The sequence below is a fragment of the Streptomyces novaecaesareae genome, assembly GCF_000716875.1.
Lineage (GTDB): Bacteria > Actinomycetota > Actinomycetes > Streptomycetales > Streptomycetaceae > Kitasatospora > Kitasatospora novaecaesareae.
This window is the reverse complement of sequence record NZ_JNWQ01000042.1, coordinates 1-57206: the sequence shown is the minus strand read 5'-3', so window position 1 is coordinate 57206 and position 57206 is coordinate 1. Positions and strand designations below refer to the sequence as shown.

Annotated in this window: 38 protein-coding genes and 2 pseudogenes; 22 read left to right on the top strand and 18 right to left on the bottom strand. The window is 71.5% G+C overall.

Translation table 11 applies throughout. The features are described 5' to 3' along the window. Window positions 1-111 precede the first annotated feature (111 nt). Both OP86_RS18120 and OP86_RS18115 read right to left on the bottom strand, forming a co-directional pair. Window positions 112-939: a zf-HC2 domain-containing protein gene (locus tag OP86_RS18120; protein ID WP_030058176.1), complete on the bottom strand. Its 828-nt coding sequence runs from the start codon at window positions 937-939 to the stop codon at window positions 112-114. Window positions 940-965: 26 nt separating this feature from the next. Then, a complete protein-coding gene (locus OP86_RS18115) occupies window positions 966-1526 on the bottom strand; it encodes an RNA polymerase sigma factor (RefSeq protein WP_030058175.1) in 561 nt (186 codons plus the stop codon). 159 nt (window positions 1527-1685) lie between these two features. Between OP86_RS18115 and OP86_RS18110 the strand changes: the two genes are divergently transcribed. Then, window positions 1686-3287 (top strand): serine/threonine-protein kinase, encoded by a 1602-nt coding sequence (locus OP86_RS18110; protein ID WP_030259040.1) that lies wholly within the window; start codon window positions 1686-1688, stop codon window positions 3285-3287. Window positions 3288-3338: 51 nt separating this feature from the next. Further along, window positions 3339-4319, top strand: a complete 981-nt coding sequence (locus OP86_RS18105) for a DUF5996 family protein (protein ID WP_199815213.1) — start codon at window positions 3339-3341, stop codon at window positions 4317-4319. A gap of 18 nt (window positions 4320-4337) precedes the next feature. Here the strand turns inward: OP86_RS18105 and OP86_RS18100 are convergent, their stop codons facing one another. Together OP86_RS18100 and OP86_RS18095 are read right to left on the bottom strand one after the other, a co-directional pair. Then, window positions 4338-5180 carry a tetratricopeptide repeat protein gene (locus OP86_RS18100; protein ID WP_078589079.1) on the bottom strand — a complete coding sequence of 281 codons (843 nt, stop codon included), beginning with the start codon at window positions 5178-5180 and terminating at the stop codon, window positions 4338-4340. A 197-nt stretch (window positions 5181-5377) separates the two neighbouring features. After that, window positions 5378-6340 (bottom strand): oxygenase MpaB family protein, encoded by a 963-nt coding sequence (locus OP86_RS18095; RefSeq protein ID WP_051830215.1) that lies wholly within the window; start codon window positions 6338-6340, stop codon window positions 5378-5380. 98 nt (window positions 6341-6438) lie between these two features. Here OP86_RS18095 and OP86_RS33640 point away from each other — a divergent pair, with 98 nt between their 5' ends. Next, window positions 6439-7059 (top strand): hypothetical protein, encoded by a 621-nt coding sequence (locus tag OP86_RS33640; RefSeq protein WP_051830214.1) that lies wholly within the window; start codon window positions 6439-6441, stop codon window positions 7057-7059. Here the strand turns inward: OP86_RS33640 and OP86_RS18085 are convergent. Then, window positions 7056-9098 (bottom strand): sensor histidine kinase, encoded by a 2043-nt coding sequence (locus tag OP86_RS18085; protein ID WP_051830213.1) that lies wholly within the window; start codon window positions 9096-9098, stop codon window positions 7056-7058. The two genes, OP86_RS33640 and OP86_RS18085, sit on opposite strands and share 4 nt — an antisense overlap. Window positions 9099-9283: 185 nt before the next feature. Then, complete coding sequence (locus OP86_RS18080; protein WP_051830212.1) at window positions 9284-10963, bottom strand: PLP-dependent aminotransferase family protein; 1680 nt, start codon at window positions 10961-10963, stop codon at window positions 9284-9286. 160 nt (window positions 10964-11123) lie between these two features. Here OP86_RS18080 and OP86_RS18075 point away from each other — a divergent pair, with 160 nt between their 5' ends. The 6 genes from OP86_RS18075 (at window position 11124) to OP86_RS18050 (ending at window position 19667) form a co-directional block, all read left to right on the top strand. Then, on the top strand, window positions 11124-11612 hold the full coding sequence (locus tag OP86_RS18075; protein WP_106973445.1) for an Lrp/AsnC family transcriptional regulator: 489 nt from the start codon (window positions 11124-11126) through the stop codon (window positions 11610-11612). A gap of 562 nt (window positions 11613-12174) precedes the next feature. After that, on the top strand, window positions 12175-13437 hold the full coding sequence (locus OP86_RS18070) for a phenylacetate--CoA ligase family protein (protein ID WP_030259050.1): 1263 nt from the start codon (window positions 12175-12177) through the stop codon (window positions 13435-13437). Further along, window positions 13434-14765 carry an MFS transporter gene (locus OP86_RS18065; RefSeq protein WP_106973444.1) on the top strand — a complete coding sequence of 444 codons (1332 nt, stop codon included), beginning with the start codon at window positions 13434-13436 and terminating at the stop codon, window positions 14763-14765. Before OP86_RS18070 ends, OP86_RS18065 begins: the two co-directional genes overlap by 4 nt. Next, window positions 14762-15907 carry a GNAT family N-acetyltransferase gene (locus OP86_RS18060; protein WP_030058162.1) on the top strand — a complete coding sequence of 382 codons (1146 nt, stop codon included), beginning with the start codon at window positions 14762-14764 and terminating at the stop codon, window positions 15905-15907. Before OP86_RS18065 ends, OP86_RS18060 begins: the two co-directional genes overlap by 4 nt. A 41-nt stretch (window positions 15908-15948) precedes the next feature. Continuing rightward, window positions 15949-17115 carry a LuxE/PaaK family acyltransferase gene (locus OP86_RS18055; RefSeq protein WP_030058161.1) on the top strand — a complete coding sequence of 389 codons (1167 nt, stop codon included), beginning with the start codon at window positions 15949-15951 and terminating at the stop codon, window positions 17113-17115. Continuing rightward, entirely contained in the window at window positions 17112-19667 is a 2556-nt protein-coding gene (locus tag OP86_RS18050) for an acyl-CoA reductase (protein ID WP_234435024.1), read from the top strand. Before OP86_RS18055 ends, OP86_RS18050 begins: the two co-directional genes overlap by 4 nt. 104 nt (window positions 19668-19771) lie before the next feature. Here OP86_RS18050 and OP86_RS18045 read toward each other — a convergent pair whose 3' ends face one another. The 8 genes from OP86_RS18045 to OP86_RS18010 all read right to left on the bottom strand — a co-directional run bounded on the left by OP86_RS18045 (window position 19772) and on the right by OP86_RS18010 (window position 36630). Continuing rightward, window positions 19772-20998: a TIGR02679 family protein gene (locus tag OP86_RS18045; RefSeq protein WP_030058159.1), complete on the bottom strand. Its 1227-nt coding sequence runs from the start codon at window positions 20996-20998 to the stop codon at window positions 19772-19774. Then, window positions 20995-25080, bottom strand: a complete 4086-nt coding sequence (locus OP86_RS18040) for a TIGR02680 family protein (protein WP_033332313.1) — start codon at window positions 25078-25080, stop codon at window positions 20995-20997. The genes OP86_RS18045 and OP86_RS18040 overlap by 4 nt, the downstream gene beginning before the upstream one ends. 16 nt (window positions 25081-25096) lie before the next feature. Next, on the bottom strand, window positions 25097-26311 hold the full coding sequence (locus tag OP86_RS18035) for a TIGR02678 family protein (protein ID WP_030058156.1): 1215 nt from the start codon (window positions 26309-26311) through the stop codon (window positions 25097-25099). Next, entirely contained in the window at window positions 26308-27822 is a 1515-nt protein-coding gene (locus OP86_RS18030; protein ID WP_199815214.1) for a TIGR02677 family protein, read from the bottom strand. The genes OP86_RS18035 and OP86_RS18030 overlap by 4 nt, the downstream gene beginning before the upstream one ends. 93 nt (window positions 27823-27915) lie before the next feature. Further along, window positions 27916-30858, bottom strand: a complete 2943-nt coding sequence (locus OP86_RS18025; RefSeq protein ID WP_157849772.1) for a pPIWI_RE module domain-containing protein — start codon at window positions 30856-30858, stop codon at window positions 27916-27918. A 27-nt stretch (window positions 30859-30885) separates the two neighbouring features. Then, window positions 30886-34467 carry a pPIWI_RE_Z domain-containing protein gene (locus tag OP86_RS18020; RefSeq protein ID WP_030058152.1) on the bottom strand — a complete coding sequence of 1194 codons (3582 nt, stop codon included), beginning with the start codon at window positions 34465-34467 and terminating at the stop codon, window positions 30886-30888. Continuing rightward, complete coding sequence (locus OP86_RS18015; RefSeq protein ID WP_051830210.1) at window positions 34460-35617, bottom strand: pPIWI_RE_Y domain-containing protein; 1158 nt, start codon at window positions 35615-35617, stop codon at window positions 34460-34462. The genes OP86_RS18020 and OP86_RS18015 overlap by 8 nt, the downstream gene beginning before the upstream one ends. Then, the gene (locus tag OP86_RS18010; RefSeq protein ID WP_157849771.1) at window positions 35617-36630 is read right to left on the bottom strand and encodes a PD-(D/E)XK nuclease family protein; all 1014 of its coding nucleotides are present in this window, start codon (window positions 36628-36630) and stop codon (window positions 35617-35619) included. The genes OP86_RS18015 and OP86_RS18010 overlap by 1 nt, the downstream gene beginning before the upstream one ends. 805 nt (window positions 36631-37435) lie before the next feature. Between OP86_RS18010 and OP86_RS18005 the strand changes: the two genes are divergently transcribed. After that, window positions 37436-38929, top strand: coding sequence for a serine/threonine protein kinase (locus tag OP86_RS18005; protein ID WP_157849770.1), 1494 nt, complete (start codon window positions 37436-37438; stop codon window positions 38927-38929). 162 nt (window positions 38930-39091) lie between these two features. Further along, entirely contained in the window at window positions 39092-39457 is a 366-nt protein-coding gene (locus OP86_RS18000; RefSeq protein WP_030058147.1) for a hypothetical protein, read from the top strand. Between the two features lie 30 nt (window positions 39458-39487). Here the strand turns inward: OP86_RS18000 and OP86_RS17995 are convergent, their stop codons facing one another. After that, the gene (locus OP86_RS17995; RefSeq protein ID WP_030058146.1) at window positions 39488-40258 is read right to left on the bottom strand and encodes a hypothetical protein; all 771 of its coding nucleotides are present in this window, start codon (window positions 40256-40258) and stop codon (window positions 39488-39490) included. A gap of 344 nt (window positions 40259-40602) precedes the next feature. Here OP86_RS17995 and OP86_RS17990 point away from each other — a divergent pair, with 344 nt between their 5' ends. Both OP86_RS17990 and OP86_RS17985 read left to right on the top strand, forming a co-directional pair. Then, window positions 40603-41160, top strand: coding sequence for a nucleoside-triphosphatase (locus OP86_RS17990; protein ID WP_030259070.1), 558 nt, complete (start codon window positions 40603-40605; stop codon window positions 41158-41160). Between the two features lie 550 nt (window positions 41161-41710). After that, the gene (locus tag OP86_RS17985; protein WP_030058144.1) at window positions 41711-42445 is read left to right on the top strand and encodes a DUF899 domain-containing protein; all 735 of its coding nucleotides are present in this window, start codon (window positions 41711-41713) and stop codon (window positions 42443-42445) included. Between the two features lie 143 nt (window positions 42446-42588). Here the strand turns inward: OP86_RS17985 and OP86_RS35905 are convergent. After that, window positions 42589-42717 (bottom strand): annotated as a pseudogene (locus OP86_RS35905) (family 1 glycosylhydrolase); the annotation flags it as partial. 520 nt (window positions 42718-43237) lie between these two features. On the opposite strand from OP86_RS35905, the gene OP86_RS17975 reads away from it, so the two are divergent. After that, window positions 43238-44860, top strand: a complete 1623-nt coding sequence (locus tag OP86_RS17975) for a long-chain-fatty-acid--CoA ligase (protein ID WP_078589085.1) — start codon at window positions 43238-43240, stop codon at window positions 44858-44860. 412 nt (window positions 44861-45272) lie between these two features. Next, complete coding sequence (locus OP86_RS17970) at window positions 45273-47690, top strand: ATP-binding SpoIIE family protein phosphatase (RefSeq protein ID WP_051830208.1); 2418 nt, start codon at window positions 45273-45275, stop codon at window positions 47688-47690. 210 nt (window positions 47691-47900) lie between these two features. On the opposite strand, the pseudogene OP86_RS35900 reads toward OP86_RS17970, so the two are convergent. Both OP86_RS35900 and OP86_RS17965 read right to left on the bottom strand, forming a co-directional pair. Continuing rightward, window positions 47901-48059, bottom strand: a pseudogene (locus tag OP86_RS35900) (family 1 glycosylhydrolase); the annotation flags it as partial. 98 nt (window positions 48060-48157) lie between these two features. Then, window positions 48158-49126: a LysR family transcriptional regulator gene (locus OP86_RS17965; protein ID WP_030058140.1), complete on the bottom strand. Its 969-nt coding sequence runs from the start codon at window positions 49124-49126 to the stop codon at window positions 48158-48160. 98 nt (window positions 49127-49224) lie between these two features. On the opposite strand from OP86_RS17965, the gene OP86_RS17960 reads away from it, so the two are divergent. Genes OP86_RS17960 through OP86_RS17930 form a run of 7 tightly spaced genes read left to right on the top strand, consistent with a single transcriptional unit; the run spans window position 49225 to window position 57136 of the window. Further along, window positions 49225-50913: an ABC transporter substrate-binding protein gene (locus tag OP86_RS17960; protein WP_030058139.1), complete on the top strand. Its 1689-nt coding sequence runs from the start codon at window positions 49225-49227 to the stop codon at window positions 50911-50913. Next, the gene (locus OP86_RS17955; protein WP_030058138.1) at window positions 50910-51851 is read left to right on the top strand and encodes an ABC transporter permease; all 942 of its coding nucleotides are present in this window, start codon (window positions 50910-50912) and stop codon (window positions 51849-51851) included. The genes OP86_RS17960 and OP86_RS17955 overlap by 4 nt, the downstream gene beginning before the upstream one ends. Beyond that, window positions 51848-52840, top strand: a complete 993-nt coding sequence (locus OP86_RS17950; RefSeq protein WP_030058137.1) for an ABC transporter permease — start codon at window positions 51848-51850, stop codon at window positions 52838-52840. Before OP86_RS17955 ends, OP86_RS17950 begins: the two co-directional genes overlap by 4 nt. Before the next feature lie 5 nt (window positions 52841-52845). Then, the gene (locus OP86_RS17945) at window positions 52846-53652 is read left to right on the top strand and encodes an ABC transporter ATP-binding protein (protein ID WP_418952634.1); all 807 of its coding nucleotides are present in this window, start codon (window positions 52846-52848) and stop codon (window positions 53650-53652) included. Beyond that, complete coding sequence (locus OP86_RS17940) at window positions 53649-54665, top strand: ABC transporter ATP-binding protein (protein WP_033332309.1); 1017 nt, start codon at window positions 53649-53651, stop codon at window positions 54663-54665. Before OP86_RS17945 ends, OP86_RS17940 begins: the two co-directional genes overlap by 4 nt. Window positions 54666-54697: 32 nt before the next feature. Continuing rightward, window positions 54698-55942: an alpha/beta fold hydrolase gene (locus OP86_RS17935; protein ID WP_030259087.1), complete on the top strand. Its 1245-nt coding sequence runs from the start codon at window positions 54698-54700 to the stop codon at window positions 55940-55942. 21 nt (window positions 55943-55963) lie between these two features. Beyond that, on the top strand, window positions 55964-57136 hold the full coding sequence (locus OP86_RS17930; protein ID WP_030259090.1) for a M6 family metalloprotease domain-containing protein: 1173 nt from the start codon (window positions 55964-55966) through the stop codon (window positions 57134-57136). Window positions 57137-57206 lie beyond the last annotated feature (70 nt).

The window sequence follows — 57206 nt, the reverse complement described above, 5'->3', positions numbered from 1 at the left end:
TCGGATACCTCACCCCACTCGAAACCCGGGCCAGGCTGCAGCGCGACTTCACCCCCGCAGCGTAAGCAACAGCTGTCCAAGGTCAGGGGGGAACTTCAGTCGGGGGCGGTCTCACAGCGACGAGTAGGCGTTCCTGCGGACGATCACGGCGCCGGTGCCGAGTGCCAGGAGCAGCCCCCACAAGGGCAGTTGGTCCGACTGCAGGACGACGGGGAAGCGGCCGGTCGCCCACGCGGGTGCCGCGACGACGGCGGCCCAGGCGACCGCCAGCCCGACGGCGGCGCGGCGCACGCCGACCACGCTGCCCAGCGCCAGGGCGGTGGAGGTGAAGGCCAGGGAGGGCAGCAGCCACTGTGCGGCCGACATCGTCCCGGTCAGCCAGCCGCCCGCCAGCAGCCCCGGCAGGACCACCAGGAGTACCGCCGTGGTGCGCCTGAGGAGCAGGGACAGGCCGGCCCTGGCGGTCGAGGCCGTCAGTTCGTACGCCGGGTCCAGGCCGCGCGACCACGCCGCGGCGACACCGCACAGCGGCAGCACCGGCGCGACCAGCAACGCGGGAGAGGAACGGCCGAAGACCGTCGGGGACGCGACCGCGCCCAGCAGCAGCGCCAGCAGGGTGACGAGGCCGGTCATCGCCAGCCACGGGGCCATCACCGGTGTCAGCCAGGCCGACACCCACCTCGGGCGGAACCGGCGCACGGGCAGCCCGACGGCTGCGTCCAACTGCGGCTCCAGACCGGCCCGGACGGTGTCGACCAGCGCGGCGATGCCGGGCGCCCCGGTGGCCACGGAGGCCGCCAGGCGGCCGCGGCACGGCGCGCAGGTCTCCAGATGGGCCTCCAGCGCCCACACCGTGTCCGCGGCCATCGCCGTGTCACCGCGTGCGTAGTCGTCGATCAACCGCGTCGACGCGTGGTCGCCGACGCTGCGCTCCCTCATGCGCCCGCCTCGCTTCGCTCGCTCGCTCATGCCAGTGCCTCCCGCATCGCGATCCGGGCCCGGCGGGCGCGGGTCTTGACCGTGCCCTCGGGCAGTCTGAGCAGGACGGCGGCCTCCCGGACGGAGAGCCCGTCGAGCACCGTGGCCTGCAGTACCTCGCGGAGTTCCGGCGCCAGTCGCCGCAGCGCGTCGCCGACGTCGCCGCCGACGGTCCCGGCGAGCGCCTCCTCCTCCGCCGCGGGCACCACCGCCCGCTCGGCGGCGGCGACCGGCGGTTCGGCGTGGTGGGCCCGGCGCCGGAACGCGTCGACCAGGCGGCGCGCCGCGATCGTCCACAGCCATCCGACGGCCGTCCCGCCGACCGCGCTCCCGGCGAACGCGCCGGCCGCACGCCACACCGCCAGGTAGGTCTCCTGCATGACCTCGGCGACGATCTGCTCGTCCGCGCAGCGGCGGCGCAGCCGCACCGCCAGCCACGGCGACGTCCGCCGGTACAACTCGTCGAACGCCCCGCGGTCGCCCCTGGCCACCAGCCGGACGAGGCGTTCCTCGTCCAGCTCGTCCAGTGCTCTCCTCCGTGATCTCACACCAGCCAGACGCTGGATGCGGCACACAGGTTCTGCATCCGGCGTGACCTGCGTCACAGCGCCGTACCCGGGGTTCGCCACCCCTCCGGAACTCGGCCGCACGCTGCACCGCCGCCGACCCGGGACCCCCTCCGGGCCAGGTCACACCCGAGCCCTACGATGACCGCCATGACCACAGGGGGACGGGACATCCAGCTCATCGACGGCCGCTTCGAACTGCTCGAACGGCTCGGCGGCGGAGGCATGGGGCTGGTGTGGCGGGCGCGCGACGTCGTGCTGCACCGCGACGTCGCGCTGAAGGAGGTCCGCCCGCCCGACCCCGCACTGCTCGACGGCGATCCGAAGGCCGCGCGGGTCATGCGCGAGCGGGTGCTTCGCGAGGCCCGTTCGCTGGCCCGGCTCAGCAACCCGCACGTGGTGACGATCCATCACATCGTCGACCTGCCCGAGCACCCGTACCCCTGGCTGGTCATGGAACTGGTCACCGGCGGCTCGCTGCACGACCGGCTGGCCCGAGGCCCGATGTCGCCGGCCGAGGCGGCCCGGCTCGGCCGGGGCGTGCTGTCCGCGCTGAGCGCCGCCCACGCCGCCGGGATCCAGCACCGCGACGTCAAGCCGGGGAACGTCCTGCTGCGCCCCGACGGCACACCGGTGCTCACCGACTTCGGCATCGCCGCGCTGCGGGAGTCGACCAGTCTGACCACCACGGGCGGCCTGATCGGCTCGCCCGAGTACATCGCCCCCGAGCGGATCCGCGGCGAGGAGGGCAACCCGGCCTCGGACCTCTGGTCGCTGGGGATGATGCTCTACGTCGCCGTCGAGGGCCGGCACCCGCTGCGGCGCGCGACGAGCATCGCCACCCTCGCCGCCGTGCTCGACGAGCCGGTGCCGCCGCCGGTGCGCTCCGGGGCCCTCGGCCCGGTGCTGTCCGCCCTGCTGGTCCGGGACACCGCGGCCCGGCCGGACGCCGCACTGCTGGACCGGCTGCTCGCCGCGGCCGAGGCGGGGGCGGAGCCGCCGGCCGGGCCCGACTCGCCGGACACCGTACGGCTCGGCTCCCCGGACACCGTGCGGCTCGACGCGCCGACCGACGAGCCCTCCCCCACGCGCCATGAGGACGCACTCCCGGAGAGCGACCAGCCACGCCCCGCCCCCTCCTCCGGCTCTGGTTCCGGCTCCGCCAGGCGCAGGGCGATCCAGTCCAGTTGGCTGGCCGCCGCCGTGCTGGCCGCCGCCATCGGCTGGACGGTGAACCACTTCTCCTCGCAGGCCGACACCTCGGACTACAAGCCGGTCACCGCCTCCCCCGAACACCCGGGCCTGATCACCCCGGACGGTGCGCGCTCCGTGATCAAGGCGCTGAGCCCGTCGATGGGTGGCACGCAGGTCGTGGAGTTCTCGCTCGCCGCGGACAACGCGTACGGTCGCGCCCCGGTGCCGGGAAACCCGGGGCTCTACGACAGGTTCGGCTACCGGAACGGCAAGACCTCGCACGATCCGCGCGGCGGCGGCACCATGTCCGGCCTGGACAAGGCGGTGGACCTCGACGCCGTCGACTGGAGCAAGCTCCCCGGGCTGCTGCAGCAGGCCTACACCACCCTCGGCATCGCCCACCCGACCGACGAGTACATCGTCGTGCAGTACGACACCTTCACCCCGGGGCCGGCCGTACTGGTCTACGTCAAGGACGCCTACGGCAGCGCGTACCTGTCGGCGGACTTCCAGGGGAACGTGCACCGGACCCAGGCTCGCCCCCAGTAGCGGGCGGGCACAGACTGGAGGGAGCCGCCCGGCCACAGGAAGGCGTTCGGCATGAATGCGATGCGTACCCGTAGCGAGCAGACGGTCACGAAGCTGCCGGAACTGCCCCTCGCCGGCTGGCGCCCCACCAAGGACACGCTGCACCTGTACTGCCAGATCCTCGGAAAGGTCCGGCTGGCGACCACTCCGCCGCGCAACCACTGGTGGAACGCCCCGCTGTACGTCGACGTGCGCGGCCTCACGACCCGGCGGATGCACCACCGGGGCACGACGTTCGACATCACCCTCGACCTCGTCGACCACGCCCTGCTGGTACGGACCGCCGACGGACGCACGAGATCGTTCGACCTCGTCGACGGGCTGTCCGTCGCCGACTTCGACGCACACCTCCACCGGGCCCTGGACGGCCTGGGCGTCGACGTCGCCATCAGGGAGCAGCCGTTCGGCGTCCCCATGACGACGCCGTTCCCCCGGGACCGGGAACACGCCTCCTGGGACCGGGACGCCGTCGAGCGCTTCAGCCGGGTCCTCGACTGGTCGGACTCGGTGTTCGAGGAGTTCAGCGGATGGTTCAACGGCAAGACGAGCCCGGTCCACCTGTTCTGGCACAGCTTCGACCTCGCGGTCACCAGGTTCTCCGGGAGGCCGGCACCGCTGCAGGACACCGACCCCGTCACCCAGGAGGCCTACACCCACGAGGTCGTGTCGTTCGGCTTCTGGCCCGGTGACGACAGGCTGGGCGACGCCGCCTACTACTCCTACACCGCCCCGGCGCCTGCCGGACTGGGCGACCAGCCGCTCGCCGCCGGCAGCTGGACCGAGACCGGCGCGGGCCTGCTGGCGATCCTGCCCTACGAGACCGTCCGCACCTCGGACGCGCCGGCCACGGCCCTCCTCGCCTTCCTCCAGAGCGCCTACGAGGCCGGCGCCCGCCTCGCCGGCTGGGACGTCGACGGCTTGGAGTCGACCTGGTGCCCCACCCCGGAGCAGCTGCGGCAGCTCCGACAGCTCGGGCAGCTCAGCGCCGGGTGAACCGGCTGAAGCGGCGAATCAGGCCAGTGCCTTCGCCCGCCAGTAGCCGAACTGGTCGAGCGGGTCCCCGTCGAAGGTCCACGGCCAGGCCGTGACGGTGTCACCGATGAGGCGGTAGGCGTCGGCCCCCTCGCGCGCCCGGCCGGCCTGGACGAGGGCGAAGGCGAGCAGGTTCAGGTCGGCCAGCGCGGCCGCGTGCCGCAGGTGGCCGGGGCGGGGCCAGCCGGCCAGGGCGGTGTCCAGCGCGGTGGCGGCGCGGTGGTTCGCCCACTGGCGGCGGACCAGCAGCGCGTCGATGCCGCCCCGGGCGACCGTGCGGGCGTGCTCGTCGACCAGCGCGGTCAGTTCCACGCCCACGACCGGTGCGGCGGTGGGCGCCGCGGCCCGGACGCCCTGGACGAAGTCCAGTTGGCTGCTGCGCGAACCGCACTCCTCCGGCGACAGGTAGCGCAGCATCTGCAGATGGGCCTCGCGGTTCCAGGGGTCGCGCGAGGTCACCTCGTGCCAGACGGCGAAGGCCTCGCGCGAGTCGGCGCGCTCCAGCCGGAGAATCCCGAGCAGCACCACCCAGGGCTCGGGGTCGTCGGGAGCGGCGTCGGCCGCGCTGTGGCAGCGGTCGACGGCGGCGGACGCGTCCTCCATCCGCCCTTCTTGCTGGCCGCGGCACAGCGCCGTCCACGCCTCGAACACCTGCGGGTCCGATCCGTGCGGGCGGCGCATCCGCCAGGAACGGGCCAGCCCCGAGTAGGCGGCGGCCTCGGCGAGCACGGAGAAGCGGTGCGCGCGGCGGTCCCAGTCCCTACCGGCCGTGTGGAGCAGCCGCTCGACCTGATCGACCTGGATGCCCAGCTGGCCCGGCATGGTTGGGGAACTCAACTGTCTTCGGACTCGACCGAGTTCGACATCGTCGAGTTCCGGCCGTACACGCGGGCCGGAGGCGCGGAATCTTCGAAGGAGCGACACGCGCCGCAGCCTAGGCGCCCGGTCCGTTTTCGGACAGACCTCGACGGGAAACCGTTATGTCCGACAGATCCCGGTGACAGTACCGTCGCGTACGGCTACGGCTGCGGAACGCCACCGGGGGCGCCGCAGACGCCGGACGTACCGGCCCCGGCGGTGGCCCGTGCGTACGCGGCGGCGCGGATCTGCGAGGGGCCGCAGGCCCAGACCATGATCCGGCCGCCGGTCCGGGCGATCGGGCGGTCCCAGGCCGCGCGGACGAACCGGGGCCGCCGTACGCCGAGTTCGGCCCTCGCCCAGGCCGGCAGCAGGTCGATCGAAGCGTTCGTCAACACCCGTACGGCGGCCCGCTCTCGACGGCTGCGGCCGAATCCGCGCAGCAGCCGGAGCACGTCCAGGGCCGCCGGTGTGACGCGCAACTCCGGCCGGATCCGGGCCAGATAGGCCGCCACCTCGGCGCCGGAGCGGGGTACCCCGACGGCGCCCAGCCGTTCGGCGACGATCGCCGCCTCGGCGTAGTACTGGTCACGTGCGGCGGCGGGCAACGGGTCGGCGGCGTAGGCCTGATAGCCGGTCAGGAAGCAGTACACCTCGGCGGTGTGGACCCAGGTGAGCAGCTCCGGATCGTCGGCCCGGTAGGGGCGGCCGTCCGGCGCCGTGCCGTGGATCCGGGGGTGGATCCTGCGCACGCCGGCTATCGCCTGCTCGGCCGCCGCCGTCGAGCCGAGGGTCGTGGTGGCGACGAACCGGGCGGTCCGGTGGAGCCGTCCGGTCGGGTCGGCCCGGAAGTCGGAGTGCGCGTCGACGGCGGCCATCGCGAGCGGGTGCAGGGACTGCATCAGCAGCGCCGCGAAGCCGCCCACCAGCATCCCGGCCGGGTGCCCGTGCACCTGCCACACCACACTGGCCGGGCCGAAGAGGCCCGGATCCCCCGCCGGGCGGTCGTAGCGCTCCAGGTGCAGGTCCTGCCCGTGCACGGTGGCGTTGATCTCGGCCAACAGCCGTGCGCGCAGCGCCGCGAGCGGCGTGCGCCGCCCGCCCTCCCCGGTTCCCGGTCCCATCCTGCCCGCCCCCTCCTCGACGTGAGCCATCACCGTACCGGCGGGGCCCGACCCCGGTGCGGGAGGGGATGTCGGTGGTGCCCACTACGGTCGTCCCCATGACCACCGAATTCGCCACCGCGTACGAGCCGTTGCCCGGACGGGTCGGCCATGTCGCCGCCATCGAGTCGCTCACGCTCGACGGGCGCCGCCACTTCTTCGGCTTCGACCACCGCAGCGACCTGGTCGTCTCGCCCCTCATCGACGACCCGGCGGCGATGGCCGCGTTCGCCGCCGCCCACCTGCGCCAGAGCGACGGCCCGCACGACCGGGCGTACTGGGCGGCCCTGGTCGCCGCCGCCGTCGACGGCTCGGACCTCGTCGACGACGACGCCGAGCGGGAGTTCACCACCGACGGCCTGCGCGGCGAACTCCCGGAGCCGGACGGCCACCTGCTCTACCTCCTCGACGCCGTCACCGACCTCGACGAGGAGAGCGGCCTGCCCGCCGACATCGAGCCGGCCTGCGAACGCCTGGGCTACGCCGGGCCGGAGGACGACGACTTCGCCGACACCGTCGACGACTGTCTGGATGCCGTCATCACCCACGGCCTGCTCCACCACCCCGACGAGTGGACGGTCGTCCACGGCTACCTCACCGCCGCGATCGCCGCCCTCCCGGGCAACTGGAGCCTGCTCTTCGGCCCCCTCGCCGAGGGCCTGGCCGCCCGCAACTCCTAAGCGCGGCCGTCGGCCTGGCCGCGCGGGAGGACGGCCCGGACGACGGCACCGACGACGCCGGCGGGGGCGTTGTCGGCGGTGAAGGTGCCGCCGAGCTCCTCGGCGCGCTCGGCCATGGAGCGAAGGCCCACACCGGATGCGCAGCCGCGGCCGGGAAAGCCCCTGCCGTTGTCGGCGACCTCGACGGTGACCCGGTCGTGATGGGCGTGGAGGCTGAGGCGGGCGACGGTGGCGCCCGAGTGCCGGACCACGTTGTTCAGGGCCTCGCCACTGATCCGGTAGACGGCGGTCTCGACGGCGGCGGGAAGCACGGGCAGCGGGTCGGGTCGCAGGTCGAGGGTGACCCGGAGCGACCGGCCGGCGAGGGTGTCCGCGAGCCGGCGGAGCGCGTCGGCCAGCCCCTTGCCGTCGAGGGGCCCGGGCCCCAGGCCGTCGGTGATCCGCCGGAGTTCGGTGATCGCCTGGCCGATGCCGGCGGAGGCCGCGGTGAGCGAGGCCGTGGCCCTGGAGTCGTCGGGCAGGTCGGCTCCGGCGGCATCGATGCGCAGGCGCAGGCCGGAGAGGGCTGGGCCGAGGCCGTCGTGGAGGTCGTGGCGCAGGCGGCGGCGCTCCTCCTCGCGGGCCGCCACGAGCTGCTCGCGGCTGGCCTGGAGGTCCTGGTACAGGCCGAGCGAGGCGATCGCCGGCGAGGCCTGGTCGGCGAGGAGGCGCAGCACCTCGCGGTCCTGCCGGTCCAGCTCGGACTGCCCGAGGCGGGGCGGCACCAGCAGTTCGCCGATCTCGGCGCCCTCGTAGGTGAGCGGAAAGCGCTCGCCGGGCGGGTCGAGCGTGCCGAGCCGGGCCAGCTCGCGCGGCCCGCTCCGGGTCCGTACCCGCACCGCGGCGGCCGGCAGCCCGAGGGCCTGCACCACCGTCCGGCAGAGCAGCGGCGGCGCGTCCGCCGGGTCGACGGCGTGGCTCATCCGCTCCGCCAGTTGCCGGACCAGCTGGTACGGGTGGGCCCGCTCGCCGTAGTAGTACCGGTCGACGGCGCGCCCCACTCCCCGGGCGGCCGGGCGCAGCGACGCACCGACCGCCACGGCCGCCGCCACCTGCCACCAGTGCGTGCCGGCTCCGGTGCCGGGCAGCAGGCGGTGCCCCAGGTAGGCGCCGAGCAGCGCGCCGACGAACAGCAGCGCGCAGAACGCGTACGCGGCCAGGTAGCGCCGGGTGACCCGGTCCAGGGAGAGCTCGCGGTCGCGGCGGAAGGCGGCGATCGGCACCAGCATCCAGGCGGCCTCGCCGGTCACGATGACCGCGTAGGGCATCCACCCGGGGTAGTCGCCGACGTAGTGCGGGACAGCGGCGAGCGCGGCCCAGACGACGTAGGCGGCCAGCACCGCGCGCAGGTACGGGTGTGGTCCGGGCAGGCGCCACCAGCGGACCGCGGCCACCGCCAGGGTGAGCACGAGGCTCGCGGCGAAGAGGTCGAAGGTGTACGGACCGAGCCACCCGTCCAGCCAGGTGTACAGCGCGGTGTGGTGGAGCGGGTTCGCCAGGCCGTACCACACGGGCACCTGGGCGGTGTCAGCGAAGGCGAGCAGGGCGCTCCAGGCGGCCACCAGGACGGTGAGGCAGCGCCAGACCCCGCCGGGCAGACGGGCATCGGGGAGCCAGAGCGGGAGGCCCACCACCACGAAGGCATTGGTGATTTCGGCGGCCAGCGCCACCGCTGCGGTCACCGCGACGACCGCCGGCCCGGCTCCGGCGAGTGCGGCCGCCAGCAGCACCAGCATGCGCAGCGACTGCAGCAGACCGGCGACCAGCAGCAGCACCCCCAAGGCCTGGCCGTTCCGGTTGACCACCAGGAACAGGCCTGCGAGCGAGAACGTCAGGCCGACCGCGACCCAGACGCCGTCGTAGAAGTAGTGCTCGCTGACACCGCGCACCCCGGGGTGGGTGAGTGCGAGGAACGACCACACCGCCGCGCACGACAGCGCGGTCCCGGCCGTCGCCAGAGCCGTGGCAACGCCGGCGCCGCCGATCCCGAACCCTCTCATCCGCCCACCTCCCTGAGCCGTTCCAGGCTGCCCGGCCCGCCGTCCCGACCGCACGGGCCACCGGTCCCGTCTCCCGCACCAGGTGAATGACGTGAATTACGTGCATCACGTGCATCACGCCGACCGGAGCACTGTACGGCTACACTCCGTGTCCGTCCGGTACCTCGGCGGCTGGAGCAGACAGATCAGCCCAGGATGGCGGGGTCCTCGGCGAGGTCGGCGAGCAGGGCGTCCAGCTTCTCGCGGTCGACCGAGGGCATCACGAAGACGTGCACGTAGCTGCGGCGGGTGGACTCGTCGCCGGGGACGAGCAGCACGTCCTGCGAGGACAGCGACCACTTCGCCACCAGCTCGGCGCTGGGCTTGCGGAACCGTACGGTGACGGCGCCCGGGGTGCGGGCGGGCCAGAGCTCGACGCCGAGCTCCTGCTCCATGGCCAGCAGGCGCCGCTCCAGGTGGTCGGCGAGCTCCTGAGCCGTGCGGATCCGGTCGACCTGGTCCTGGTAGGAGTGGCGGGACAGGTGGTCCCAGAGGATCAGCGGCGAGAAGCCGTTGCGGGAGCCGGCGAAGGTGGTGTCGGGCGCGCCTATGTAGTCCGGCTGGGACGGCGGCGAGATCTGGTACTTCACCTTCGTCATGTAGATGCCGCAGGGCCACGGCGCGCCGGCCCACTTGTGGCCGCTCATCGCGATCGAGGAGACCATGTCGACCTCGCCGTGCTCGGCGGTGGGCAGGGCGAGTCCGAAGTCGAACTCCGGCAGTTCCGTCTCCGGCGTCCAGCCGTACGCCCGGTCCTGGGAGGCCATCCGCAGGAACGGCGCGTAGCCGGCGCCGAGCGCCCCGTCCACGTGGATCCAGAAGCCGCGGCGCACGTCGACCAGCGGCTGCCCGGTGTGCGGGTCCGCCCCGTACGCCACCTCGCGCCGCAGCAGGCCGTACCGCTCGAAGATCGGCAGCAGGCGCTCGCAGACCGTTCGGACGTCGTCGTGGGCGCCCTTGAAGGTGCTGCCGAGGTTGAGGTTGACGAAGATCGGGTGCCCCTTGGCGGCGAAGAACTCGACCAGCACGGCGAGCGCGTCGACGTCGATCTCGCCCGGGCCGTCCCAGGAGAACCCGGACGGGCCCGGGCGGGACGGCACCTCGGCCGGCCACTCGCGGCGCCCGGTGGCCGGGTCGAGCAGCGGGCACTCGTCCGGGTACAGCTCCAGGCCGACGGCGTGGAAGGTCTCGACGGCCAGCACCCGGACGGCCTTGGCGAAGGAGTAGTGGGTGTCCTCGGAGTAGAACGCCACCGGGCGGTGGGCGTTCGGGTTGTGCCGGTCGGGCGCGGCCTGGACGTAGCGCAGCTCGTCCCGGGGGGCGGCCGGCGGGTGGATCAGTGCCTTGCCGCTGAGGTAGTCGCGGGCGTTCCAGAGCGCGTACATGTTGCCCTCGGTCGAGCCCATGGACAGCATGTAGCCCCAGTACGACTCGGGGTCGGCGGGGTCGTGCGGGCGCTTCGCGTGCCACAGCCTCGCGTAGTAGTCGAGGACGGCGCGCTCGACGACCTTGGTGTTCGGCTTGTAGCCGCCGCTCTGGAACGGGTCGCCGAGGTTGTTGATGTTGTTCGGCATGAACCGGGCCAGGTCCAGCGCGGTGCCCTGCATGTCCTGGGTGGCCTGGTAGCCGACCAGGTGCTTGCGCTTGCGCGTCAGGTACTCGTCGACCGTGTCCAGCGCGCGCAGCCGCCGGTCGTCGTCCAGCCCGGCCGCGGGGAGCACGAAGTCACCGCCGTCCAGCTCCGGGCCCGGGTCGACGGCGGTCGCGGCGGCAGTCGCGGTCACGGGCACGGGCGCGGCGAAGGTGGCGGTGGCGGTCGAGCTCATGGGCGGGGCGCTCCGGGCGTGGTGGGGAGGTCGAGGGGCGTCCGCCGCTCGCGCCCAGGATGGAACTTTCCGGCGATTCCCGGAAGCCCTCCCGAAGAACATTCGGTCGAAAGCCGAATCGGTTTGCTCATCGACGGAATCGGCTGGAATCCTGGCAGGCATGCCGAACAATCCGCAGCGCCGGCGGCCCCCCATCGACGACACGGACCGGGCGATCATCCGCGCCCTGGCCGACAACGCCCGCCTCCCCAACAACGCCCTCGCCGAGGCGGTGGGCATCGCCCCCTCCACCTGCCTGGCCCGCGTCCGCGCCCTCCAGGACCGCGACGTCATCCGCGGCTACCGCGCCGACGTCGACCCGGCGGCCATCGGCCTGCCGCTCCAGGCGATGATCTCGGTCCGGCTGCGCGCCCACACCCGCGAACAGAACGAGAGCTTCCGCGGCACCGCCCCCGACCTGCCCGGCGTCCTGGCCGTCTTCCACATGGCCGGCTCCGACGACTACCTCCTGCACGTCGGCGTCGCCGGCCCCGAGGCCCTGCGCGACTTCGTCGTCGACCACCTCACCACCCACCCGGCGGTGGCCCAGACCCGCACCAACCTGATCTTCGAGCAGATCCCGGGCCGCCACTACCTCGGCCGCGCCTGACCCCTTCCTGCCTGGAGAATCCGGCGAATCCCGCCGAAAGGCGGAGGCCGTACCCCCCGAACGGTGGGTGGCAATTCCGACATCCGAGCCGCAATCAGGCGCCGCCACATGAAATGTCGTTAATTCAACAAACGAAATCGCGAAAACCGGTCGGCCGGAACGCGAAACCCTCACCGATCCGGCCGCCGCGAGATCCACCTCACGCTCCGCGCGCCTTTCGCCGGAGACGCCCCAGTGACGAGGCCTCAGGTCGTGTCCGCACCGTCCTGATGACGACTCAACTGATGACTGGACTTGGAATCCAAAGACACATGGGGTGATAGCCTTGGTTTCTGCGAGCGGGAGGCCCCACCAACCCCGATGTCGCATCAGCTGACGAACCATCCGCACACCACAGAACCTCGGTGCGCACACTCGGTCCGTTTCCCACCCCGTGACCTGCCGCGTCGCCACGGAATCGAATTCCGTCGACCGCCGGCGCCACGGTCGTCTCCGGCCCGTCGGGCGAAGTCGCGTACCACACGACCTCGCTCGGCCCTCGCACGCCCAAAAGCAGGAATTGATGCCCGTTCAACCCATCGCGGAACTCATACGCTTCGCCCGCCACAACTCACCTTTCTATGCCGACCTCTACGCCGGCCTACCCACCTCGGCCACGCAGCTGACCGATCTCCCGGTCGTCCCGCAGGCCGAGTTCTGGCAGGCCAACACGCCTCGCGCCAACCGGCTGCTGACCGGGCCGCTGGAGGAGGCGGTGGTCTTCAAGAGCGGCGGCACCACCGGCTCGCCGAAGTTCTCGTTCTACAGCCGGGAGGAGTGGCGGGAGTTCACCACCTCCTTCGGCGCCGGGCTGGTCGACGCCGGGCTGCGCCCGGGGCACCGGGTCGCCGATCTCTTCTACGCGGGCGACCTGTACGCCAGCTACACCTTCATCCTCGACTCCCTGCACCGCTCGCCCGTCTCCAACGTCCGGCTGCCGATCGGCGGGGCGGCGCCCCTGGAGTCGACCGCGCAGACCCTGGAACAGTTCGAGGTCGAGGTGGTGGCCGGCACCCCGACGACGCTGTGCGCACTGGCCGACCACCTCCTGGCCTCCGGCCGCGAACTCCCGTCCGTGGAGCTGCTGCTGTTCGGCGGCGAGGGCCTCTACCAGGACCAGCAGCCGCTGCTGCGCAAGGTGTTCCCCAACTCCCGCGTCTCGTCGATCGGTTACGCGGCCGTCGATGCCGGGCTGCTCGGCCGGCCGGTACCGGGGCCGGACACCCGGGTGCACCGGGCGTTCACCCCGGAGACGGTGGTGGAGATCCTCGACGACCACACCGGCGAGCCGATCGACGCCGAGGGCGTACCGGGCCGGGTCGTGGTGACCGACCTGCGGCGACGGCTGATGCCCCTGCTGCGCTACCCCGTCGGGGACCGCGCGGAATGGACCGACCTCGCCACCGGGCAGTTCCGGATCCTCGGCCGGGCCCAGGAGGGCGTACGGGTGGGGCCGGTGTCGCTGTACACCGAGGACGTGCTCGACCTCGTCCGGGCCGCCGACCCGGCCGGCCGGGTGGTCGGCGTGCAGCTGGTGGTCCGCCGCTGGGACGGCCGGGACGGGCTGGTCCTGCGCCTGGCCTGCGACGGGAACCCCACCGGGCTCCCCGAGCTGGCCGCCGCGGTCACGGCCGGCATCCACACGGCGCGGCCGCTGTACCCGGAGGCGGTCGCCGCCGGCTACGTCCACCCGCTGTCCGTCAGCTGGGTACGTCCGCACGAACTCGCCGTCAACACGCGGACCGGCAAGCTGATCCGCGTCCTCGACGAACGGCCGCACTCGTGACGGCGGCCCAGGCGACCGAGACGGCCGCCCGCCGCCCGCCGCTCGTCCTGCGCAACCGGCGCTTCGCCGCCGTCTGGGTCGCGCAGGTCCTCACCCAGGCCGCCGGACGGATGTTCCAGGTCGGCGCGGTGTGGTGGCTGGTCGGCTACGCCGCAGGCGCGGACCGCGGCCTCGCCTCCGGCGCCTTCCTCGCCGTCAGCACCCTGCCCGCGGTCGCACTGGCCCCGCTGGTGGCCGCGCTCATCGCCCGCCGCCCGCACCGCACGGTGCTGGGCGCCTCGGCGGCCGTCGCCGGTCTGGTCGCCCTCGGCACGGCCGGCTGGACGTACGCCGCGACACCGCCGATGGCCGTCCCGTACGGTGCCGCGCTGCTGCTGGCGGGCTGCCAGGCGGTCTTCGACCCCTGCCTGACCACCTCCGTTCCCGAGCTGGTCGAGGACGCCGACATCGAGGCCGCGACCGGCTTCGAGCTCGCCACCCAGTCGCTGGCCGGCCTCGCCGGCGGGCTGCTCGGCCCGCTGGTGGTCGACGGCGCGGGCCTGGCCGGCATCGTCGCCGGATGCGCCGGTGCCTACCTGCTGGCGGCCGCCCTGATCGGCACGACCCGGTTCCCCGCCGCCCCGGGCGCGGCGACCGCGGACGGCCCGCCGCCCGCCACCCGGCGGCCCCTGCGCCGCATCCTGGCCGAACTGCCGTTCATCCGCCGCGTGCTGCTCTGCTTCACCGCGGCGAACGTGTTCACCACGGCGGTGTTCGTGGTGATGCCGCTGTACACCCGGACGGTGCTGCACGCGGACGGCTCGACCGTCGCGGCCCTGGAGGCGGCCCTCGGCGCCGGCACACTGGTGGGCTCCTTCACGGGCGGCCGAATCCCGGGCACGCCGACCGCAGTCGGCGCCGGATGCCTGGGCCTGATGGCCGCCGCGCTCGGCCTGCCCGGTCTGCCCGGCCTGGCCGCCGGACCGGCCCCGGCCGTCGGGTCGATGGCGGTCGCCGGCTGGTGTGTGGGCGTGATCGGCGTGCGGTTCGTGGCGCTGTTCCAGCGGCTGGTGCCGGCCGAGGACCGGCCCGGTTTCTTCGCGGTCATGCAGGCCTTGCTCGGGGCGACCTTCCCGGTGTCATCGCTGGTGTTCGGCCTGCTCGGCGACCACTTCTCGCCGCGGACGCTGTGCCTGGTCCAGGCCCTCGGCGTCGTGCCCGTCGCCGCCGCGCTGTGGTGGACCGGCCGGTGCGAGCCGACGGACCAGCGCGTCGAGGACCAGCACGTCGAGGAAAAGCACGTCGAGGACGAGCACGTTGGGGACGAGCACGTTGGGGACATGCGATGACCGTGACGATCGCCCCTGCGGCCCCGCAGGACGTCGCGCAGCTGCGGCAGCTCTACTTCGACGTCTACGGCCACGGCTATCCGGTCGCACTCGGCAGTGACCCGGAGGAGATGCGCCGTCTGATCGACGACCCGCACACCCACTGGTTGACCGCACGCCACGAGGGCGCCGACCGCCTGGCCGGGTCGGTGGCGGTGCAGACCGACCCCGGCGGCCGGATCGGCAAGCTGGTGGGCCTGGCGGTCCACCCCGAGCAGCGGGGCGGCGGGCTGGCCGGCCGGCTGACCGCCTCCGTCTGCGCGGACGCCTTCGCCACCGGCACGCTGGACTCGGTCTACGCGACCGTCCGGGTGGTCACCGCCGGTCCGCAGCAGGTCTTCGCCCGCAACGGCTTCCAGGCCCTGGGCCTGATGCCGAACGCCGTCGAGGTCGCCGGATGCGAGAGCCTCGCGCTGTTCGCCCGGCACGCCGACGGCGTCCTGGCCCGCCGGGAGGACGTCGGCCTGGTGCCGGGAGCCCTGGTCCCGCTGCTGGAAGCGGCCCGGCAGAGCACCGGCGTCGACTACGGCCGCCCCCGCCCGACGGACGCCCCCGCCCGGCCCGCCGGTCGGACCGCGCCGGTGACGGCGCCGATGGAGCTGATCGCCGCACCCGGCTTCGTCCGCCGCCGCTTCCTCGAACTCTTCCCCGACCCGGGAGAGCGGTTCTTCCCGCTGCACCTCCCGAACGCCGTGCTCACCCCGCCGGACGGCTCGTTCGAGGCGTACGCCGACCTGGACCAGGCCGCGGCGAGCTGCTCGCTGATCGCGGTGCACCCGTCCCCGGCGGCCGTCACCGGGGCTCTGGAGCCGCTGATGGCGGCCGTCACCCGCGCGGGCGCCGACTACGTCGAGACCCTGCTGCCGCTGGCCGACACCGCCGGGCTCGGCGCCTTCCTGGCCGCCGGGTTCATCCCGAGCGCCGTCTACCCGGCGATGCGCCGGATCGGCGACCGCTTCCACGACTACGTGGTGCTGTCCCGCACCAGCCGTCAGATCGACTTCAGGACCACATCCGTCAGCGGACCGCTCCAGCCGTACCTGGCGGCCTACCTGACCGCCTGGACCTCGACCTACCTACCGCTTCCCGAGGTTGCCCCGTGACCGTCCCTCCCGTGAATGGCCATCCCGTGACCGTCCATCCCGTGAACGCCCACCTCGCGCCGGTCGGGGTGCCCGACCCGGCCGCACTCCCGCACGTCCAGCAGCTCTGCGACCTGACCTCCCCGTACGCGGCCGGGCCGGAGGCCGACGCCCTGTTCGCCGCCGCGATGGCCGAGACCAACGCGTGGCACGCGCAGCGCTCGCCGTTCCTCCGGTCGCTGCTGGACGGCCCGGCGGAGACCCCGGCGCCGACCGTCGGCGAGGGGATCCGCACGCCCCTGGTGCACGCCAACTTCTTCAAGCGGCACGAGGTGCTCTCCATCCCCCGGGAGGAGGTGTTCCTCCACCTCACCTCCTCCGGCACCACCGGCCAGAAGTCGCAGATGTTCTTCGACACCTGGACGATCCGCTCCGCGCAGCGCATGGTGGCCCGGATCTTCGACCACTACGGCTGGATCACGCCTGACCAGCCCGTCAACTACCTGCTGTACAGCTACGAGCCCGCTCCACAGCTGAAGCTCGGCACCTCGTTCACCGACAACTACCTCTGCGACTTCGCCCCGGCGAACCACACCACGCACGCCCTGCGGCACACCGGCAGCGGCCACGAGTTCGACGTCCACGGCTGCATCGCGGCGCTGCGCCGCTACGCCGAGGACGGCCTGCCGGTACGGATCCTGGGCTTCCCCGCGTTCCTGCACTTCACCCTGGAGCGGATGCGCGCCCTCGGCCTGCCGCCGCTCCGACTGCCGGCCGGCTCCCTGGTCCTGCTCGGCGGCGGCTGGAAGGGGCACACCGACCGGCAGATCGGCAAGGACGAGTTCTACGCCGGGGTCACCGAGCAGCTGGGCATCCCCTCGGACCGCATCCGCGACACCTTCGGCTCGGTCGAGCACTGCGTGCCGTACATCGAGTGCGGGCACCACCGCCTGCACGTCCCGGTCTGGTCGCGGGCGGCCGTACGCGACACCCGCACCCTGGAGCCGCTGCCGTACGGCGAACGCGGCTTCCTCCACCTGGTCTCCCCGTACATCACCTCGGTGCCGGCGCAGAGCGTCGTCATGGGCGACCTCGCCTCGCTGCACCCCGCGCAGGACTGCCCCTGCCCGCTGCCCACCCCGTGGTTCACCATCCACGGCCGCGCCGGGGTCAGCCGGAACCGTAACTGCGCGGCGGCCGCCGCCGAGCTCCTGAAGGGAATGTCGTGACCACCGCACCTGTGAATCCCGAACTCGCAACGGCCGGAGCCCACTTCTGGCAGGGCTCGTTCATCGACGACGAGGAGGCCGCCCGGCGTCTGGCCGAGCTTCCCGACCTCGCCGCCCAGGCGCTGGCCGAACCGCTGCCCACCGAACTGGTGCTGAGCGCCTGCCAGCACGTCGCCGACGCCCTCGCCACGTCGGGCAGCCCGGTCCGCACCCGCCTCCTCGCCGAACTCACCGGTGGCGGCGTCGACTCTGGCGAAGCGGCGGCGACGCTCGCCGAGATCACCGGTGCGATCGCCCGCCCGGCCCTGGAACGCAAGCTCCGTCGCGAACTCGGCGGCCTGCGCCCCGAGCGGCTCACCCGGCCCGACGCGCGGGAGACCACCTTCGAGGCGTGGGCGCCGGTCGGGCTCCTGGTCCACATCGCCCCCGGCAACGCCGCCGCCGTGGCCCCGCTGAGCGTGATCGAGGGCCTGCTCACCGGCAACCTCAACGTGCTGAAGACCAGCAGCGCCGACACGCCGCTCGCCCAGCACCTGCTCGCCGAACTGGCCGCCGCCGACCCGACCGGCACCCTGGCCCGCCGGATCGTCGCACTCCGCTTCCCCTCGGCACGCACCGAGTGGCTGCGGCTGATGTGCGAGCCTGCCGACGCGGTGGCGGTCTGGGGCGGCGAGGACGCCGTCCGCGCGGTCTCCGAACTGGTCCCCGCCGGCTGCCGCCTGGTCGAATGGGGGCACCGGGTCTCCTTCGCCTACCTGACCCGGGACGCCTGGTCGGACCGGGCGACCCTGGACGCGCTCGCCGCCGACGTCTGCCGCTTCGAACAGCAGGCCTGCTCCAGCCCCCAGGTGATCTACCTCGACACCGAGGACGACGACGAGGTCTTCGCCTTCGCCGAGCGCTTCGCGGCCCACCTCGCCGACGCCTCCGCCGAGCTGCCCCGGCCCGACCTCGAACCGGCCGAGCACGCCGAGATCACCACCACCGAACTGATCGCCCGGCTGGAGGAACACCTCGGCCTCACCAGGGTCCTGGCCGCCGAGGACGGCTCCTGGCGCGTCCTCGCCGACACCCGCCCCGCCCTGGCCGCCTCGCCGCTGCACCGCAGCGTCTGGGTCAAGCCGCTGCCCCGCACCTCCGTCATGACGGTGCTGCGCCCGATGCGCCGGTACCTGCAGACCGCCGCGATCGGCGGCAGTCGAGCCGATGTCGCCCGGCTGTCGCAGGCGGTGCTCGCCGCCGGCGTGCTGCGGGTCACCCCGGTCGGCGGGATGCTCGACGGCTACCACGGCGAACCCCACGACGGCGTCTACGCCCTCCAGCGCTACAGCCGCCGTGTCAGCGTCCGCACCGACGGGGCCTTCGCCACCACCGCCTGCCTGGACGACCTGGCGGCCCCCGCCTTCGTCCCCGCCGCGCCGGACGGCCCGCTGCTGGACAAGGCCGGGGTGCAGGAGCAGCTGCGCACCCTCGCGCCCGAACACGCCCACCTCCACTTCCGCAGCGGCGGCAGCACCGGCGCCCCGGCCCTGTCGGTGTTCACCAACGCCGACTACGACACCCAGATGCGGGCCGCCGCCGACGGCCTGCTCGCCGCCGGCTTCGACCCGGCCCGGGACCGCGCCGCCAACCTGTTCTACTGCGGCGGCATGTACGGCAGCTTCATCAGCTTCTTCTCGATCCTGGAGCGCCTCAACGCCACCCAGCTCCCGATCGCCGCCGGCCCCGACCACGCCGCCACCGCCGAGGCGCTGGTGACGCACCGGGCGGACACCGTGTTCGGCATGCCGTCCTACCTCTGGCAGCTGTTCCACGACCAGGGCGACGCGCTGCGCGCGTACGGCGGGATCCGCAAGGTGTTCTACGGCGGCGAGCACTTCACGGCCGAGCAACGCCGGGTGCTCACCGAGGAGTTCGGCGTCGAGCTGATCCGCTCGGCGGCGTACGGCAGCACCGACCTGGGGCCGCTCGGGTACCAGTGCACCCATGCCGAGGGCTCGGTCCACCACGTCCTCACCGACCTGCACACCCTGGAGATCCTGGCCCCGGAGGCCGACCGCCCGGTGACCGCCGGGCAGCCGGGCCGTCTGGTCTTCACCAGCCGCACCCGGGCCGGCCAGCGCCTGGAGCGGTACCAGATCGGCGACCTCGGCCGCGCGGTCGACGGAGTCTGCCCCTGCGGCAGCCACACCCCCCGCATCGAACTCCTCGGCCGCTACGGGGACGTCGTCCGGGTCGGCACGTACTTCTTCAACGTCCGGCGCTTCGTCGCCGTGGCGCAGGAGGAGTTCGGCTACCGGGGAGAGCTGCAGCTGATCCTGGACACCGGCGAGGGCCGCGAACGGGCCGCCGTCCGGCTCGACGGACGGTACGCCCAGGACGCGGCAGCCGCCCGCACCGCGTTCCTGACCGCCATCCCGGAACTGCGCTCGGCCGTGGACGAGGCGCTGCTCGACTTCACGGTCGACACCGTCGACTCCGCCACCTTCGAACGGACGCCCACCAGCGGCAAGCTCCGGACAGTGATCGACCGCCGGCAGCTCACCATGTGACGCCCGCCTAGGAGGCCTTGGGGGTGCCCCGCTGCGTGGCGAAGTCGACGTGGACGAGGCCGAAGCGCTGGTGGTAGCCCTCGGCCGTCGAACAGGCTGACGTTCTATCCGTGTCGGTGATCCGCCAGGTCGTCGAGGAGGAGGTCGGCGACCACCTCCTCGACGACTGCGGTGCGCAGTTCGGCCATCGAGTCGACGAGCGCCCGGTCCCACGGTGCGGGCGTGAGGCGTCCCGGATCGGGGCCCGAGGGAACCCGGGGCACGGCGGCCTGGTAGTCGTCGGCTGCCATCCGCCAGGGGACCGCTCCGGTCTTGGCGAGGACGTGGGCCGCGATGCGGATGCCCTCGCCGTCGAAGTCGCCGTGGTAGTGCAAGGAAGCGCCGTCGTCGGCGAGTCGACGCAGCAGGTGGATCACGGCAGTGTTGGGCCAGCCGGAGGTGCAGACCAGTGGCGGGCAGCGAGGGCCGAAGCGGCGCAGTGCCAGGGCGAGCACGCTGGGGTTCTCGGTGATGTGCACCGGCCCCGCGGGGCCGGTGTAGTCACCGGGCGTGCGGAGTTGGGCAAGGGTGAGGCTGACGGGGTGACCGGCGTCGGCGCACATGCGGGCGATCCCGGCGACCGGACCGTCGCCGTCGGCGCGCAGACCGACCGCGAGCACGCTGGTGGAAAGCTCGTCGTCGGCCACGCCGGCTCGGCTCCAGAGTGCGCGTCGTCCCTCGGCCGTGTCGGGCATGTCGGTGCCGTACAGCACCGCCAGGGCGCGCAGGACGAGGGAGGACAGCCGGGTCCCGTCGTCGAGGGCGTGGGAGTCACCGTCGAGGAGGCGGGCGGCGAGGACCGGTAGTGGCTCGCCGCCGACCGGGAGCGCGGCGAGGACGTTCAGCGCGGCGGTCAGGAGGCCCCGGGTACGGTCGGGTGAGCCATCGACGAGGCCGTTGGTCCGCAGGTGGCCGACCCACTCCATGAGGACGGGCTGGGCGGTGACCACGTCATGGCCGGCCAGCCACTCCCAGAGGGCTTCTCGTCGGCCGGCCGCGAGTTCACGCTCGGCGGCCCGGTCGCGGATCGGGCCGAGGATCGCGGTGACCACGTCCCGGATGGGCCTGCCGCAGGCGTCCAGTACGGCGCCGTCGAGTCCGGCGAGGGGGATCGTCGGTTCGGCGCCGGGGAGCCGGTCGAGTCCGAGGAGGTCTGCCAACGCCTCCCGACCGGCCTCGTCGAGCGGTCCGGACCGCACCCGGCTGACGGGGCGGCCGGTCGAGAGGCGGTCGTGGACGGCCGACCAGAGGGGTCGGAGTTCGGGCAGGTCAAGGGGGTGGCGGTCCGTCATGCCGGTTCGTCCGTATCGGCTTCGTCGGGCAGCAGGTCGGTGCCCGTCCAGGTGAAGCGGGCGCTGGTGACGGCGTCGTCGCCGTCACCTCCGGTGATCAGCTGGTGGACGGCAATGCCGGAGAGTTCCCGGTAGGTGCACCACTCGTGGTCGGAGGTGAGCACCAGGTCGAGGTCGAGCGCCGCGAGGAGGCCGAAGACCTGCCCCCGGTTGACGGTGTCGACACCGACGAAGACCTCGTCGAGCAGGATCAGCCGCGGGGACTCCGGCACCGCCTCGTAGTGGGCGGCCACGGCGGCGAACAGCGGCAGGTGGAGGGCGATGGCCTTCTCACCACCCGAGAGCGCGCCGTGGAGCTTCTTGGTGAGCAGTTGCCACCCGGTGCCGTTGGCCCGGTCCAGCTTGACGACGAACTGGTGCCAGGCCGTGTAGTCGAGGACCTCGGCGAGCTGGTCCTCCCAGGTCGCCGCCGTGTTTCGGGCCTTGGCCTCCTCGATCCGGCCCCGGAAGAAGGAGTGCAGGGCCTCCCGGTCGGCTTCGGTGATCCGGGCCGGATCCTTGAGCAGCAGTTCACGGGCCGTCCGGGTGCCGGCGGGCAGGTCCGGGTGGATCTGCCACACCAGGCTGACGGCCACCCGGGAGGCGGTCCGGACCCGTTCCAGGTGGCCGTTCATCCGATCGACGAGTTCACCGGCCTGGCGGATCCGGGAGGCGAGGTGGCGACGGGTGTCGCCCGTGAGGGTCCGGTCGAAGAGGCTGCGTTCGGCGGCGGTGATGTCGTCCCGGCTGCGGTCACGGTCGCCGGTGAGGATGGCGAGGAGGCTGGTCGCGCCGACCCGGATGCCGTCGACGCTGGCGGTGAGGACATGGACCTCGTCCTCGGCTTCGAGTTCGAGGTCGGCCCGGCTGCTGAGGCTCTGGCGGGCACGGTGCACGGCCTCGGACAGACGGTTCAGGGAGTCGCCGAGGTTCCTGGCGCCGTGCGGAAGGTTCGGCCACGCGGCGGCGGTCTCGCGCGCCGCTTCGAGGGTGGCGCGAGTGCCGTCCACGGAGGTGAGGACGAGTCCGAGGCCCGCATCCTCGGGGAACCCGAGGACGCACAGGCGCCGGAAGCTCTGGGCCGCCGCGTTGCGGGCCGCCACGGCGCCGTCGCGCAAGGCCGCGTCCTGGGCCGTGGTGGCGCCCAGCGCGCCGATCCGGCCTTCGAGGGCGAGGAGTGCTCGGGTGCCGGTGTCGATCTCACGGCGGATCTGGTCCAGTGTCTTCCGGAAGTCGCCGATCCGGGCGGCCACTTGGCGGTAGTCCTCACCGACGGTGCTCTCGACGGCCTGGAGCATGGAACGGAGCCCGCGGGTGGCGGCCTCGGCGTCCTCGGCCTCGGACCGGCGCTCGGCTGCCGCGCTGCGGGACGCCTCGGCATGGCCGCGTGCGGTGTCCCAAGCATGCCGGGCGGCCAGCCAGGCGAGGTGGGCGTCGAGCCAGACATCGGCCTGTTCGCGCAGCGCGTCGACCGCCGTGGCGGTCGCGTCCAAGGCGGCGCGTTCGGTCGGCAGGGCGTGCTCGGCCGAGGTTACGGCGAGTGCGCGCAGCGCGTCCGAGACCGTGTCCTCCTGCCGCGCGAGCCGTTCGACGGCCTCGCGTACGGTGTCCTCGCGGGCGCCCACCTCGGACTCGGACCGTTCCCAGGTGCGCCTGGCCTGCTCCACCACCCGGTGGTGCGGCCGGGTGCGGAGGTCCGCGCCGAGACGCGTCCGGCGGGCGGCGAGGGCGCGCAGCCGCGTCTCGAAGCCGGTGACGGTGCTGTCGGCCTCGGCCAGTCCGGTGGTGAGATCCGCGATCCGCCGCTGCCTGGCACGTTCCCGGGCCGCGGCACCGATGTGGCTGGACTCCTCCTTGGACCAGGAGCCGACCGCGGTCGCCAGCCGCCAGCTTCCATCAGCGGCCACGGCGGCCGGGTGCCCGGCCGGGAGTGTGGGCCCGTAGGCAATGCCGGCCAGCAGCCGCTCCACCCGGCCGGGCGGCACTGGTCCGTCGGGTTCGGGAGACAGGACGTCGAGCAGCGAAGGGCCCGGTGCGGGGACGGCCGATGCCGGGTCGGCCAGGGTGTCGTGGCCGGCGACGACGAGGCCGCCGTCGGGGGTCATCCAGGCGTCGAGCAGGCCGGCCGCTTCCAGGGCCGCCTCGATGCCTGCCTGGTCCGCGGGTGGCACGTCCGGCCGAAAGCCCAGCAGGCGCCACAGCGGCGCCCCCGGCAGAACCGAACGGTCGGCCGTACGAGTACGTGGTGGGACCGGCGGGAGATCGGCCGCAGCCGCGGTGCGTTCCAGCTCCTCGACTATCCGGTCACGCCGGGCGCGGGCGTCGTCCCGGCCGGCGCGGGCGGTCGTCTCGTCGGCGGTGATGGCGCTCTCCGCTGCCCGGGCGGCGGCCTCGACCAGCGCGAGCACGTCGGTTTCGACCGCGGCGCGGGAGGCGAGTTCCTCGGCGTCGTCGATGGACAGCTCGGTGCATTCGGCCGTCGCCCATCGGCGTAGCAGGTCGGCCTGGACGTCGACGGCGATCTCGTGGTCGTGGGCGTTCCCCTCGCGCCGCACAGTCGCCTCGGCCAGCCGTTCGCGCGCCGTGTCGAGGTGCTGCTCCGCCGTCGTCCGGTCCGCGACGGCACGCTCATGACGCTCGACGGCAGCGCGGACGTGGGCGATCTGGCCGTGTCGCGAGGCTGCCGCACCGCGCAGCAGGCGGCGTGCCGTGCGCCCTTGCTCCTCCGTGTCCCCGGACGGGCCCGGTGCGGTGCCGAGCAGTGTCTGCACCTCGGTGCAGACGGACTCCATGGCGGCTCGTCGCGCCGCGCCCCGTGTCTCCTCCCGGGCGGCCCGGCTGTGTTCGGCTCGCCGCTCGGAGCGCAGTCGCGCTTCCTCGGCCCGCTCGGCGTCCTCGGTGGCCGCGAGGACCTCCCGGTCGGCGGCCGCGCGGGCACGCGCGGCAGCCCGCGCGGCCTGGTCGGCCCTGCTGCGGAGCTGGTCGAGCTCCTGCCCCTGCCGGTAGACCTCGGATCCGAGCAGTCCCTCGATGGCACCGTCGATCTCCTGTCGTCGGTGTTCGAGCTCCTCCTGTGCTTCCCTGCTCTCCTCGCGTCGGCGCAGCGCCGCGGCGTGCTGCTCCTCGCTTTCCCTGGCGATGCGGGCGAGGTTGTCCATCTCGGTCGTCGCGGAGATGAGCGCCGCCGCCCCGGCCCGCAGGACGCGCTGGGCGTAGCCGCGTTGCTGGTTCGCGACTGCGGTGGCCGCGGCCACCTCGTCGTCCAGGGTCTTCAGGTGTTCGCGTTGGCGGTCGAGGCGTTCGAAGCCCTCGGCCAGCTCGGTGATCTCGCCCCGGCCCAGCGGAGGCAGGGCCCGCGAGAGCAGGGAGGACAGCAGGGAGGGATCCAGGCGCTCGGAGAGTTTGGGGGTGCGGAGCTGGAGCAGTGCGGTGATCAGGGCGTCGTACCGCTGCTCGCTCAGCCCGGGGAAGAGCGTGCTCCGAACCGTGGTGCGGTAGTCGGTCGGTGATCCGTGCAGCTCGCCCCGGCCTTGCAGGGCTTCGGCCAGCGCGGCACGGGTGAGTGGCTGGCCCGCGTCGTTGACCAGGGAGAGACCGCCGGGGCGATCGATCCGCGCGCCGGTGGTGAAGTAGTCGACGGTGACACCGGTGGTGTGCACGCTGGCCTGGAGTCTGGCGCCACAGGTGAAGTGGACGGGACTGCCGTCATCGCGGACGAACTCCAGCCAGACGTACCCGACGCGGGTCTTGCCCGAGGCCCCCTCGCCCATCAGGTTCCAGTGCATGGTGCGCTCGGAACCGCCGAAGGTGGACAGCCGGTTGGGGCGCAGGCTGGCGTCGAGCAGGAAAGGCAGGAGCACCTCCAGGGCCTTCGACTTGCCGGTGCCGTTCTGCCCTCGCAGCAGCAGTCGGCCCTGATGGAAGGTGAAGGTCTCGTCGTGGTAGCGCCAGACATTGAGGATGCCGGCCCTGGCGGGCTGCCATCGTCCTGCTGCGGCCGCCGTCGGGGACGCCGAGCGCTGCGGGGGCTGTGTCACGGTCATCGGAGTTCTTCCCTGGTCAGGTTGCGGGACCGTCGGTCACGGTGGTCCGGTACCGGAACGCCGCAGGCCGGGGAACGGTGCGGTCGCCGATCCCGCGGGCCAGGCCGAAGTCGGTGAGGACGCGAACGGCGTCGGCCGTGAGGCGCTGGGCACCGTCCTCCGACTGGTAGCTCTTCGCCCACTGGGGGAAGCGCCGCAGGAGCGCGTTCGCCTCGACGGTGAGCTGTTCCGGTGTCAGCCCGTCCGGAGCGGCCGTCAGCGGTTCCAGCAGGAGCAGCGCGGCGACGCGGGCCGTCGTGGAATCGTCCGGGAAGCGGCCGTCGGTGGCGATCCCGTCCGGGTCGACGAGCAGCAGGCCCTCGGCTCGTTCCTCCAGCACGAAGCCGCCCTGTTCGGCGGCGCGCCGGACGATCTGGCGCCCGGTCGGCGAGGTGAGGTAGGCCAGTTCGTCGGCGCCGAGCTCGTCGTGGTGGAGGACGGGATCGTCGAAGAGCCGGCGCAGCACCGAGTGCCGCAGCCGGAGGTTGCGTTGCGCGTCGGAGGCGTCGGCACCGCCGTACCGGCTCTCGCGCACGGCGCTCCGCAGGAGTTCCTCGAAGCGCAGCGGTACCTCCTCCGTCGGCACGGCCAGCCGGGACGGCCCGACGGGCGCGGCGAGCAGGCGCATCAGTACGGTGGCGTCCACCCGGAAGAGGACCTTGGCCTTCACCGAGTCGACGAAGCTCTCCGTGACACCGTCCACGGTGAGCAGTGCGCCGTAGGCCTCCAGCAGTTTGAGGACGTCCACGAAGGCCATCCGCTCGGGCCTGCTCGCCGTGTCGAAGGGCGGCAGCGCCTCGTCGGCCGCACAGGCCTGGACGACGCGCTCGGCGAGCAGGCCGACCGTCGTCACCGGGACCGGGAGCAGTTCGGCAGCGACGACACACAGCAGGGTGTAGCGACGGCGGTCGAACGGCGCCTTGCCGGACCGTAGTCGGCGGGCGGGGCGCGATGCGTCGGGCACGGTCCGGATCTTGAGCAGACGCGCGTACCCCAAGCGCGGCTCGACCACCAGCTGCCAGCCGCAGTGGTAGTCGAACCACTTCGTCAGCGGGTCCTGACGGCGGCGGACCAACTCGAAGGCGGGCGGGTCTCCGCGTTCGGTGATCAGCGGCCGGCCGAGGAGCAGCCTGATGCCGCGGGCGACGTCCTCCCGCTCGGCCAGCACCAACTGGTTGGCAAGGGTGCTCATTCCGTCTCCTTCACGACGGTCGAAAGCCGGCCGCCGGGACTACGGATCTCCACCAGGTAGTCAGGCCCCTCCAGCGTCCCCCGAGATGTCCGTAGGACGGCCCGTCCGGCATCGGGCAGCGGCCGCAGGACGATCTCGACCCGGCCGTCCGAGGTGACCGCACGGCGCACGCCGCTGCCGTCCGGCCGTACCGCCAGTGCCTTGCCGAGGAGGTCGAGCAGCCGCTCGAAGACGGCGTGGTCGAGCAGCCCGAAGCCGGAGAGCCGCACCGGGCCGTCGGTGCCCAGGACGTCCCAGGCCGCTTCGAGTTCGGCGCGCTCCTTACGGGCCCGCTCGGCCCGGGCCGCCTTGATCCCGCCGATGTCGCGCACCTTGCCGGTGCGGGTGAACCGCTCGGTACGGCCGCTGGTGCGCAGCAGGGCCGACACCTCCACCGGCGGGGCCTCGGCCCAACTGCCCGACGAGGGCACCAACTCCGGGTCAGGATGCGCGAGATGGGCATGGCGGGCCGGACCGAGCCCGAAGGCGGCCGACCAGAGGCGGTGCAGGTCGTCCTCGCCGGGCGCCGCGGCGAACCAGCGGGCCAGCTCCCGGAAGTCCTGCACGGCACTGGAGGAGCGGCGCCGCGACTCGGTGATCCGGTCGAGGACCTGGAGGAGCGTCACGATCGCGCGGCGCGCCACGTCGTGCAGCTGTTCCACTCGGGGTCGTGCCCCGTCCACCGGCCGGAACCAGGCTCGAAGCCCCTCCCAGCGCGCCCGGCGCCGCTCCAACCAGGCCGGCGCGGGATCGCCGTCGGCGACCGGCGGCAGCTCGGCGCCCCGCAGCGCCCGCTCGTGCAGCAGGCTCACCCCCCGTCCCTCGACCCGCTCCACGGCGGAGGCGACCGCCTGTCCCCGCTGGTCGAGGTTGACGAGGAACTCCTGGAGATAGGCGACCGTCGCGGCCTTCACCTCGCGGAAGGTCGCCAGGTCCGCGCCCTCGGCGCGCAGCAGGCGCTGCAACTCGCCGTTGAACGCCTTGGTGTTGGCCAGCAGCGCCTCCAGATGGCCCTCCAGTTCGTGCAGCGTGCTGAAGACCCGCCGGTCCGAGGACACGGAGTCCTCCAGCAGGACGTACAGCTCGTCGAGCCGGTCCGTGATCGCCTCCAGCACCGCCGTCTGGAGCGCACCGGTCGAGGCGAGGACGGACAGGGCGTGTTCGACCCCGGCGAACGCTGCCTCTCCGCGCCGGGTCAGCGAGTACTGGAGGTTGCGGCGCTCGTACTCCTCGGCGGTGCGGTAGTTCTCCGCGTGGTTCTGGACGACGTCCAGCAGCTGCCACTCCCTGAGCTTCCGCAGCGCTTCCTGAAGATCGTCGTCGTGCAGCGCGTCCAGCCAGCCGACCGTCCGCAGCCGGGCGCGGACTTCGTCCAGCCCGAGCGCGGTCTCCAACCGCTCATTGGCCGCGCCGAAGGCCTGCAGGATCGCACCGTAGAGTTCGGCCTTCTCCCCCGTCGTGAACCGGAACATCTCCGGCGGCACCCTGCGCAACGACTTCCCTCCCCTGCCCATGGTGACCACTACAGTACGCGGACGGTGGACAGCCCCGACCAGGTGACCCCGCTACCCGACCGGACCACGTCCAGGCCCGAAGTCCGCCTCGTCACTCACCGGCAAGGCAAGAACCTCCCCTCTCTCGTTCGAGTGGTCTCCCTCCTCACCGATCGCTTCTTCGCCCCGGATCGGCAGTACGTATTCCTGCCCGAGCCGGGCCAGGTGCAGCGGCAGGGGAAGCGCAAGCGCCTCCGGATAGTCCGGAGCCTGTCGAAGCTGATGGACGGCCAGCGCCAGCGACTCCGGATCGTCACCGCAGCCTTCGTCGCAACCAAGCACCGCGATCTCCAGAAGCATGGGTGACCAACCGGGTTTGCCCACATCTGTCGTCAGCTCGCCTCGTCTGGGCCCGGCGCGCAGCGGACGCGGAGCGAGCTTGTCCGCCTCAACCGCGGAGCTCTTGAACTGCACCGGTTTGGCGGTCGTGCTGTAGAAGACCCGGCTGAGGCGTTCGGACTCGCTCTTCCAGAGATGGGCCGGCAAGCCGTTCGGCCCAGCCTCGGGATGGACGCCCCACCACTGCGGTGTCTCACGCCCGTCCCGGTCACGCACCCGCACCAACCGCAGCTCTGCGGCGAGTCGGCGCGCGGGAGCCTGCCCGTCACGAATCCGGTCCCGTTCGACCGCCCCGTCCTGGATCCACGTCCAGTGGCGTCTCGCGTTCTGTGCGTGGACGAGCAGCAGCACATCCTGGCGGCGCAGCGAGTCGCGGACGCCCTGCAGCCATTCCTCGGTTTGCCTCTGCTGCCGGTCCCGGTGGCGAGCAGGCCTTCCCAACGGCTCGGCTTCTGATCGCGGAGCCGGCACCGTCGGGCGGACCTCGGCCTGGCGGACCAGTTTGAGCAGCATCGCCGGATAGGAGATCCACGTGCCCGCACCGTCGTCACCGTCCGGGTCCCAGCCCTGGATCCTGGCGAGACCGCTCCCGCCGCCACCCGGTGTGACCAGGACCGCCACCGGCACATGCGCTGCCCAGCGACTCCGAGACGTACGGTTCTTCTGCACCAGCCATACGGCGGCATAGCGAAGGCTCGGCGGGAGCCGGTCCCCCAGCCCATGTTCGGGATGGACTCGGACGCCCAACTGCCGAAGTCCGTCATCCCAAGCCATCAGCACTCGGTGCGCCAGGTTCTTCACCGAGTCGTAGTGGCCCACCTTCTTCGGAACGACTGTGAACTGGGTGACGAACCCGGCGTCAGCGCAACCCAATCGCAGGGCGAACTTCGGATCGTGGTCCATGCTCGGATAGTCGGCCGCACGGTCGATCTCGACGAGCGCCAGCCCCGGCTCAGCCCTCGTCGCGTCCTCGCGGAGCCAGGCGGCGGCCTGCATGCGCCGAGTATGGACGGCTGCGGTCACCAGGTCTCGGGGACGACGACCGCGTTCCGGCAGTGCGAGACCGTCGGCCATCCCATGGATCAACGGCAGGCAGCGGAGCCGCACCGTGAGCTCGGGCGTGAACCATTCCACTACGACCGGACTTCCGGGCCGGGCTGCCGCGAAGCCTGCCTCCGTGACATCCCCTCCCGCCTCCGGCAGACCGAGATGCCCCGCCAACGCCCCGATGGCGGCCTGGCGGAGCGCAGGGCTCTGCCAGAGCAGTCGGACCTCCAGGGTCGGCGGCTGATCCGACGCAGCCGGCTCCCCCAGGCAGGAAGCGGCGTAGGCCACTGCGAGGCGACGCCGCTCAGCCCGGCACCGTTCCTGCTCGGCTCGTTCGGTCTGCTTGCCCGCCTTGGATGTCGCGTTGATCGGTTTGGGACCGGCCTTTCGAGTGCGGACCAACGGCGGCGCGGACCGCATCCCGGGCGGCAGTGCCTGCTCTGCCCACTCGGTGAGCTGCGAACGCTGATGGGACATCAGCCCAGCCTTGACGTCGTGTTCTCCCATGGCCGTGCTGTGGACGACGCCTGCCCGGAATTCACCCAGAAGAAAGGCCTCGGGGTTGGAAAGCACCTCGTCAGCTTCCGGAAACGGCTCCCCCAGTGTGATTCCCCGGAGGATTCCGGTCGGCCCGCCGTTCACCCATGCCCCTTGCCAGTCGCCCCCCTCGCTCCAGCGGCGCTCGACCCGGGCGACGGCATATCGCTCACTCGACGGCGCACCGGCCAGGTACGGGACACGCGGTCGCAGCAGTACTGTCGACTTCCGCCCGTGCGGCAAGTGGATACGGCCGGTTCTGGCGTTCACCCTGGTCGCCCAGCGACGGATGCTCCAGTGCAGGTGAAAGCGCGCCAGAGGGTCGAAGGGAACGGTCTGAAGCGTGATGTCCAGGACCACGGAATACCAGGACGTTCGTCTTCCCGTGTCGTAGGGCAAGGCCTGGGAGACAAGTTGTGCACCCCGGTCGAACACGGACCGGGGAACAACGCGGAATCTCAGGTCTCCCCCTCCATGCGTGTACGGACCGAGGTCGAGGATTCGACGGGCCAGCCGATCTGTGCTGAGAAGAAACTGATGGGGCAGTGGGGCCGCGGTGCCACCGGCGGTCACCGGGCAGTCCACCAGTTCGTGTTCCACCGTGTCCCAACGGGGCGGGCAGTCGGCCAACCGGGTGCGCGCAGCCCGCAGTTCGGCTCGGCGTTCGGGCTCCGGACGGAGATCGGCAAGCCAGTAGTTGACCAGCGTGTCGAACACCGCAGGGGGAATGGGCTCCGCAGCGTCTTCAGACGCGTAGAGCCAGTACCCAGGCTTGTCACCGCGGTGCCGAGGGTAGGGGCGGGGCATCACCAGCAGGTCCGGGACCAAAGCCTGGACGACCTGTTCGAACCGGACGGTGGGGACGGTGCGGTACGGCTCACTGCCTGGTCCACGGCCTGCGTTGCAGAGGTCCATCACGACCGTCTGCCAGTGTTCGGGGAATGGAAGGGCACGGTACCGGCCGACCATGGAGGTACCGGGCGTGGCTGGAAGCCAGACACCGGTGCGAACGCATTCATAGTTGACGGGCACGAGCCGACTCCTTGGTCAAGGCAGGCATCACCGGTGGTCGATGTCGAGCAAGGCCCGATAGAACGGTGCGTACAGGAGTTGGGCGATCGCCGGGTCGGCGGGATCGGTGAAATGCTCTTGGTTCGCCGCCGGATCGAAGTAGGGGGCCAGGATGGTCCGCAGTGCACCGAGCAGACCGTCCGGGACGCTCCTCGGAGCGCCACCATTGGCACACGTGTCGGCCAACCGCGGGGCGAAGGCGGCATCGACGAAGACCACCCGAGCGGGCACGCCTCCCCGCACCAGCCGCCCGATCACCTGCCACAGCGCCACCAGCTGATCCCATGCGAAGGCGCGGCGTTCCCAAGGCGTCAACCGGGTGTAGGTGTAGCGGCGAGAGAGCAGGCGACGCCATTCCGTGCGGGCCTCCCGACGCAGCTCCTGCCCGGCCTGGTCCAGGGTGCCGGCGTTGGCCACCAACTCGCTGAACGTTGCCGGCCCCAGTCGATCATCAGAGCGCCCCAGGTCTCGGACATACCTGCAGGCCCAGTCGTTGACAGCGAAGATCGAGAGCATCAGATCATCCGGGCGCGGGTGCGGACGGGCGAGGAAGAGAGCGGTACCGAACGCAGCCTGGTGGGCCGTGTTGAGGATGTTGTGCCCGCGCTCCACGGCCATCAACGGGGCGACCAGCACTTCGGCCAGCCGGTCTTCGGCGAACCTGGCCAGGTCCCCACGCCGAACCACCGGTGGCCGCTCGGCTTCCGCAGGATCCAGGTCGATGTCTGCGGCATCGACCTCGGTGTCATCGGAAACCAGGACTCGGGTCCGCCCCTTCCAACGGGGCAGACTGTGCAGTGCTTCGGCCACCACGACGGCCTCCGCATAGGAGCCGACCAAGAGCAGAGCCCGCTTCCGATTCGGCTCGGCCATCGCGATCTCCTGGTCGAGCGGTGAAGCGGCTGCGCCGAGATCCCTGCCCAGACGCAGGGCCAAGGCCCGGGCGACTGTCGGACGATCCTTGGGCGCGGTACCGGAAAGGCGCATCGGCCGGCCTTCATCGTCGTACAGGAAGCGGGTGGCGAACGACGTACGGCCCACGGCCTCAAGCGTCTCGGCGGATGGCCTGAGCACGGCGTCCACCGGCGCGAGCACATGCGCCCTGGTGGAACTGCCCGCCCAACTGGTACCGGACATCAGGATCACGTGCGGTCCGCGTCGCCCCGCAGCTCGATCGGCTCCGACCTCGCTGATGCCGAGCAGCAGCTCCCGGCCGATTCCGGCACAACGAAAGAAACTCAGCGTGCCACTACTCCTGCCGTCCTCGTCGAGCGCGCGGTCGTCGGGACGGAAGCGGAACCCGAGCACGTTGCCCATCGGAGCCTCCGGGACCAAGGGCGCATAGTCCACCGGAGGACGGCGGCTCAGATCGTAGGCCGTGGCATCCAATTTGAGCGCAGCCTCGACCTGGGGCCAGACATAGGTCAGTTGTTCAAGGTGCCAGGCCAGAACGGACAACAGCATCATGAACTCGACGCGTCGGCAGTTCTGCCGCATCCAGTCCATGTCGTCCAAGGGCAGGTCGAGCCCAGCCAACATGCGGCGCAACAGGTCCTGCAGTCCGTCATGGCTTGCCGCGTGGTCGAGCGTCCGGAGGAGGTCGCGTGCAATGTCGACACAGGTTGTGACCTCGCTGTCCGGCGCCGCGGGGCCGCCGAGCGGGTCGTCGCGGAACGCGTCGAGAACTGCGGCAATCCGCTGTCGGCTGATGTCCAGTGCCGGGGAGACGTCAGGCTGTTCCTCATCGTCCTCGTATGCCTCGTACAACCGCTGCTCGGTATCGACGCCCTCGCCAGGACGTTCACCGTGGTCCCCGAACCAGCCTGCCAGAAGCTTCTCCTGAAGCGTCCACGGGCTGAAGTAGTCGATATCGATCCACCGCCCCAGCTGCTTGTCCTTCTGGTCGATGAGAATCCGGTACAGCCGATCGGTAGCGGCCGAGACGAACGTCAGGCACGTGTTCCACCGGTCCAGATCCTGGTCGGCGAGCGGCAGCCGCCCTCGTATCGAGAGTTCCTCGATCTTCTTGGCGTGCAACTGGTCCAGCCACGAGTTCGGCCCCGGTTCCACCAACGTCGCAACCGGCGCGAACAACGCGTCGAGCTTCATCTGCACCGCGTCCGCCTCATCGACCACGATGATGTCACTTCGCAGGCAGGCGAGTTCGAAGTACCGCAGGCGTTCCTCGTTCAGCTGCCTCGGTACCGGGCTCTGCACCAGGCTCGCGGGGTTCGCAACCCAGATCGGCGCGCCGACCAGGGCTCGGGATGCCGAGTGCCTGGGACAACGGGCCCACACCGGGCACCCGTACCGCTCGCCCCTCAACCGGTCCGGATCAGTCGCCCGGATCCTTCGGGTCTGCCGCGCACCCGCGAGGTACTCCCCGACGAGTGGCTCCCGCACCGCTTCCGCCGATCGCACCGGCTTGTCCGGGTAGAGCGCACTGCAGGGAGCGTCGGCGTAGCGCAGCGGCTCCCCCACCTCCGCAGCGCGCAGTCCGTCCAACACGCACACCGTGCTGATGTGGTCGAAGCCCGCATCGTCATGCAGAAGCAGATTGCCGAACCCGCGACCGGCGAGCCGGCGGTGCAGCCGAGCAACATGCGTCTCCCGAGTGCTCAGGCCGAGTACAGGCACCGCTTCCAGTCCGACCTCACCCAGCACCGCCGCGAGTCTCAACTGCTCAGCGACATCTCCCACCACCAGAGTGATCCGTAGCCCGTTCCGGGCTGCCCAGGCCGCGACCAGAGTCATCAACGTACTCTTGCCCGCCCCCACCATGCCCACCAGATGCATCAGGCCGTCGACGTGGAGCGCCTCGCTCGCCTCGAAACGGCGACCGTCCGCCGTCCGGGACTCGAACCGGATCTCGGCCAGTCTGGCCGCCCAGCTCCCTGGCCGTTCGACACCGAGCTCACGCTCTCGGCTGTCCATCCAAGCGGCTGTCTCGGCCAGCATGGCGTGAGAGAGCGTGAGCGGCTCGGCCCGCGCCGCCGATGTGGCGGACAGGTCGTGGCCCGGGGCGGCATCGAAACACAGTTCCGGTGGGACGGACACCGAGGTGACGCGGCGGCGGTCCAGAAAACTGCTCCGCCCCGGTGGCGCCGTCTTCAATCCGCCCCGCGCGTGACCGGGCAGCCGGGACAGTGCTTCGTCGTAGACCGCGATCCGACTACCGGCAATCGACACCGGAAGTGAAACGGCCGGCGTTCCGTAGTCCGGCAGCTGATAGCCGCGCAACCGCTGCGGCACTCGCCGGTACGTCTCCATGGCCTGCTGCCAGCTGCGCCGTCGGCGCAGCCGCCAGCACAGCATCCGCGCTGCTGTGACCATGACCTCGTGTTCGGGAGTGAGAAGGCAGCCGGCCGCCCGCGCGAACGGATAGCCACCCAGAAGTGTGTACGCGCCACCGGGAGGCTCTGCGGGCACCAGTACCTCCAGGAGCCGGAGGAGCAGTTCCACCTCGCACAGCTGCGCGGGTTTGAAGCCGGACACCTCTGATGGAAGTTCGCCCCACGCTCGGCGCAACTCCCGGCTGACGTCCTGATGCCAACTGCTGCTGTCACGCACGGCGTGCTCCCGTCAAACCGCGGACGCGATGCCGGGCTCGCTCCAGCAGGTCCGCGTCGGTGACCAGCCTCACCGGTGCCGCCGACCGGGACCGGGCACGCTCGAACGTCTCGATGTAGCCCCGCCAACTGTCCACGCGGTGCTGGGGAACCACCCAGAAGACCTCCGTGCCCGGCCGATCGGGACGAGCGGGGGATACGTCCCCACGTGCAAGAAAGGACGGGTTCACCCGGTCCTTCAGCTCCGCGATCCACTGCGTCCCGTCCGGGAACGTGACCTTGAGGCCCGGGCCGTCGTTCCCCGCGCGCAGGCGGACGGTCAGCCCCAACCGGACGAGTCGTCTCGCCAGCTCCGCTTCGGTTCTCCGCGGGCCGGTGAGCGCGATTCGGAGCGGATACTCCAGCTGGAACACCTTGCCGTGTTCCGATGGCGGCAGGCGCCGCCCCGGTGTCGGCGCGCCCAGGCGTCGACAACTGTCCTGCTCGCACCACCACCCGGCACCGACGACCGGAACCAGGAGAGTGCGGCAGCGCATGCAGGTGACGAACTCGTCGTCGCGGAGGTACGAGTCAGGTACCTCCTGATAGACGGCTTCGATCACCGGCTTCACGGGTTCGAGACGAAGCCGCCCCGCTACTGCGAACATCTCGGCAATGGTCAACACAGGTTCATCGACGAGCAGTCGGATGAAAGCCTCGTAGGCTTCTCTTTCGCCGTACTCCCGGCTCAGTCGCTCGGCAGTCCGCATGACAAGCCGCTCACGGTCCAACTCGGCGGCACCACCGCTGCACTCGACCCACTCGTAGCACAACTGGGTAGGGCGGGCCGACTGTTCGTCCAGCAGACGGTCATCGGAGCCGGCAAGTCGCTCCGGCAGCGCCACCGGCCAGTCGGCGAGTGGGATCGTCTGACACCACGTCACCAACTCCGTCAACGAAGCAGGCGGGTCTACTGACTCCGTGAGACAGGCCAACACCACACGGTCAAGCGCCATTTGGGCTTCCGGAGGGTATGGCAGAGAAAACGATTCAAGATTTCCGACCTCCCCGAGTCTGACGAGCGCCGTGGCCAGCAGCCGAAACAACGCCTCGCTGCGATGCGCCGCCCAGCCGCTGTCCAGAAGGCTGAAGTCCTCAGGAGCGAGCTCCATCAGCCGGTCTCACCTGTCTCGCCTCGACCATGGGCGCACCACCTACGGACCTCGCACTCGCTGCAGGTTTGAGGCGAGACGGGTCTGGGACCGTACTCGGACTCGACCGCCCAGGCTTCGGCCAGAGCACCGACAAGCCGACGGGCCTCGGCAAGAGTGGCCGCGTCGAAGGGGTCGATCTCCTCCAACACCGAGCCGTCCTCACGCAGGAACTCAAGCTCGATCCGGCACCGGACGGGCTCGCCGCCCAACACGCCCGCTGCCATCAGCAGTACCGCCAGTGCGAGCTGGGGATATCGCTCCAAGAGGCTCGTCCCAGTCGGGGTACGGCGTCCGGTGGTCTTGGTCTCACGCCACACCCAACCGCCGCGATCGGTGAAGAGCAAGTCCGGATCGGCTACGACGACGGTATCCGCTGCCGGGTCGTAAGCCGCGAGACGCCACTGCGGGCGGACTTCCTCGGTCTCCGGGAGCCCGTCCAACGGGCAATGAGCCCGATGGGCGCGAAGCATCGCGAGCGCAGGTCCCAACTCCTCGGCGTTCAGCCCCGGCAGCGCCGTAGGCAGCGGCGCCTGCCGACAGGAGGTTCGCGGTCGCTCGGCATGCCGCCGGTTCAGCCAGTCGTCGACCGCCCGGCCACGCCGAATCGCCGCGTTCTCACCAGTGCCCTCCTTCAGATTGAGGACCCGCGTCAGATGGAAGCGAGCCGGGCACGCGGCGAAGACTCTCAGGTCAGTGGCGGAAAGACTGCGACGCTTTCGCGGGTGCGGAAGGCCGGCTACACCCAGCAGGCCGATGGTGTGGGGGATCCCCCCACACTCCCGAAGTCCCTTGCAGCCGACACAATCCGAGCCGGCCCTGGTCGTTCCTCCGGCCACCACTCGGCTCATGTGGCCGCGTGCCTGCACCCCGAACCGACGGACTGCGTCCTCCGCGGCCCAGTCGGCGTACACCACGACCGAAGCATCGCCGAGCCCCACGCCGACGACCCGGACCCGGTCCGGCAGTGTCATGGCCCGCGACACCTCGTCAGCCGGATCCTCCGGGCCAGGCCGGATCACACGAGCGCGGTCACTGTAGGGCGGATAGACCGGGTACCCGCTGGCCAGCACGGCCGCCGCAGCCGCAACCTCGGCCGGGTTCCGGGACCGGTCAACAGACCCGATCGAGGGAATCCAGATCTCCCGAACGGACCCGTCCGCCGAGGCATACCCGCGCCCCCAGACACTGCGTTCGAACCTCTGGATCCCTCGCGCGTCCGAGGATTGGAGTTCATGCACGGCAATCCATTGCCGGCGCACGGGCAAGGTCCGCTGATGGCCCGAGGCGACACGCTCGGCCTCCAGCCGCCGCCGCGCTGCGAGGTACGCCGCAGCTGCGTCACGAGCCCACTCCAGGTGGGCCGGATGGCACCTTCGGCCCGCCGACGGGCCGGGGTCCTCACGCCCGTACTCCGCGCTGTCCAACAACGACTCCACCGGCGCGAACCAGAAGTCCTGGAGCGGAGCCCGCCCACCCCGTCCGCCCGAGGCCCGCAGGCCGGGCCGAGCTCGAAGCGCTCGGCCCGCAGGACACGCATCCGCGGACTCCCGGATGAGCGCGGGCCCTAAGCGAACGAACCGACCGTCACCAACGACACCGGGTGGCAGTTGAATGACACTCACACAGCCCTCCCCCCGAGAAACCGGATGACAGCGGGAGTCAGCAAATCAGATATCGTTGGAGCCCGTCAAAGGCCGATCAGAATAATAGTATTTACAGTCACGCTTCCACATTGCCAATTGGATAGTCAGACTTTCATTAGAAAGTGTGGGTGGGTTGGAGTACGGGGAAGAGCTTGCCGGCAGGTTCCGTATCGAGAAGCGGGTGACCACCGGCGGTACCGGCGTGGTGTTCAGAGCCACGGACCTGGCCGAGGGCGGAGAAGTCGTGGTCAAAGCCCTGAACGTGGACAGCGGCCCGGACTTCTTCCTCTCACCGGAAGAGCGGCACACACGTACGCAGAGCCTGCGGCGCTTCCACGCCGAGTGGACGATGCTCCAGAAGGCAGCAGGCCCTGGCATGCCTCGTCCGATCCACGCCCAACTCGACGCCAAACCTCCGTACTTGGTCATGGAGTACGTCGACGGCGAGGATCTCTCCACGCTCCTCAGCACCGGCCTCTGCTCCCTGGACGACGTGATCGCCATCGCGGTCTCACTGCTCCGTGTGGTCGAGCGCCTCAGCAACCTCGGCATCGTGCACCGCGACATCAAGCCGCGAAACGTGCGCGTCCGGCGCAGCGACTCGGCGATCTTCGTACTCGACCTCGGATCAGGGCTGGACAAGGGGACCGACGACGACTCCCGCATCACACTGCCGTGCGAGCACTCACCGCTCAGCATCGGCTATGCGGCACCGGAACTCCTCCGGAAACACCGCAATCCCGACTCGGTCGCGGATGTCTACAGCATCGGGAACATCATGCATCGCGGCATCACGGGGAAGCGGTACTTCGAGGAAACGGACACCCGGAGCATCCAGGATCAGCAGCTCAAGGACATGCCCCCGCGTATCGATCCCGCGGTGTACTCGATTCCGCTTCCGTTGGCCGTTCTGATCCGGCGCATGGGCGACCCCGATCCTGGCAATCGGGTCACAGTGCGGGAGGCATTGGATTACCTGGAGTCGCTTCTCCCCCGCCCCGGAGCACCCGACCCCGAGCGCCCGCTGAAAATCGACGTGACCCTGCCCTTCCGCAGACCGGCCGGCTACATCCACGCTCCCGCCGTGCCCGCCCAGCCGTCCAGTCCGCGCCGCCCGTCGGTACGGCGCCGTCGGCGGCTGACCCCGGTCGCCCTCCGCACGCTGCTGGAGCTAGCCGAGTCCGAGTTGGCCACCATCGGTCCGGGCGCACGCTGCACCGAACTGGCGATCGCACTCGCCGACAGTTCCTGGGAGCAGCCACCAGACCCTCTACTGGCAGCACGAGCACGGCTGGTCGAGGCTGACCGGGCGCGGGCCGAAGGCCGGTGGGCGGCCGCCGCAGAGGCCTACCGCCACGCCCAGACCACCCTCCGGGACACTGATGAGTCGGCGGCACTTGCTCTGGTGGTGGAAGCGAAGATCGGCTTGGCCGAGTGCCTGGCCATCGGAGACGCCGATCCCTCCAGCGCATACCGACTCTGGGCCGTCGCCGTGGCCGAGGTGGCCCGATCCGCAATGCCTCCGGCTCGTCTTTCCGCACGCGCCCGGGAATTGGGCGGATGCCTAGCCGACTTGGGCATCCGAGCCGAACTGGAGATCCTTCTGGCACAGTTGCCCACCAGCTGAATGAATCATCGTGCTTGTCAGGACATTTGGGGAGGACCGACACCCTGTGCCCTGCCTGGCAGGTCGTGGGGCTCCTGATCTTGCCGAACACCCTTTCCTTCCATGGCACCCCGATTACGCTTGCCCCAGTCACGGCCAAGGTCGAACGAGGGGGTATCGCCCATGCCGTACGAGATCGGCGCGAAGGTGAGGCTGACCAGGGATGTGCAGGTCACCGCAGACGGCACGGCGGCCGGGATCGGCTTCCCCGGTCCGCTGTTCCTGGCCGGGGGCTTGGCGGGCGTCGTCACGGGCTCGGCAAAGGAAGCCGGCGGCGTATCCCAGGACATGCTCGCGAGCTTCGATCAGCAAGTCCGCGACAGCCGACTCCAGGGCTTCGCGGCCCACTTGGTCGAGGACCTCCGTCAGCGGGTCATCGGGCCGGGAGCGTTCGACGCCGGAGCCGGCGCTCAGGTCAGGTACCGGGTGCGCTTCGAGAACGGGTTTGTTCTCGGCGGCATCGAAGAAGGCTGGCTGACCGGAGCCTGAGTATCTGCCACCGCGCCGATCCGGCCCTCCTCAGGCCGGGTAGCTGATCGAGCCCAGCGGCGGGCAGGGGATGAGCGCGGTTCCGGCGCCGGGACGTTCCACGAAGGCCCGGGCCTCGGCAGCCTGCCGGCGCCGGGTCTCCAGCTCGTCGGCGTGCCAGGCGTCGCGCATGGCATGGGGGTAGTCCAACGAGTCGTCGATGAGACTGAGGCTGGTGTTGCCGGAGCTGCGCTGGAACTCCGCCTTCACGGCAGCCTGTTGGAGAGCGGTCTGGGCAGCGGCGAGATCGATACGGGTGATCAGGACGCCGAGGGTGTTCGGTTCGCGGGTCGGCATGGGGGCCTGCGGGAGCAGCGACACCCCGGTGTCGAGGCGGCCGATGTTGTCGACGCTCGCGTCCTGGGCCTCCCTCACCGTGATCTGCATCTCCCGGTGCAGCCAGAAGAACTCGTCGAGGTCGGCCTGGGTGATACGCATCCGCTCGTACAGCGCCCGGAAGCGGGGGTCTTGGTGCAGCGGGAGCATGAGAGCCATGTGGAGCGCCACGCAGTCGTTGAAGCCCCCTGACACCGCGGCCTCGAGGTGGAGGATGGCCAGTTCCGCCTGCCCCTGCGCGCACGCCAGCCCACCGAGGCTCGCGCGGCCCGAAGCGGCGAGCCACGCACCGTCGGGGCCGAGCGCCGTGGCACGCGCGACGAGGTCGTGGAGGCCCCTGGTCCCCGCCACGGCGGGTCCCTTGGTCAGGAACTCCACCAGCACTTCGTGAAGACGGGTGGCCAGTGAGCTGACGGTGTCGACCATGGATCTCCTCGGGCCTCGGTGGTGAAGAGCTACAGGGGCGTCGAGTCTGTGGCAACCCCCCTGGGGATGACGGGCGGACGAGGTGAGCGGTTCCTGCGCGTTCCCGACCGTGATCGAGGCGCTGGCACACCATCTTCCGAAGGCGATCCGGGACGGCAGCCGTACGATGGCCGACGCCCGAGCCGCCTTCGGTCCCGTGCTGCCCGACGCCGGTGCCGAACACGCCGGGTCGGGGTGACGCGAGGCCCGGCGGCCGCGTGCGACGCAACCGCCCCCGTGGGAGGCTGGAAGCAGGTTCACTCGACCTCGACCGCCCACTGGCGGTCCTCGCAGCGGAGCCGGGAATGCCGACAAGGATTCTGCTGGAGGGACGCCCCGGCACCGGAAAGACCACCGCGATCCGCAGGCTGGCGACACTGCTGCGAATCCGGGAAGCGGCGGGCTTCACGACGCAGGAGATCCGCGCGGGCGGTGCCCGAGTCGGTTTCTCCCTGGAAACGCTGGCGGGCCGTCGCGCGGTGCTCGCCCATGTCGATCTCCCGGGGCCACCGCGAGTCGGGCGGTACGGCGTCGACCTGGAGGTCATGGAGCGGCTGGCGCTGCCGGCCCTGGCGTGGATTGCTCCGGACCCGACCGCGGCACCGTCCCCGCGGAAGCTGGTGCTCGTCGACGAGCTCGGGCGGATGGAACTGGCGTACCGGCCCTTCGAGGACGCCGTCCGGGCGCTGTTCGCCGCTGAGGTCGACGTCGTGGCCACGGTGCAGGCGCAGCACGGCCCGCTCACCGATGCCCTCAAGCACCGCGCCGACATCGAGGTCCTCCAGCTCACCCGGGCGAACCGGGACCGTCTCCCGGAGCAGCTGGCGGCCCGCCTGGAGCCGGTGGTCCGAGAGGCGCCGTGACGATGGCCCACCGTCGTCGGCGCGCATCCGCGATCGCCACTCGGCGCGACCGTTGGAACGTCGGTCTCCTGCGTGCCTCCGCCCGCTGGGCCGAGCGCGGCGCCCGCTGCACCGGCTGGACCGACCGAGGCGTCGAGCGTTGCCGAGGCTGGGCGCACGAGGGGGCCCAGCGACCCGGCGAGCTGGCGCCCCCGTCGTGGTTCGCGATCGCCCTCCCGTTTGGCATCGCGTGGTACCGGATGGCCGGCGGCGCGGCGCGGGTGTGGTGCTGGGTCGCCCGTCGGTCCTGTCGGGACCTCGCCCGGGCCGTCCACGGACGAGCCGTTCGCCCCTCGCACCCGCGCTGACACGATCGACTTCCGTCTCGCCGTGCCGCCGTGTGATCACGACGCTGAACAGGCGATTCGGCTTGGCGTCGAGGGCCCGCCGCCGCGCGCGTACGGTGGTTGTACGGCCGGACGGGTAGCCGGTGGCAGGCATTGCCGACTGCCACTGCGGGTGACCGCACGCGGCGATGCGGTGTTCTGCTCCCACACAGGAGGGAATGGCCATGCCCGAGCACAGGATCGGCACGCAGGAGGAGTTCGAGGCGGCCAGGGAGGAGCTGCTTGCGGAGGAGAAGAAGCTCACCCGACGAAGTGACGAGCTCGCACGGAAGCGGCGGGAGCTTCCCTGGGTGGCGGTCGAGAAGGACTACAGCTTCGAGACCGAGGGCGGGACCACGTCGCTCGCGGACCTCTTCGGCGGGCGCTCGCAGCTGCTTGTCTACCACTTCATGTTCGGCCCGCCCTACGAGGCCGGATGCCCGGTCTGCTCCTCGATCGCGGACACCCTCAACCCCAACGCAGTCCACCTGAAAGCCCGCGACGTGACGCTGATCTGCTCCTCGCGGGCGCCGATCGACAAGCTCCTCGCCTACCGCGAGCGGATGGGCTGGAGCTTCGACTGGGTCTCCACCGGCGGCAGCGACTTCCACCGCGACCTCGGCTTCCAGTACACCGAAGAGGAGCTGGGGCCGTTCCTTGAGGGCAGCATCCCGCCGACCGTCCGGCAGATGGCGGAGGCCTGCGGCACCGACGTGCTCGGGTACGTCACCGAGGGGCCTGGGCTGAGCGCCTACGCGCTCTCGAACGGCACCGTCTACCGGACGTACGTCACCACTGCGCGCGGCCTTGAGCCCGCCATGGCCTACTACGGCCTCCTCGACCGGACGCCGATGGGCCGGCACGAGGAGGGCGAGGAGACCCACTGGCTGCGCCGCCACGACGAGTACGGGAAAGCCTGAGGATTCGCCCGACTTGGGCAGATCCCACGTTGTGATGGCTGCCCCTCACCAGACGACGCCGATAGCGCGCCAGGGATCGGAGGGCCCGTCCCCCAGACGCCGCCGGGACCCTGACACGGATCAGTTCCTACGTCGAAGCCCAACTAACTTTTCGACGAAGCTCGGTGAGTGCCGATCAGGTCGCGGTACCAGGCGTAGGAGGCCCTCGGGGTGCGCTTCCGCGTCGCGAAGTCGACGTGGACGAGGCCGAAGCGCTGGTGGTAGCCCTCGGCCCGTCGGACAGACTGTCACCGTTGGGTCAGCGACGGACGTCGCCGTAAGCAGGGCGCCGCCGCTCAGCGAGAAGCCTGTCAGTTCCGGGGCCGGAAAAGGCAAAAGCAAAGGCAAGGAGATCCGTCTCTCCTTGCCACTCTTGACGTATAGCGCACCGGGGGGCTTGGGGCAAGACCCCGGCCACGGCGCAGAATCCTTGGCCGAGGCCACAACCTGCGGAAATGAGGGCACGAGGTGAGGGTGCTGTTGTCGACGCACGGGGAACGCGGTGACGCGGGACGAGTGGTGGGACCGGCGGTGCGGTTGCGGGCGTCCGGGGCACGTCGTGGGCGTGGACCGGGCCACCCGGCTGATCCGGGACGGGCAGCGGATCCGAGTGCACGGCACCGACGGCTATGTGGAGATCCTGCGACCGGACGGAGAAGACCCATCCGCGGCTTCCGGCCAGGACGGCACCACACAGTAGATGACCGTTTGCTTGGTCTCGATGGCCCGCCGCCGCGCGCGTACGGTGGATGTATGGCCGGACGGGTGGCCGGTGGCAGGCACTCCCGGCTGCCAGCGGCGAACACTGCACTCCCCACGCGTGCGCACGCGGAGCTTCCCCACCCCAAGGGCGACCTGTACAGCGTCATCGAGTTCTGGAACGAGGTTGCCCCGAAGGATGAGGCGCTCGTAGAGGATGACCGCCGGTGGACGTGGAGTGACCTGGCGGACCGGGTGTCGCGCCTGGCCGCCGCGCTCGCCGAGGACGGCATGCGGTCCGGCGACCGCTTTGCCTCACTCGACAAGAACAGCACCACCACGGTCGAGGCCACCCTGGCAGCGGCGCGCAACGGCTACGCCCATGTCATTGTCAACTGGCGACTGGCCCCCGACGAGCTCGCGTACATCCTCGCCGATGCCCAGGCCGGAGTCCTCTTCGTGGGCGCGGAATTCGTCCCGCAGCTCGAGGAGATCAGGAGTCGCCTGCCCGAGCTCACGAAGGTCGTCGTCGTCGGCGGTGACGCGGACGAGTACGAGCACTACCTCGCGTCGGCCCAGCCTGTGCAGCGCACCCACCAGCCGGCCCCGGACGACTGCGTCCTCCAGCTCTACACATCCGGCACCACCGGGTTCCCGAAGGGCGCGATGCTGACCCATCGGAGCCTGGAGGCGCACTGCATCACGGCGGTGGAGGCGTTCCACCTCACCCGTGACAGCGTGAACATGGTGGCCATGCCGCTGTGCCACGTGGGCGGCTCCAGTTGGTCGCTGCTCAGCATCTACACGGGCGCGCGCACGGTCATCGTGCGGGCCGTGGTCCCCGCCGACGTGCTGGAGCAGATCGGGCGGGAGAGGGTCACCCATGCCTTCTTCGTCCCGACGATCTTCGAGTACCTCCTCGCCGCACCCGAGCTCGACAGCGCCGATCTGTCCAGCTTGCGCTGCCTGGTGTACGGAGGGGCACCGATGCCCCCGCCGCTGATGCGGCGCTGCCTGGACAGGTTCCGGCAGGATTTCTACCAGGCGTACGGGATGACCGAGGCGTCCGGAGCGGTCTGCGTCCTGGAGCCGGCCGCGCACCGCGACCCGGACCGCACCCACCTGCTCGCCTCGGCGGGCAGGCCCGTGAAGGGTGTGCAGGTCAAGGTGGTGAACCCCGTCACGGAGCAGGAGGTGCGGACGGGCCAGACCGGCGAGTTCTGGATCAGGTCCGATCAGGTCATGGTCGGATACTGGCGCAAGCCGGACGCCGACGGCGATTCCTTCCACGACGGCTGGTTGCATACCGGGGACGCCGGCTATCAGGACGAGGCGGGCTATCTCTTCGTCCGCGGCCGGGTCAAGGAAATGATCATCTCAGGCGGCGAGAACATCTACCCGGTCGAGGTGGAGCGGGTCCTCGCCCAGCACCCTGCCGTGGCCGAGGCCTGCGTCATCGGCGTCCCCGACCCCACGTACGGCGAGGCAGTCAAGGCCGTCGTCACCACTGCACCCGATGCCGTACTCGACGAGGGGAAGCTGATCGCCTTCTGCCGCGAGCATCTGGCCGCCTACAAGTGCCCCAAGTCGGTGGACGTCGTCCGGGAACTGCCCCGCACGGCCACCGGGAAGGTCCTCAAGCGGGAACTGCGCAGGCCCTACTGGACGAACGACTGACGTTCGTACGGCCCTTCCGATCGGATGCCTCCAGCGGCGGTTCGCTCGCTGAGGCCGGGACGCGACCGGCAGTGAGCGAGACCTCGCCGACCCGCGCATCGACCGGACCAAGGGGATTCCCTGCCGAAACTCGGTGACCGCATCGGCTACTGGTCCGCCGGACCGCCCCCAGACGCCCTCGCCACCATCCTGAAGGCCTAACGTCTCGGGTTCGACTCGGTGTGGACGGCGGAGGCGTACGGCCCGTCGAGAGGACGGTTCGCCCGCCGCGTACCGAGCGGGCGCAGCGGCCCGTAGGGCATCAGGCCTGCTGCTGCCGACTCGGCAGGCAGGATCGGCGACACCTCCGAATTGCTCATACTGGAAGTGGCCCCGCTCCTGGAGCCGCCGCACCTCGTCAAGGAGGAACACGATGGGCGCGTTCGCAGACGAATGCCACCGCCACGGTTCCCCCTTCGGCACCTTGGCGGCCGCCGTGCTCGATGAGGAGGGAACCGTACTCGGCTGGTCCAGCGGAGCAGAGGAACTCCTCGGGCGTACGGCGGAGGAAGTCTGCGGCCGTTCTGTCCGGACCCTGCTCGACGACTCCTTCGGCACGACCCCGGGGGCCTCCGCCCGGCCGGGGATTCCGATGGGCGGCCAGGCGCAGGTTCGGCACCGGTCGGGCAGCACCATCGATGTCACCTTCCAGGTTACGCGGCTGAATCCCGACTCCGACTTCCTCGTCCTGGCGGTTCCCACCCCGACCGCGGCGGACCAGCTGCAGGGGGCTGCTCTGCTGCGCGCGTTGCTGTCCCAGGACCTGATCGGAATCACGCTCTACGACACGGAGCTGAAGGTTGTACGGACCAACCTCGATTCCGGGTTGTCCGGTGGACCGCCGCTGCCACCCGGCAGCCGGATGGCGGAGAGGGTGTCCGCCGAGGACGCCGAAGCCGCTGAGGCGGCGCTGCGCCAGACGCTGAAGACCGGTGTACCCGTCGCGGGGCGGGAGCAGCGGATGCGTTCCCCACTCAGCCCTGAACGGGAGGGGACCCTGCTGATGTCCGCCGTCCTGTTGAAGGATGAACAAGGACAGCCGACGGGAGTCGCCGCGACGCTCATCGACGTCACCGGCCAACAGCGGGCCCACCGGCACCTGGATCTGCTCCACGAGGCATCCCTCCGCATCGGCGGATCCCTCGACATCAGCCGCACGGCTCAGGAACTGGTGGACGTTCTCGTACCCGCCCTCGGTGACTTCGCAACGGTGACTTGCGCTGAGGCAGTACTCGAAGGCGACGAACCCCCGAAGATCTCCGGGGGCGGGGAGCTGCACCTGCGCCGGATCGCGGTGGCCTGTGCCACCGGGCAGTGGCCGACCGATCTCCTTGCGCCGGGCATGGCAGTGCCACCGCTCCCGGACATGCCCGCCCTGCGCAGCATCCAGCGGGGCGAGACCGTGGTGATCGACCGTGCCGAGGTGATCGCCTCGCTCGGGGACCCACAGTTGGTCAAGCTGTGGGTCCCCGAGGACGGACATTCGATGGCGCTGGCCCCCCTGTTCGCGCGAGGTCTGCTGCTCGGAGCCGTCGAGGTCTGGCGCACCCGGAGGCGCGAGCCCTTCGACGCGGAGGAGGCGAGACTGCTGACGGAGATCAGCTCCAGGGCCGCGCTCAGCGTGGACAACGCCCGCCGCTACACCCGTGAGCACCGTGCCAACGCCGCGTTGCAGCGACGTCTGCTTCCGCCTGCCCTGGCCGAGACCACGGCGGCGGAGACAGCGGGCATTTACCTGCCCGCGGGCGGCGGAGCCGAGATCAGCGGCGACTGGTTCGACGTCATCCCCCTTCCGTCCCTGCGGGTCGCTCTCGTCGTCGGGGATGTGGCCGGACACGGCCTGCAGGCCACCGCCACCATGGGGCGTCTGCGCACCGCTGTCCAGACCCTCGCCGACCTGGAGCTCGCCCCCGACGAAGTCCTCACGCACCTCGACGACATCGTCCAGCGGCTTGCGGTCGAGGCGCCCCGGGGACTCGGGTACACGGTGGGCGCCACCTGCCTGTACGCGGTCTACGATCCGGTCACTCGCCGCTGCACCGTGGCCAGCGCCGGTCACCTGCCACCCCTCGTGGTCCTCCCCGACGGCACCACCCGAGTCGTCGCGCTTTCCCCCGGCCCGCCCCTCGGCGTCGGTGGCGCACCATTCGAGACCACCACGATCGACCTCGCACCCGGCAGCGTCCTCGCCCTGTACACCAAGGGCCTCGTCTACCGCGCCGACGGCTACGACATCGAAGCCGGCACCCGCTGGCTGGCCGACAGCCTCGCCGGCCTCTGCCGCTCCGACCGCGCTCTGCACGACGTCGGCCAGGACCTCCTGTCCTGCCTGAAGGACCGCCCGCCCCGCGAGGACATCGCCCTCCTGCTCGCCCGCACCTCCGGCGTTCCGCCGGAGTCCACCGCAGACTGGGAGTTCCCCGCGGACCCAGCCGTGGTGGCCACGGCCCGGGAGGCCACTGCCCGCCAGCTCGCCACCTGGGGGCTGGACGATCTCGTCTTCAGCACCGAACTCATCGTCAGCGAACTGGTCACCAACGCGATCCGCTACGCCGGCGGCCAGGTCGGACTACGGCTGATCTGCGACAACGTGCTGATCTGCGAGGTCACCGACCCCAGCAACAGCCAGCCACGGTTGCGCCGGGCCCGCTGGACCGACGAAGGTGGCCGCGGCCTGTTCCTGGTCGCACAGCTCGCCGCTCGCTGGGGCAGTCGCTATGGCCGGCAGGGGAAGACCATCTGGGCCGAGCAGTCCCTCGCCCCCGTGGTCGGTGGACGCGCGCCCAAGTGAGCGGCCTGCACCGACTGCCCCCACCTCGGTTGGTCACACGGGAGACGGCCCTCCTGCAAACGTCTCGGGTCAGCAGACAGAGACGGCTGTCCTCTGCCGGTGACGGTCCACTACACCACGTGGGAGGCCCTGACCAAAGCGGCCATGGCTGCGTCGAACGCCGCACCGGAGACCGTCCACTGCGACCAACTGGCAGCACCCCGTGCCCGTCTACTGTCTCGCCCGGGAACGACGCGCAGCCTGCGTCGAACTCCGCGTCCGGTTCGCGGCGATCAGGTCGCGGTACCAGGCGTACGAGGCCCTGGGCGTGCGCTTCTGGGTGTCGAAGTCGACGTGGACGAGGCCGAAGCGCTGATGGTAGCCCTCGGCCCGTCAAACAGGGTGTCATCGTATCCCCGCCGCCGGCAGGATGGCTCAACTCATCCAAGGATCAGCGTCGTTGGCGAGCCATGACGATGGACGGCCGCTCACCGGGCGGCCGCCTCGGGTTGCCCGGCTGCCGCGCGCAACCACCGCTGGTACACCGGGCTGCGCTCGGCCGCGACCCGGTGGGCCACGCGGACGTGCTCGACCAGCGCCGCCTCCAGGGCGGCCAGCGGACCCGCCTGGTGCCAGGCGATCAGGTGCCGGTACCAGAGCGGGTCGCCGATGATGGGCCGCACGGCGATGCCGGGCAGTTCCTCGAAGGTGGCCTGGCACAGGCTCACCGCGCAGCCGCTGCGGACCAGCTCTATCAGCAGCCGTCCCTCCGCCTCGTGCACGGTGCGCATCCGGTGGCCGGTCGCGTGGAAGGTGGTGGACCAGTACTCGCGGACCCGGTCGTCGTCCGGCCGGGGCGACACCCAGTCCTCGTCGGCGAGTTCGTCCAGTCCGACCTCCGGTCGGCCGGCGAGGCGGTGGCCGGCCGGCAGGGCGACGAAGACGGGCTCGGTGACCACCGGCCGCAGGACGACGCCGGGCCGCGCGGCCAGCTCGTAGCCGGGGCAGTCGCCGACCACGACGGCTTCGAGGCGGCCGGCCGAGACGTCCTCGATCAGCGGGACGGAGGAGCCCTGGGCGCGGGAGACGATCCGGGCCTCGGGGAGGTGGGCCCGCAGGGCGTCGATCAGCCCGCCGATCAGCGGGGCGTTGACCGAGCCGAGCCGCAGGCGCTGGACCGGGCTGCTGGAACGGGCGGCCAGGGCGGAGGCACTCAGCAGCTCGTCGACGGTGGGCAGGACGGCGCGGGCGCGGGTGAGCACGGCCTCGCCGAAGGCGGTCGGTACGGCGCCGGTGCGCCCGCGCTCGAACAACGGGCCGCCCAGCATGGCCTCGATCCGGCGCAGTTGGGCGCTGAGCCCGGGCTGGCTGAGCCGCAGTGAGGCGGCGGCACGGGTGAGGCTGCCGGTTTCGGCGATCGTGCAGATCATCCGGAGGTGCCGTATCTCAAGCTCCATAACCGGATGTTATGAACAGCTGGGAGCTCCCGGAAGAGCTTGCGAAGGCCCAATCTTGTCCCACATGTGAAATGTCATATCACACTAGAGGGGGACGAATGAGGCCACGAAGAGCCGCAGGCGCCCTGGCGGCCCTCGGGCTGCTGTCCGCGGCGGCCTGTACCGGATCGACCGGGGCCGGAGCCGGCGCCCCCGGGAACGCCGTCGCCGTGAAGGGCGGCACCCTGCACGTCCTGTCCACCATCGACCTGGAACACCTGGACCCGGCCCGCGCGTACGTCACCTCCACCCAGGACGTCGGCCGGCTGATCTACCGGACGCTCACCACCTTCGCGCCGGCTCCCGGCCAGGCCGGCGGAAAGATCGTGCCGGACCTCGCCACCGACACCGGCCGTCCCACCGACGGCGCCCGGACCTGGACCTTCACCCTCCGGGACGGCGCGCGCTTCGAGGACGGCCGACCCGTCACCAGCAAGGACGTCAAGTACGGCGTCGAGCGCACCTTCGCCGCCGAACTGCCCGAGGGCCCGCCGTACGCCCGGCTCTGGCTCACGAGCGGCGACACGTACAAGGGCCCGTACCAGGACAAGGCCGGCCTCGCGTCGATCGAGACCCCGGACGAGCGGACCGTCGTCTTCCACCTCAACCGGCCGGTCGCCGACTTCGGCTCGGCCGTGTCGCTGCCGATGTTCGCGCCCGTGCCGCAGGACAAGGACACCGGCGTGGGCTACGACAACCGCCCGTTCTCGTCCGGCCCCTACCGGATCGACACGTTCGAGCCCAAGAAGCAGCTCACCCTGGTGCGCAACCCCTCGTGGGATCCAGCCACCGATACCGTCCGCAAAGGCCTGCCCGACAAGGTCGTGATCGACCTCAACCTCGACCCGGCCGTGGTCGACCAGCGACTGATCGCCGGCCAGGGCGAGGACGCGAACGCCGTGGCTATGGAACCCATCGGCCCGGCCTCGGTCGGCCGGGTGCTGGGCGACCCCCGGCTGAAGCAGCGCCTGGTCACCGGCGAGTCCATCAACACCCGCTTCCTCGGCATCAACACCGGACACAAGCCGCTGGACGACGTCCGGGTGCGCCAGGCGATCGCCTACGCGCTCGACAAGGACGCGCTGCGCACCACCCGCGGCGGCCCCATCGCGGGCGACCTCGCCACCACCCTGCTGCCGCCCACCCTGCCCGGCGCCGCCCCCGAGGACCCGTACCCGAGCCAGGACGGCAAGGGCGACCCGGCCAAGGCCAAGGCCCTGCTCGCCGAGGCCGGGCACGCGTCCGGCCTGGAACTCACCCTCGACACCCCGGCCACCGCCGGCGGCAAGGCGCAGGGCGAGGCCGTGCAGGCCTCACTCGCCCGGGCCGGCATCACCGTGCGGATCAACGAGATCAGCTCGTCGGCGTTCTACAGCACCATCGGCAGCCCCGCCCGCGAACACGACCTGCTGATCGACGGCTGGACACCGGACTGGCCGGGCGCCTCCACCTACCTGCCGGTCCTGTTCGACGGCAGGCTGATCACCGCCGAGGGCAACAACAACCGCGCCCAGTACGACTCCCCCGAGGTCGACGCCCGGCTCGACCAGATCGCCGCCTCCGGCGACCCGGCCAGCGCGCAGGCGGCGTACGGCGAGCTCGCCAAGCGGATCATGCGGGACGCCCCCGTCGTCCCGTTCCTCTGGGACCGGGCCGCCGTCCTGGTCGGGCCGAACGTGGCCGGCGCGTACGGGCACACCGCCTTCGTCGGCCGACTCGACCTCGTCTCGCTGGGACTGCGCAGGTGAGCGCCCGCGTCGCCGGGAGCACGCGCGCGGGTTCCCGCACCGCCGGGACCGCGCAGGTGCCCGTCCTGCGCAGGCTGCTGTCCCAGCGCGCGACGGCGCTCGCGCTGGCCACCGTCGCTCTGCTGGTCCTGGTCGCGCTGGCCGCCCCGCTGATCACCTGGCTGACCGGCAGCTCCCCGACCGCCTTCCACGGCGAAACCGTCGACCCGGCGCTCGGCGGACTGCCTCGCGGTACGGCCGGCGGCATCAGCGCCGAGCACTGGCTGGGCGTCGAGCCGGTCAACGGCCGGGACGTGCTCGCCCGGGTCGTGTACGGCGCGCGCGTCTCACTGCTGGTCGCCGTGCTGGCCACCGCCGTCTCCACGCTCCTCGGCACCGCGCTCGGCCTGCTCGCCGGATTCCTCGGCGGCTGGGCCGACACCCTGATCGGCCGGCTGATGGACCTTCTGATGTCCTTCCCCAGCCTGATCTTCATGATCGCCCTGATCTCGGCCGCACCCGGGGCGGACCGCCGGCTGCTGCTGATCACGGTCCTCGGCCTCTTCGGCTGGCCGTACGTCGGGCGGATCGTGCGTGGGCAGGCGATGGTGCTGGCCCGCGGCGAGTTCGTGGCGGCGGCCCGGGTGCTCGGCGCGTCCCGGCGGACGCTGCTGCTGCGCGAGGTGCTGCCCAACCTGACCGGGCCGGTGCTGGTCGTGGCGACGATGTCGATCCCGGCCTGCATCGCCACCGAGGCCGGGCTGTCCTTCCTCGGCGTGGGTGTGCAACCGCCCACGCCCTCCTGGGGGCAGATGATCGCGTCCGCCGTGCCCTGGTACGCCTCCGACCCCGCCTACTTCCTCATCCCCGGCGTCCTCCTGTTCGTCACGGTGCTCGCCTTCAACGTGCTCGGCGACGCCGTGCGCGATGCGCTCGACCCCCGGAGCAAGCCACGATGATCCTCTACCTGCTGCGAAGACTGGCCGTCACCGCGGCCGTCCTGCTGGTGATCTGCGCCGCCACCTTCGCGATCTTCTACCTGATGCCCGCCGACCCGGCCCAGGGCGCCTGCGGCAAGGCCTGCAGCCCCGAACGGCTCGCCACGATCCGGGCCACCCTCGGGCTGGACCGCTCCCCGTTCACCCAGTTCGGCGACTACCTCGGCGGCATCCTCTCCGGGCGCGCCTTCGGCAGCGGGGCGGCGGCCGTCCAGTGCCCCTTCCCGTGCCTGGGCTTCAGCTTCCAGACGAACCAGCCGGTCTGGGAGCTGCTCACCAGCAGGCTACCCGTCAGCATCTCCATCGCCGTCGGCGCGGCGGTGCTGTGGCTGGCCGTCGGCGTGGCGGCGGGCGTGGTGTCGGCGCTGCGACGCGGCAGCCTGTGGGACCGCGCCGCCATGACGGCCGCCCTCGGCGGGGTCTCGCTGCCGATCTACTTCACCGCGCTGGTGCTCCAGTACCTCCTGGTGGTCCAGCTGAACGTGCTGCCCTACCCGACCGCCGTCCCCCTCACCGAGGACCCGATCGGCTGGGCGCAGTCCATGGTCATGCCCTGGATCACCCTGGCCATGCTCTACTCCGGGGTGTACGCCCGGGTCACCCGCAGCGAAATGCTGGAGAGCCTGGGCCGGAACTACGTCCGCACGGCGCGTGCCAAGGGACTGGCCGAGGTCACCGTGGTCCGCAGACACGCGCTGCGACCCGCGCTGATGCCGATCGTGACCATCTTCGGCATGGACCTCGGCGCGCTGCTGGGCGGCGCGCTGATCACCGAATCGGTCTTCGGCCTACCCGGTGTCGGCAAGCTGGCCGCCGACGCGATCGCGAGCGCGGACCAGCCGGTCATCCTCGGCGTGACGCTGTTCGCCGCCTCCTTCGTCGTGCTCGCCAACCTGGCGGTGGACCTCGCCTACGCCGCACTGGACCCGAGGGTGAGGGCCGTCGGATGACGCTGTTGACCGTACGGAATCTGGTAGTCGACTTCTCGTCAGGCGTCCGGGCGGTGGCCGGGCTCGACCTCGACCTCGCGGCCGGACAGGTCCTGGGCGTCGTCGGGGAGTCCGGCAGCGGCAAGTCCGTCACCAGCCTCGCCCTCCTCGGGCTACTGCCCCGCGATGCCCGCGCCAGCGGCGAAATCCGCTTCGACGGACGCGAGTTGACGCGGCTCGACCAGCGCGCCCTGCGCCGCCTGCGCGGCAACCGGATCGCCATGGTCTTCCAGGACCCGCTCTCCTGCCTCAACCCGTACTACCCGGTGGCCTTCCAGATCGCCGAGGCCTACCGCGCTCACCACCGGGCCGGCCGGAAGGCGGCCCACCGGGTCGCCGTCCGGATGCTGGAACGGGTCGGCATCCCCGAGGCCGAACGACGCGCCCGCTCCTACCCGCACGAGTTCTCCGGCGGGATGCGGCAGCGGGTGATGATCGCCATGGCGCTGTGCCTGGAGCCGGACCTGCTCATCGCGGACGAGCCGACCACCGCACTCGACGTCACCGTCCAGGCCCAGATCCTCGACCTGCTGCGCGAGCTGCGGCGGGAGACCGGTACCGCGATCATGCTGATCACCCACGACATGGGCGTGGTCGCTGGACTCGCCGACCAGGTCGTCGTGATGCGCGACGGCCGTGCGGTCGAGCGCGGCGCCGTCCGCGACGTCTTCCACCGCCCGCAGCAGCCGTACACCCGCGGCCTGCTCGCCTGTGTCCCCCGCATCGACGGGCCGCTGCCGCATCGGCTGCCCACCCTTTCGGAGACGGCATGACCTCGCTTCTCGAAACCCCGCTCCTCGAAACCCAGCGCCTGGTCAAGCACTTTCCGGTCCGCCACGGCCTCACCCGGCGCCTCGCCGGACACGTCACCGCCGTCGACGGCGTCTCCCTGCGCGTGTCGGCCGGCGAGACCCTCGGCCTGGTCGGCGAATCCGGCTGCGGCAAGTCCACCCTGGCCCGCCTGCTCACCCGGCTGGAACAACCGACCTCCGGCAGCATCCGGTTCGCCGGCCAGGACCTCGCCGAACTGGACGAACACGACCTGCGCCCGGTCCGCCGCGAGCTCCAGATGGTCTTCCAGGACCCCTTCTCCTCACTCAACCCCCGCCAGACCGTGCGCCGGATCCTCACCTCGCCCTTCGCCTACCAGGGGCTGGAGCCCGACGAGCCGGTGGAACGACTCCTGGAGCGGGTCGGCCTCGGCCCCGAGCACGCCGACCGCCACCCGCACGAGTTCTCCGGCGGACAGGCCCAACGCATCGGCATCGCCCGCGCGTTGGCCCTGCGGCCGAAGCTGGTGGTGTGCGACGAGCCGGTCTCCGCCCTCGACGTCTCGGTGCAGGCCCAGATCCTCAACCTGCTCAAGGACCTCCAGGACGAGCACGGCCTCGCCTACCTGTTCATCGCCCACGACCTCGGCGCCGTCCGGCAGATCAGCACCCGGATCGCCGTCATGTACCTCGGTGCCGTCGTCGAGACCGCCGACCGCGACACCCTCTTCGGCACCCCCGCCCACCCGTACACCCGCGCCCTGCTCTCCGCCGTGCCACTGCCCGATCCGGACGCCGAGCACGACCGCGAGAGGATCGTGCTCCACGGCGACCCGCCCAGTCCCCTCAACCCGCCCAGCGGCTGCTGCTTCCGCACCCGCTGCCCCAAGGCGGCCGACCTCTGCGCCGGCGAGCGCCCCACCCTGCGGGTGATCGCGCCTGGCCACCAAGTCGCCTGTCACTTCGCCGAGCGGAGCGAGGGGAACAATCGATACAGCCCGGAGTTGTCACAGTGATCCTGACCACCCACCGCCTACCCGGACTTGCGGTGACCGACCACCTCTTCACCGTCCCGCTCGACCACGCCGAAGCCGACGGCGCCACCATCGACGTCTTCGCCCGGGAGGTCGCCGACCCGGCCCGCGGCGCCGAACAACTGCCGTGGCTGCTCTACCTCCAGGGCGGCCCGGGCGGCAAGTCACCCCGCCCGCTGAACGCCGGCGGCTGGCTGGACCGCGCCCTGAAGACCCACCGGGTCCTGCTGCTCGACCAGCGCGGCACCGGCCGCTCCACCCCCGTCACCGCCCGCTCCGCGGCCGGGTTCAGCTCGCCCCGACAGCTGGCCGATCACCTCGCGCTGCACGGGGCCGGCTCGATCGTCGCCGACGCCGAACTGATCCGTCGTCAACTCTGCGGCGACGAACCGTGGGAGACGCTCGGGCAGAGCTACGGCGGCTTCGTCACCCTCAGCTACCTGTCCTTCGCACCCGAGGGCCTGCGGGCCTGCTACATCACCGGCGGCCTGCCCGGACTCGACGCCACCGCCGACGACGTGTACGCCGCCACCTACCCCCGGGTGCGGGACAAGGTGCTCGCCCACTACCTCCGCCACCCCGACGACCCGCACATGCTCCGACGGCTCGCCGACCGCCTCGACCACCGCGCGGTCCGCCTGCCCGACGGCGACCGGCTCACCGTACGGCGGCTACGCGCCCTCGGCCTGATGCTCGGCATGGGCGACGGCTCCGCCCGCCTGCACTGGCTGCTCGACGAGTGCCTCGACCCGGCCGGCGAGCCCACCACCGCCTTCCTCCAGCAGGTCATGCAGCTGACCGCCTTCACCGACAACCCGCTCTTCGCCGTCCTCCAGGAGTCCATCTACGGCCGCCCGGGCGCCTGCACGGGCTGGGCCGCCCAGCGCGCCCTGGCCACCCACCCCGCCTTCGCCGAGGACGCCGACCCACTGCTGCTCACCGGCGAGATGATCTACCCCTGGATGTTCCGGGAGATCAGCGGCCTGCGCCCCTTCGCCGAAGCCGCCGACCTGCTCGCCGCCCGCACCGACTGGCCCGCGCTGTACGACCCGGCCCGACTCGCCGCCAACCGGGTACCAGTGGCCGCCGCCGTCTACCACGACGACATGTACGTGGACGCCGAGCTGTCCCTGTGCACCGCGCGCTCGATCGGCGGACTGCGGGCCTGGATCACCAACGAGTGGGAGCACGACGGCGTGACCGCCTCGAACGGACGCGTCCTCGCCCGTCTCATGGACCTGGCCTCCGGCCGGGCGTGACCACACATCCGAAGGAGAGACGTGACACCTCGCCCGCTCGTCGGCGCCCTGGCGCCGGCACTGGCCCTCCTCCTGGTCGCCGCCGCCCCGGCCGCCGCGTCCCCCTCCCCCTCCGCCGCGGCCTGCGCCCTGCCCGGCCGCACCGGATGGACGGACGAGGGCCACGACACCGACCGCACGCAGTTCCTCCGACCACTCGGCACCAAGCACGTGCTGATGCTCTTCGTCGACTTCCCCGACGCCCCCGCCACCGGTGACCCGGGCGACTACTACGACCGGCTCGCCCCCGCCGCGGACTGGATGCGGCAGGACTCGTACGGCCGCACCCGCCTCGACATCACCCCGCTCGGCCGGTGGCTCCACATGCCGCAGGACTCCACCTCCTACGGCTTCCAGCGCGGCATCGGCTTCGAGCAGCACGAGGCGTACGTGCGCCAGGCCGTCGAAGCCGCCGGGCCGGACGTGGACTTCTCCCGCTACGACCTGCTCTACATCGTCCCCACGAAGTCCGCCTCCGCCATCAGCTTCTCGCCCACCTACCTCTACGACCCCGCCGCCACCGGCATCGTGGCAGGCGGCACCCGGATCAAGTGGGCGGTCACCTTCGGCCAGGACATGTACCGCTGGGGCCCGAAAGTCGCCGACCACGAGACCTCGCACACCTTCGGCCTGCCCGACCTGTACGCCTTCCAGGGCGCCGACACCCACCGCTACGTCGGCGGCTGGGACCTGATGGGCCTCATCTCCGGCCCGTCACCGCAACATCTGGGCTGGGAGCGCTGGAAGTTCGGCTGGATCGACGACCGCCAGGTCGCCTGCCTGGCGGCCGCCGGCAGCCGCACGGTCCGCCTGCACGCGATCGAACGCCCCGGCGGCACCAAGATCGCGGTGATCCGCACCGGCGACACCACCGCCTACGTCGCCGAATCCCGCCGCGCCACCGGCGGCGACGCGTCCGCGTGCTCCACCGGCGTCCTGGTCTACCGGATCGACACCGCCGCCCAGACCGGCCAAGGCCCCGCCCAGGTCGTCAACGGCAACCCCACCGCCGTACCGCCGACCGGCTGCACCCCGCTCGACATGGCCGCCCTCCGCCCCGGCCAGAACTTCACCGACCCCGCGACCGGGGTCCGGATCGACGTCCGCCGAGGCACGCCGACGTCCGACACCATCACCGTCACCAAGTCGAGTTGACGGTTCACCAGACCGCGCCGTGAACAACTCCGGCGGCCCCCTCCCCCACCCCCACCCCCACCCCCACAGG

Bases quoted from the DNA above. Each gene is read 5' to 3' on its own strand.
- OP86_RS18080 (WP_051830212.1), bottom strand. From the start codon at position 10,963: ATGAGCTCGACCGCCACCGCCACCTTCGCCGCGCCCGTGCCCGTGACC.
- OP86_RS17940 (WP_033332309.1), top strand. From the start codon at position 53,649: ATGACCTCGCTTCTCGAAACCCCGCTCCTCGAAACCCAGCGCCTGGTC.
- OP86_RS18075 (WP_106973445.1), top strand. From the start codon at position 11,124: ATGCCGAACAATCCGCAGCGCCGGCGGCCCCCCATCGACGACACGGAC.
- OP86_RS18110 (WP_030259040.1), top strand. From the start codon at position 1,686: ATGACCGCCATGACCACAGGGGGACGGGACATCCAGCTCATCGACGGC.
- OP86_RS17990 (WP_030259070.1), top strand. From the start codon at position 40,603: ATGCCGACAAGGATTCTGCTGGAGGGACGCCCCGGCACCGGAAAGACC.
- OP86_RS18100 (WP_078589079.1), bottom strand. From the start codon at position 5,180: ATGCCGGGCCAGCTGGGCATCCAGGTCGATCAGGTCGAGCGGCTGCTC.
- OP86_RS17970 (WP_051830208.1), top strand. From the start codon at position 45,273: ATGGGCGCGTTCGCAGACGAATGCCACCGCCACGGTTCCCCCTTCGGC.
- OP86_RS18040 (WP_033332313.1), bottom strand. From the start codon at position 25,080: ATGACCGTGACACAGCCCCCGCAGCGCTCGGCGTCCCCGACGGCGGCC.
- OP86_RS18015 (WP_051830210.1), bottom strand. From the start codon at position 35,617: ATGGAGCTCGCTCCTGAGGACTTCAGCCTTCTGGACAGCGGCTGGGCG.
- OP86_RS18035 (WP_030058156.1), bottom strand. From the start codon at position 26,311: ATGAGCACCCTTGCCAACCAGTTGGTGCTGGCCGAGCGGGAGGACGTC.
- OP86_RS18070 (WP_030259050.1), top strand. From the start codon at position 12,175: ATGCCCGTTCAACCCATCGCGGAACTCATACGCTTCGCCCGCCACAAC.
- OP86_RS17975 (WP_078589085.1), top strand. From the start codon at position 43,238: ATGGCCGGACGGGTGGCCGGTGGCAGGCACTCCCGGCTGCCAGCGGCG.
- OP86_RS18010 (WP_157849771.1), bottom strand. From the start codon at position 36,630: ATGACACTGCCGGACCGGGTCCGGGTCGTCGGCGTGGGGCTCGGCGAT.
- OP86_RS18060 (WP_030058162.1), top strand. From the start codon at position 14,762: ATGACCGTGACGATCGCCCCTGCGGCCCCGCAGGACGTCGCGCAGCTG.
- OP86_RS33640 (WP_051830214.1), top strand. From the start codon at position 6,439: ATGACCACCGAATTCGCCACCGCGTACGAGCCGTTGCCCGGACGGGTC.
- OP86_RS17995 (WP_030058146.1), bottom strand. From the start codon at position 40,258: ATGGTCGACACCGTCAGCTCACTGGCCACCCGTCTTCACGAAGTGCTG.
- OP86_RS18085 (WP_051830213.1), bottom strand. From the start codon at position 9,098: ATGAGAGGGTTCGGGATCGGCGGCGCCGGCGTTGCCACGGCTCTGGCG.
- OP86_RS17985 (WP_030058144.1), top strand. From the start codon at position 41,711: ATGCCCGAGCACAGGATCGGCACGCAGGAGGAGTTCGAGGCGGCCAGG.
- OP86_RS17965 (WP_030058140.1), bottom strand. From the start codon at position 49,126: ATGGAGCTTGAGATACGGCACCTCCGGATGATCTGCACGATCGCCGAA.
- OP86_RS18120 (WP_030058176.1), bottom strand. From the start codon at position 939: ATGAGGGAGCGCAGCGTCGGCGACCACGCGTCGACGCGGTTGATCGAC.
- OP86_RS18030 (WP_199815214.1), bottom strand. From the start codon at position 27,822: ATGTTCCGGTTCACGACGGGGGAGAAGGCCGAACTCTACGGTGCGATC.
- OP86_RS17950 (WP_030058137.1), top strand. From the start codon at position 51,848: ATGATCCTCTACCTGCTGCGAAGACTGGCCGTCACCGCGGCCGTCCTG.
- OP86_RS18105 (WP_199815213.1), top strand. From the start codon at position 3,339: ATGAATGCGATGCGTACCCGTAGCGAGCAGACGGTCACGAAGCTGCCG.
- OP86_RS18045 (WP_030058159.1), bottom strand. From the start codon at position 20,998: ATGACGGACCGCCACCCCCTTGACCTGCCCGAACTCCGACCCCTCTGG.
- OP86_RS18000 (WP_030058147.1), top strand. From the start codon at position 39,092: ATGCCGTACGAGATCGGCGCGAAGGTGAGGCTGACCAGGGATGTGCAG.
- OP86_RS17960 (WP_030058139.1), top strand. From the start codon at position 49,225: ATGAGGCCACGAAGAGCCGCAGGCGCCCTGGCGGCCCTCGGGCTGCTG.
- OP86_RS18095 (WP_051830215.1), bottom strand. From the start codon at position 6,340: ATGGGACCGGGAACCGGGGAGGGCGGGCGGCGCACGCCGCTCGCGGCG.